At 37.7% G+C, this 57,671-nt stretch carries 41 protein-coding genes and 1 pseudogene (1 of these 42 running past the window's edge); 3 read left to right on the forward strand and 39 right to left on the reverse strand.

The annotated features are described in order from the left end of the window. On the reverse strand, positions 1-607 hold a 607-nt coding region (locus APF76_02470), incomplete at its 3' end, for a TetR family transcriptional regulator (GenBank protein ID KUO52066.1). 311 nt (positions 608-918) lie between these two features. Here APF76_02470 and APF76_02475 point away from each other — a divergent pair. After that, complete coding sequence (locus APF76_02475; GenBank protein ID KUO52025.1) at positions 919-1,653, forward strand: prevent-host-death protein; 735 nt, start codon at positions 919-921, stop codon at positions 1,651-1,653. A 55-nt stretch (positions 1,654-1,708) separates the two neighbouring features. On the opposite strand, the gene APF76_02480 is transcribed toward APF76_02475, so the two are convergent. Continuing rightward, on the reverse strand, positions 1,709-2,641 hold the full coding sequence (locus APF76_02480) for a MarR family transcriptional regulator (protein ID KUO52026.1): 933 nt from the start codon (positions 2,639-2,641) through the stop codon (positions 1,709-1,711). A gap of 165 nt (positions 2,642-2,806) precedes the next feature. Between APF76_02480 and APF76_02485 the strand changes: the two genes are divergently transcribed. Further along, positions 2,807-3,745 carry a hypothetical protein gene (locus APF76_02485; GenBank protein KUO52027.1) on the forward strand — a complete coding sequence of 313 codons (939 nt, stop codon included), beginning with the start codon at positions 2,807-2,809 and terminating at the stop codon, positions 3,743-3,745. A gap of 229 nt (positions 3,746-3,974) precedes the next feature. Here the strand turns inward: APF76_02485 and APF76_02490 are convergent, their stop codons facing one another. From APF76_02490 to APF76_02560, 15 genes are all read right to left on the reverse strand, one after another. Next, positions 3,975-5,129, reverse strand: coding sequence for a hypothetical protein (locus APF76_02490; GenBank protein ID KUO52028.1), 1,155 nt, complete (start codon positions 5,127-5,129; stop codon positions 3,975-3,977). Between the two features lie 58 nt (positions 5,130-5,187). After that, positions 5,188-5,862, reverse strand: a complete 675-nt coding sequence (locus tag APF76_02495; GenBank protein KUO52029.1) for an ABC transporter — start codon at positions 5,860-5,862, stop codon at positions 5,188-5,190. Positions 5,863-5,869: 7 nt separating this feature from the next. Beyond that, the gene (locus APF76_02500) at positions 5,870-7,090 is read right to left on the reverse strand and encodes a hypothetical protein (GenBank protein ID KUO52030.1); all 1,221 of its coding nucleotides are present in this window, start codon (positions 7,088-7,090) and stop codon (positions 5,870-5,872) included. Between the two features lie 166 nt (positions 7,091-7,256). Then, complete coding sequence (locus APF76_02505; protein KUO52031.1) at positions 7,257-8,177, reverse strand: hypothetical protein; 921 nt, start codon at positions 8,175-8,177, stop codon at positions 7,257-7,259. Positions 8,178-8,340: 163 nt separating this feature from the next. Further along, positions 8,341-9,018, reverse strand: coding sequence for a hypothetical protein (locus APF76_02510; protein ID KUO52032.1), 678 nt, complete (start codon positions 9,016-9,018; stop codon positions 8,341-8,343). Beyond that, positions 9,008-9,358 (reverse strand): transcriptional regulator, encoded by a 351-nt coding sequence (locus APF76_02515; GenBank protein KUO52033.1) that lies wholly within the window; start codon positions 9,356-9,358, stop codon positions 9,008-9,010. Before APF76_02515 ends, APF76_02510 begins: the two co-directional genes overlap by 11 nt. A 558-nt stretch (positions 9,359-9,916) precedes the next feature. After that, entirely contained in the window at positions 9,917-11,605 is a 1,689-nt protein-coding gene (locus APF76_02520; GenBank protein ID KUO52034.1) for a hypothetical protein, read from the reverse strand. A 25-nt stretch (positions 11,606-11,630) separates the two neighbouring features. Then, on the reverse strand, positions 11,631-12,329 hold the full coding sequence (locus tag APF76_02525) for a hypothetical protein (protein KUO52035.1): 699 nt from the start codon (positions 12,327-12,329) through the stop codon (positions 11,631-11,633). A 61-nt stretch (positions 12,330-12,390) separates the two neighbouring features. Continuing rightward, a complete protein-coding gene (locus APF76_02530; GenBank protein ID KUO52036.1) occupies positions 12,391-13,335 on the reverse strand; it encodes a peptide chain release factor 2 in 945 nt (314 codons plus the stop codon). 392 nt (positions 13,336-13,727) lie between these two features. Then, positions 13,728-16,214 (reverse strand): preprotein translocase subunit SecA, encoded by a 2,487-nt coding sequence (secA, locus tag APF76_02535; protein ID KUO52067.1) that lies wholly within the window; start codon positions 16,212-16,214, stop codon positions 13,728-13,730. A 352-nt stretch (positions 16,215-16,566) separates the two neighbouring features. Then, positions 16,567-17,091 carry a hypothetical protein gene (locus APF76_02540; protein KUO52037.1) on the reverse strand — a complete coding sequence of 175 codons (525 nt, stop codon included), beginning with the start codon at positions 17,089-17,091 and terminating at the stop codon, positions 16,567-16,569. A 366-nt stretch (positions 17,092-17,457) separates the two neighbouring features. After that, positions 17,458-18,180 (reverse strand): hypothetical protein, encoded by a 723-nt coding sequence (locus tag APF76_02545; protein KUO52038.1) that lies wholly within the window; start codon positions 18,178-18,180, stop codon positions 17,458-17,460. Continuing rightward, positions 18,170-20,077 (reverse strand): hypothetical protein, encoded by a 1,908-nt coding sequence (locus APF76_02550; protein KUO52039.1) that lies wholly within the window; start codon positions 20,075-20,077, stop codon positions 18,170-18,172. The genes APF76_02545 and APF76_02550 overlap by 11 nt, the downstream gene beginning before the upstream one ends. Before the next feature lie 189 nt (positions 20,078-20,266). Further along, the gene (locus tag APF76_02555; protein ID KUO52040.1) at positions 20,267-20,707 is read right to left on the reverse strand and encodes a hypothetical protein; all 441 of its coding nucleotides are present in this window, start codon (positions 20,705-20,707) and stop codon (positions 20,267-20,269) included. A gap of 622 nt (positions 20,708-21,329) precedes the next feature. Then, positions 21,330-22,745 carry a phosphoglucomutase gene (locus APF76_02560; GenBank protein KUO52041.1) on the reverse strand — a complete coding sequence of 472 codons (1,416 nt, stop codon included), beginning with the start codon at positions 22,743-22,745 and terminating at the stop codon, positions 21,330-21,332. A gap of 532 nt (positions 22,746-23,277) precedes the next feature. Here APF76_02560 and APF76_02565 point away from each other — a divergent pair. Continuing rightward, complete coding sequence (locus tag APF76_02565) at positions 23,278-23,796, forward strand: hypothetical protein (protein ID KUO52042.1); 519 nt, start codon at positions 23,278-23,280, stop codon at positions 23,794-23,796. A gap of 75 nt (positions 23,797-23,871) precedes the next feature. Here the strand turns inward: APF76_02565 and APF76_02570 are convergent, their stop codons facing one another. The 22 genes and pseudogenes from APF76_02570 to APF76_02675 form a co-directional block, all read right to left on the reverse strand. Further along, complete coding sequence (locus APF76_02570; GenBank protein KUO52043.1) at positions 23,872-24,483, reverse strand: hypothetical protein; 612 nt, start codon at positions 24,481-24,483, stop codon at positions 23,872-23,874. A 115-nt stretch (positions 24,484-24,598) separates the two neighbouring features. After that, a pseudogene (locus APF76_02575) lies at positions 24,599-25,582 on the reverse strand. Positions 25,583-25,662: 80 nt separating this feature from the next. After that, complete coding sequence (locus APF76_02580) at positions 25,663-26,085, reverse strand: beta-hydroxyacyl-ACP dehydratase (protein KUO52044.1); 423 nt, start codon at positions 26,083-26,085, stop codon at positions 25,663-25,665. Positions 26,086-26,185: 100 nt separating this feature from the next. Then, on the reverse strand, positions 26,186-27,748 hold the full coding sequence (locus APF76_02585; GenBank protein KUO52045.1) for a hypothetical protein: 1,563 nt from the start codon (positions 27,746-27,748) through the stop codon (positions 26,186-26,188). A gap of 299 nt (positions 27,749-28,047) precedes the next feature. After that, positions 28,048-29,142 (reverse strand): hypothetical protein, encoded by a 1,095-nt coding sequence (locus tag APF76_02590; protein ID KUO52046.1) that lies wholly within the window; start codon positions 29,140-29,142, stop codon positions 28,048-28,050. Beyond that, positions 29,135-31,114 carry a hypothetical protein gene (locus tag APF76_02595; protein ID KUO52047.1) on the reverse strand — a complete coding sequence of 660 codons (1,980 nt, stop codon included), beginning with the start codon at positions 31,112-31,114 and terminating at the stop codon, positions 29,135-29,137. Before APF76_02595 ends, APF76_02590 begins: the two co-directional genes overlap by 8 nt. A 231-nt stretch (positions 31,115-31,345) precedes the next feature. Further along, the gene (locus APF76_02600) at positions 31,346-32,674 is read right to left on the reverse strand and encodes a Na+-dependent transporter (protein KUO52068.1); all 1,329 of its coding nucleotides are present in this window, start codon (positions 32,672-32,674) and stop codon (positions 31,346-31,348) included. Between the two features lie 253 nt (positions 32,675-32,927). Further along, positions 32,928-36,134, reverse strand: a complete 3,207-nt coding sequence (locus APF76_02605; GenBank protein ID KUO52048.1) for a hypothetical protein — start codon at positions 36,132-36,134, stop codon at positions 32,928-32,930. A gap of 31 nt (positions 36,135-36,165) precedes the next feature. After that, positions 36,166-36,807: a hypothetical protein gene (locus APF76_02610; GenBank protein ID KUO52049.1), complete on the reverse strand. Its 642-nt coding sequence runs from the start codon at positions 36,805-36,807 to the stop codon at positions 36,166-36,168. Then, a complete protein-coding gene (locus APF76_02615; GenBank protein KUO52050.1) occupies positions 36,807-38,030 on the reverse strand; it encodes a hypothetical protein in 1,224 nt (407 codons plus the stop codon). Before APF76_02615 ends, APF76_02610 begins: the two co-directional genes overlap by 1 nt. 82 nt (positions 38,031-38,112) lie before the next feature. Continuing rightward, positions 38,113-41,283 carry a multidrug ABC transporter gene (locus tag APF76_02620; GenBank protein KUO52051.1) on the reverse strand — a complete coding sequence of 1,057 codons (3,171 nt, stop codon included), beginning with the start codon at positions 41,281-41,283 and terminating at the stop codon, positions 38,113-38,115. Further along, positions 41,283-42,422: a hypothetical protein gene (locus APF76_02625; GenBank protein KUO52052.1), complete on the reverse strand. Its 1,140-nt coding sequence runs from the start codon at positions 42,420-42,422 to the stop codon at positions 41,283-41,285. Before APF76_02625 ends, APF76_02620 begins: the two co-directional genes overlap by 1 nt. A gap of 278 nt (positions 42,423-42,700) precedes the next feature. Beyond that, positions 42,701-43,360, reverse strand: a complete 660-nt coding sequence (locus tag APF76_02630; protein KUO52053.1) for a TetR family transcriptional regulator — start codon at positions 43,358-43,360, stop codon at positions 42,701-42,703. Positions 43,361-43,391: 31 nt separating this feature from the next. Beyond that, positions 43,392-44,501 (reverse strand): transporter, encoded by a 1,110-nt coding sequence (locus APF76_02635; protein ID KUO52054.1) that lies wholly within the window; start codon positions 44,499-44,501, stop codon positions 43,392-43,394. Further along, on the reverse strand, positions 44,494-45,417 hold the full coding sequence (locus APF76_02640) for an ABC transporter (protein ID KUO52055.1): 924 nt from the start codon (positions 45,415-45,417) through the stop codon (positions 44,494-44,496). Before APF76_02640 ends, APF76_02635 begins: the two co-directional genes overlap by 8 nt. Next, positions 45,417-46,319 (reverse strand): multidrug ABC transporter ATP-binding protein, encoded by a 903-nt coding sequence (locus tag APF76_02645; protein KUO52056.1) that lies wholly within the window; start codon positions 46,317-46,319, stop codon positions 45,417-45,419. The genes APF76_02640 and APF76_02645 overlap by 1 nt, the downstream gene beginning before the upstream one ends. Beyond that, a complete protein-coding gene (locus tag APF76_02650) occupies positions 46,312-47,355 on the reverse strand; it encodes a secretion protein HlyD (protein KUO52057.1) in 1,044 nt (347 codons plus the stop codon). The genes APF76_02645 and APF76_02650 overlap by 8 nt, the downstream gene beginning before the upstream one ends. A 270-nt stretch (positions 47,356-47,625) precedes the next feature. Next, positions 47,626-51,918 carry a 2-hydroxyglutaryl-CoA dehydratase gene (locus APF76_02655; protein ID KUO52058.1) on the reverse strand — a complete coding sequence of 1,431 codons (4,293 nt, stop codon included), beginning with the start codon at positions 51,916-51,918 and terminating at the stop codon, positions 47,626-47,628. Between the two features lie 28 nt (positions 51,919-51,946). Further along, positions 51,947-52,420, reverse strand: a complete 474-nt coding sequence (locus tag APF76_02660; GenBank protein KUO52059.1) for a hypothetical protein — start codon at positions 52,418-52,420, stop codon at positions 51,947-51,949. A gap of 293 nt (positions 52,421-52,713) precedes the next feature. Continuing rightward, positions 52,714-54,717, reverse strand: coding sequence for a hypothetical protein (locus tag APF76_02665; protein KUO52060.1), 2,004 nt, complete (start codon positions 54,715-54,717; stop codon positions 52,714-52,716). A 119-nt stretch (positions 54,718-54,836) separates the two neighbouring features. Continuing rightward, positions 54,837-56,330 (reverse strand): hypothetical protein, encoded by a 1,494-nt coding sequence (locus APF76_02670; GenBank protein ID KUO52061.1) that lies wholly within the window; start codon positions 56,328-56,330, stop codon positions 54,837-54,839. A gap of 33 nt (positions 56,331-56,363) precedes the next feature. Then, positions 56,364-57,671, reverse strand: the 3' portion of a protein-coding gene (locus APF76_02675) for a hypothetical protein (protein ID KUO52062.1). It continues 81 nt past the right edge of the window; 1,308 of the gene's 1,389 nt are visible here — the last part of the coding sequence; its start codon lies off the right edge, out of view — the gene reads right to left on this strand; it ends in the stop codon at positions 56,364-56,366.

The raw sequence follows: 57,671 nt of genomic DNA on the forward strand, positions 1-57,671 counted from the left end.
CCATATTGATCTCTTCAAAGGAATTTACTTTATCCCTCTGCTGCTCTGCAAAACTTAGTATGGTCCAACTAATAATATTCATTGTTTTTTCAATATCAATATCATCACGAAATTTTGTCAGATCTATATTTTTATAACCCATTTCAGAACCGCTTTTAATGAGATGCTTACCCATTTTATCGATTTCAGATTTAACCTCTACAGCATCCTCATGGGAAGTAGTTTTAAGAAAATCAAATGCTTGTGGAAACTTTTTCATGATTTTAAACTTAACTAATCCTATTTTTTCCATTCTTTTAAAAATATCTGTTTCATTCCAATCCACCTCATCGTAGATTTTATCAATAACCTCAACCACATAATCAAGCAAGAATAAATACAATTGCTTTTTACTATTAAAATAGTTAAATAGCGATCCTTTCGATATATTCGCTTCTCTTATAATCTCGTTTGTAGAAGCCTTTTCATAACCATTTCCTGAAAACTCTTTAAGAGCTGCATTAATAATACGTTCTCGCTTCTCAAGTTCTAAACTGTAAAATTTCGAATAAATGATAGCCACCTCATTTCTTTGTTTAGTATGACGATAGATGACCGTGATGGTCATTTATTATTATATAGCAAATGACCAATCTGGTCAAGATACCACCAGAAACCTACCCCTTCATATTTGCATCTACAACAGCTATTAAAATGAATTTAAACTACATGAGTAAAATTAAAACAATAGCCATGAATAATCCGGCTATAGCTATTCTAGTACTGTATTGATTTTTAGGTTGCAAAAAAATGGCATGTAGTTAAAACATGCACAAAATTGCTGGTTTGTTTATATTAGGTAGTATAAATTGACATATTAGCTAATATTTATTATAATAATAGCTAATATAAATGGTAAGTAGAGGTGATATATATATAATGCGTATTAATACTACTGATTTACAGAATGCTTTTGGGAAATATCTTTCCTTGGTAGAGAAGGAAGATATTATTATTACGAAAAACGGAAAGAGCGTCGCCAAACTCATCCACTATAACGAGCCTGATTATTTTCTTGTTCATGAAGAAACATTAAAATACAAATCGACCAGAAGAATTAGCTATGAAGAATATATGGCTCTGGTTGAATCCTCTGATCAAAGATACGAACTCATTGATGGTGAGATTTATCTATTGGCTTCACCAAGGTTTGATCATCAGGTTGTGGTCAATGAAATTGCATGGCACTTCAACAACTATTTTAAGGGAAAGCCTTGTCGATCCTTAACAGCACCGTTGGATATAAGGCTGTTCGGTTTTGCAACTAAATTCGAGGAAGACCCCAATGTTGTCCAGCCGGATGTGATTGTGATCTGTGATGAAGATAAGGTCAATGAAGATAACAAGTATGAGGGCATACCAGCACTACTTGTCGAAGTCTTGTCTCCCTCAACCAAAGGCAAGGATATGATTACAAAATTAAATCTTTACATGAAAAGCGGTGTTTCAGAATACTGGATTTTAAATCTGGACAGCAAAAGCATTACTCAATACACCTTTTCTCGTGAAAGAGAACTTGAAAGTGTAAAAGACTTTCGAGAAGGAGATACCATACAATCAACAAATTTTAATGGCCTGGATCTCCATTTAAGAGATATTTTTTCTGAAATCTAGTCAATCAACAGTTCACAGTTGAAACTGGGGTTTCTTAACCAAGTCTTTATATAATTTACATATCCAACTCATAGCTTTGTTCAACTAATTCCTTACCCCACAGCTTATTTTCTTGCTCTGCTACTTTCTTAAAACCCCTTTTTATATACATTCCTATTGCCGTTGTTTGGTCTTCTGTGGTCTCTAGAAATATTTGTTGATAGCCTTTCTCTTTACAGTATCCCATGGCTTCACTTAGAAGTATTCTTCCAAGACCAATCCCCCTGAATGCAGGATGCAGGATGAACCATCTCAACTGAGCTCGTGTGAGTGAATGGCCAACAATTGCAATGGCACCAATCATTTTTCCATTCACTTCTGCAAACCATAATCTATCCTTTTCAGGATTATATTTCTCAAAAAAATCATAAAAGGTCTTACAGACATAGCCCTCAAACATATGATTATATCCGCATTCCTCTGCATAAATCCAACCATGCAGGTGAATTAAATAACCCACATCTCCCGGTCTCAGATCACAACGGATTTTAACACTTTCTCCTGTAAGCACAGATTTCTCTGAGAGAGCATTTTCGATAGTTTTCATGCTCTCTACAACGCTTATTTGATCTTGTTCTGGTAAGGAGCTGATCATTTGATAGATTTGATTATCGGACAGGTCTTCCAGTTTCGATAGGGTATCTTTTCCTTTATCCGTCAGGTAAAGGTAATAAAACCTTCCATCCTCCATGGATTGTGCCCTATATGTAAGGCTATTTTTTTCAAAGCGTTTTATAATCCTGCTTAAATAGCCTGGGTCAATCCTTAGTTCTTCGACTAACCTCTTGGAAGTACAATTCTTCGTATGTCCTATGTCGTATAATATACGAGTTTCCGCGAGTGAAAATTCACTATCCAGCAGATGTTGATCCAGCAATCCTAGAATATTTGTATAGAACCGATTAAATCTACGAACGATATGTATCAAAGGCATATATGCTAAATTCACAATGATACCTCCCTATAATTTGTCATTGCATGACCATTGTAATAAAATTACTTGACAAAGTCAAGTATATTTGTTGTTTCAAATCCCTTCCACCGCAGAAACAAAGAGAAGTTTTTTTGCGTCTATTAATAATGAAAAAGCATACTAACACTAGGAGGTAGCATCTTGAAAAAAATACTTTTAGTAGTACTTATTCTTTTATTAAATGTTTCATTGTTTGGCTGTATGACAACCTCACTTGGGGAAAACGAAGCCCAACCTGAAAAACAACAACAGACTGATGAGATCAATGAAGAGACCGTTGGAATTCTAGTAGAGGAGTTCGGCAGGAAGCTTCAAACAGTTTCGCTTCTAAGTCCAGAGGATATACTGGAAGAGAGTATGCAGAAGAACTATGGTGATTATGTATCCCAAGAGCTTTTGGACAAATGGTTAAGCGATCCTCAAAATGCTCCTGGGAGACTAACTTCAAGTCCATGGCCAGAACGTATAGAAATTCTATCCATAGAAAAAATATTGGAACATATTTATGAAGTAAATGGAGAAATAATAGAAATAACGAGCGTGGAAAAGGAAAGCGATGGGATTGCTGCAAGGAAGTCAATTACCCTTGTGGTAGAGAAAATCGGGGATCGTTGGCTTATAGCCAGCGCTAACCTTGATGATTATGAGGATAGAGACCAAATAGTGTATAGTAATAGCCAATATGGTTTTAATTTCTCTTTACCCAAGAGTTGGAAAGACTATTCCATTGTAACTGACAAATGGGAAGGCTTGGCACTCGGAGGTTCACAAGATAATGAAATTATTGAAACTGGTCCCACGATTTCCATCAGACACCCACAATGGGCTTCGGAAAATCAGCGACAAGATATTCCCATCATGGTCTTTACACTTACCCAATGGGATGCTCTACAGCAGGAGGAATTCCATATTGGTGCAGCACCTATCGGACCAAAAGAACTTGACCGTAACACTAGATTTGTTTTTGCCCTTCCTGCGCGTTACAACTATTCATTTCCAACAGGATATGAAGAAGTAGAAGATATTCTTAATGACAATCCTCTTCAGCCAATTGAGGAGAACCATTTTAATAATCAATAAAAAGCGTGAGGGAGGCAAAGGACTATCCCTTCGCTTCCCTCTATACTATAGATAGTAATACTACCCATTTACTTCCTTAGGATTATCAAGGTTCAATAAGTATAACTACTCTACCTTTTTATATCACTCGGTCTCCGTCCTTTAAGTCTAACGGCGGATTCTTAATATACCTTTCGCCCGTCTTCAGACCTTCTATTATCTGAATGTCAAAATTTGTTTTAATTCCTGTCTAAACGTATTTCTTAACTGCCTTTTCATTTTCTATTACATACACAAATTCTTTTCCATCATTTTCTTTTTGTAATGCTTTGAGGTTCACAGCCAATATATTGGGGATTTCTATAACTGTTATGTTGATATCAGCTTCATATCCTGCTTTAATCTTATCATCATGGTTGTTAATGGTGATTTCGATTTTTACCTTTACTCTCTCATTGGTCAAATCCATCTTAGCTGCATCATCTATTTTCGATACAGTTCCCGCGTATTCTCCATCCAGCCCCTTAACTTTAATGCTGGCCTTCTGTCCTTGGCTAATCTTCACAGCATCATATTGCCTCGCTTCTATTACAATCTTGTACTCTGAAAGGTCATAAATGATAATGCTGCTGTTCTTCGATGTGGGATACTGGTTTTCTTTTATGTCTAGGCGGACGATTGTACCATCGATATTAGCTTTTATCTCACTCATACTGATCTTATCTTGAACATTCGCAATATCGGCTTTTACCACTTCTACCTGATTCCTCTGGTCTGCAATTTCATATTTAAGGTTGGTATCAAAATCAGCCAACGAATTTTTTGCATTGATCAGTTGAATCTCTGAAAGCTCCACCTGACTCTGCAGATCATTCATGTGTTTCTCAATACTGTTAAATTCCTCATTTGAAATAGCACCATTTTCAAATAAAATTTCGCTTTTCTCAAATTTTCCTTTTTCATCCATATAGCTGGCTATGGCATTTTCAAGTTTGATCGCTGTCTGCTTAATTTCATTCTCAAATGTTTTCTTATCATTCAATGCAACTTTATTTTGAAGCTTTTCCAAATTCCTGCTAAGCAGTTCAAAATTAAGCCTATGCTTACTAAGTTGGTACTCAAGGTCTGTCGTATCAACTGTAACGATAGGATCATTTTTCTTTATTTCTTGGCCTTCGACGGCATGAATTACTTTTACCTTCTGCTGCGTAGAGAGTATTATCTCCTCCAAATTCTTTGCTTCTACGTTGCCGGTAACAGAGATGCCCTGAGATAAACTTCGAGTTTGTAGAATTTCTGCTTCTACCTCTTTAACGGTGTTTTTGTTGGGAGTAAAATTCCAAACCATGACAATTGCTAAGACTAACACAACTGCCAGGATAATTCTCTTTTTTTTATTCTTCATTTTCTAATCCTCCCCACTATTCAGCTTTACGTTTTGACATACTTAAATTCGGGTTAATTTAATTAAGTTCTATTTTTTCTATCAGACCATCCTTCAACCATATGACTCTATGCACATAATTTTTATCCTCTGGCTCATGAGTAATCAGAACAATCGTTTGACGTAGTTCTTTATTCAACTTCTTGAAGAGTTCCAATACCATATTAGCTGAAACACTATCAAGGTTTGCAGTTGGCTCGTCTGCAAAGACTATTTTAGGCTTATTAATCAACGCTCTGGCAATAGCGAGACGTTGTTGTTCCCCTCCGGACAATTCATTTGGATAATGGTGTATACGATGCTTCAAGCCAACAATTTCAAGGAGCTCTGAGGCACGTTTCTTATATTGCTCAGAATTATTTCCAGAAGCCATGGACGGTAGACACACATTTTCCAGGGCGTTTAATTCATAAACTAGTGCATACTCTTGAAAAACGTATCCCAGGTTTCGAAGCCGAAATTCTGTTTTCTTAGCATCGGATAAGCCTAGTACATCTGTTCCGTCAATAAGAATTCTACCTTCACTTGGTGTATCAATAAGTCCCATTTGATTTAGCATTGTTGATTTACCCGAGCCACTCCGTCCCATAATTGCTACAAACTCTCCCTCGGTTATTTCAAATGAAACACCTTTCAGTGCCTGGATAGGAACTTTACCAGGGTAAGTCTTCTTAAGATTCTCTACTATAATCACTGTAAATTTAACCTCCCCGAATTGATTGAAGAATATCTTGTCTTGCAACTCTGGATGAAGGGACAGCCCCTGCTAAAATTGATGCCAGAAATATACTTGCAATGCTCAAGATAATTCTCAATACACTTAATGATATACCAACATTTCCCATGGGTAATTCGACTGGGTACGCCTTAAGAAGTGGAACCAGCAGCAAAAACACCAATACAGTTCCTATGATTGATCCACAAATAGCGTAGAAGAGTGATTGGAAAACATAGGATTGAACGATAATTCGATGTTTTATGCCAATAGCTTTAAGTACTCCTATCTGTCGGCGTTTGTTAAGGGCATTTACATATATGAGGACGAAAATAGTGATTGCTGCTACAATAACGCTGACAAAACTTATAACTAATGAAATCCCGTTAAACACAGCGATAATTGCCGCACTAGCACCTAGAAGTTCGGTATATTTCCTTACTTTCAGGTTGGGATTAATATTTTTAACTTGAGTAAGGTAATTATCTATAGTATCCTGCTTAAGGTCTACCTTAACCAATATATCTGATGCTTCATTATCCAGGTAAAGTACAGATTCCATTTCCTTAGAGGAAACAAACCCTATGCCGGAGAAAAATCCAACCTGATAAATACCTTTTACAATGTAGGTTCGTTTAACTCCGTTATAATAGCTTATCTTTACTTCATCACCTACTTTAACCCCACCTAAATCATTACCCGTTGGCTCACCAAAACCACCTGCTACATCTGCACCCAGAACAATTTCATTCTCCTGAAGCACATCGGGGTATTCTCCCGCAACCAAATGGTCGGCAATAGTGAGTACTTTTTTATCTTCTTGAGGATCAATCCCAAACATTCTTACCGAGACACTTTTAGAGTTTCCACTTTTATTTTTGTCATAGGAAATGGAACCACCGGAGATATAGCGACTAGATGTAGCTAAAACTCCAGGAATTCTCTCGATTTCTGAACGCAGTTCATCTTGGTTGTCGATGAATTCTTTCTGTATAGGCTCCTCTTGAGGTGTTATAACGATATGGGATGTCTCTGTATCAACCACCAGCTGCTCTGTTGTTTCAGCTAAGCCTCCTAATAATCCTGATATAAACATCAAGTTTAAGAAACTTATGGATAAAATAAAAATTAAAAGGGCTGATGTTAATTTGCTGCCTCTTGTAATGGATTTATAAGCAATAAATACTGCTGTCTTTAGATCATTCATTTCACTTTGCCTCCGTTCCCATTCCTATACTTCACATTGAGGTTAACTGCAGCAACTCAATTGGATTTTTAATCCTCTGGATGTCATTAATATCATTAATTTTGAGTTGCTGCAATGAAATTTTTTACATATAAGGTCAATACATTTTCTATTTTAAACTTTATGTCTATCGGCCTTTTCTAACAGAAATACTACCAGAAGATGTCCTCAAGTCTATTAATTCTGTTGGATTTTTGCCTACAGTTCCCGCTATTTCCTTATTGTTGCGGCTACTGTGCGTAATTCGTACAGGAAACTCATTGCTATATTGGCCCGATGATACCCTGCTATGGATTTTAAACTCACTATCCTCAGGTAAAAACACATTAATATTTCCTGAGCTAGCTCGGGCATGAAAGTTGCCAATCATATCAAATTCTATTTGGGAACTGCCAGATGACGAGTGGAGATTTTGATTGCCCACAAATTCCTTAATTATGATTTTTCCCGAAGAACTACGGACGGTAGTTTCGTCGCTGGTTAGTCTGCTCACAGTAATTGCCCCAGATGAACTAGAAATTGCGCTCAAACTTGCCCCTGTCTGGTCAACATTAATATTTCCGGAACTACTGCTTAGAGTTATTCTATTGAGTTCCAGATCTCTAACAATTATTGAGCCTGATGAACTATTGACTGACAAAGCATGATAATAGTCTTCAGGAACATAAATGGTTAAGTGTGATTCAGAACGTCCTGTGAAATTGGACCAACGCTGTATGAAATTGAACAATGAGTTGATAATATTACCTTCAAGACTGATCAATAAAGTATTGCTCTTTTCCTTTATAGTAAGTTTTCTAGCTTTTTGGTTTGTTTTGCCTGGATTTTCATAATAAACTGCTTCCAGATAATCGCTGTTTGTGGGAATAATCTCAACTTCAGTTAAAGATGTTTTTATGCTAATATTTTCAATATCCGATAACCAGTGTTTCTCTTTTTGATTCAAATCATCTTGAGAGTCTGCCAAAATAATTAAGGTAATTGAAAATGTTATTAACATCAATACAGTAATCAAGCCTATTCCATACTTAATGTTTTTCGTGTACATACAAATTTGCCTCCTGAAGAGTTTTTTCACTTTTTCCTGTTTTAATATTTCTTTCTAAGCACAGCCTACACATTTGTGATTATTCTATTTGCTAGCAGGAAAGAAATTGCTAAATGATTTAATCCGAATATTTCTCCATCTCCATCAAACTTATTCAGGGTTATTATGTTTTTCGGCGATCAGTTTCCGTAAGGATTAGAAATAAGAATAACCCAATCCCTCCTAAAGAAAACACCATTAATGATGCTATTGCTTTATACATTTCATCAGTAGAAAAATGTGTAACAAAAGCTGTAAACAGTCCAAATAGCAACAGTCCTATTGATAATCCATAGAGTGCGGCTCTAATCTTGTTCATTGAATATTTTCTCTGAGTTTCTCTTGTCAATATGCTGTAAGTGATTAAAGCACCACCGGCAACGATGAATATTCCGGGACCAGCTACACCTTCTCCGGATAAAGCAGCTTCTCCTGATGAGTTCATGAAAAACAGCATAATCACAGTAAACATTCCAAATAATGATAGCAACGCTCCGGCAATGATTCCGGCCGTTGAAATCCGAGATGTCATTGTAGAGTAAATCGCTTGCCTCGCTTTATCCTGTCCCAGCTTTCGCATATCATCAACCAATCCGCTTAAATCACCCATTGATATTACTGCCTCTTTAAATGCCTGTTCACCTTCCATGCCTCTTGATTTATAATCTCCAATTTTTTCTTTCATGTTAGTCGTAAGCTCTTCCTTTAGATCAAATAATTGTTGACTTGCACCAACTTCAAAGAATAAGTTATCAATATATTTTTTCACTTTATTATCTATAGGATTTTTTTTATTTGTCATCATTAAGACCTCCTTTGATCAATTTATCTAGAATATCCTTTGCAAAGCTCCAATCTTTTTTGTTTTGTTCATAATGTTCTTTTCCCTCTTCAGTAATGCGATAATACTTGCGTCTACCTCCCTGGGTTTCATCACCCCAATAGGAAAGAATATAACCGTCATGCTGTAATCGACGAAAAGCTGTGTACAAGGTGGCTTCCTTTAATTCATACTGGTTGCCACTCAACTCAATAATTTTTTTGTATATATCATATCCATAGCTATCACCTTGGCGAAGTATATTTAAGATGATAGTGTCAGTATTTCCACGGATAAGATCAGTTGAAATTGTGCTACTCACAATTACTCACCTCCTCAAATACATTCTACGCCACATTACTGTGTCTGTCAATGTACTTTGTCAAAAAAATACCCTCCTCCAAATAATTATTAGAAGAGGGTATTTCAATTTCTTTAACAGAATTTTTACCAGCACCCTGGTAATGTAAAATAAAAAGTTGTACCTAAATCTAGCTCGCTTCGAACCCATATCTTTCCTCCATGATCTTCAATAATCTGTTTACAGATTGCAAGCCCAAGTCCGGTACCTCCAAATTGTCTTGACCGAGATTTCTCTCTATATATCTTTTTGCATTGCTTATAATATTTTCAACCACTTCTGAAATACGGTTACTATCAGCTTTAATCGGTAAAGACGGAAATGGTCTATCTACTGATAATGTTATTGTATTATCCTAAATTCCATTTCAAGAGGATTTACGATTTTCTCTAGCATTTCCCTCTAAAGGCCGCTGGAAAGTTAAAGTCGGTTCTGGATCTTATTTTGACCCAGAACCGACTATTTCTATTTACACACTATGTTAGAATTGTTGTTGTCATATTGCTCCTAGTAAAGTCTTCAAAACCGTCCTGATCTAATAATTGAATAAATCAACCAAAAGAACAATATAAAGGAAGAAATAAAGGCAATTTCTAAAACCGGTATTTGCCAGAAAAATTCACTACCTCCCCTGCCAATAGCAGAAGCAATAATTAATCCTGCCATTACCAAGCTGAAGGATAATAACACTATACTAAAAGACAATTTATTGGCAATCCTGTCTATATATGCAAATATTCTACCCAGATTTTGGAGTTCGAACTTTATAGTAATGTCATCGTCTATTGCTTTATCCAGTATACGATCTGCTTTTTGGGGAATCTTGGACACAATGTCAAAATAATCTTGAAAATTTTCAGCCCAGTCCTTAGCTAGGTTTTTTGGATTATACTGGTGGGCGATTAGTTTAGCAGCAAAAGGCTCCGCTATTTCAACTACACTAATGCTAGGATCAAGTTCCTTAAGGACTCCTTCTAATATAATAAATGTTTTTGCCATTAATGTCAGTTCAGAAGGTATCTGTACCTTGTGTGTGAATGCAAGCTCTAAAACTTCTGTAATTACTTCTCCTATATTTATCTTGCTAAGTGGTACGCTATAATATAAGCTGATAAGCATATCCATATCTTTTTTCAACTTATCAATATCAGTACCTTTACTTAAAGAACCCATTTCTAAAATAGACTTTACAATTTTAATACTGTCTTTTCGTACTAGCGCTAGAACAAGTTTGATTACCTGTTTTTTTCTCTCGTCAGAAAGGTACCCCATTAACCCAAAATCCATAAAACAAATTTTGTTATCCTTTTGAACAAAAAGGTTCCCTGGATGGGGATCTGCGTGGAAAAAACCATCGAGCAGAATCTGTTTTAGAATTGCCTTTGAAAGGTTTTCAGCTATAGTTCTTTTATTATAACCCAACTCATCAAGGAGCTTAAAATTGCTGAGTTTGATGCCTTCAACATACTCCATTGTTAATATCTTACTACTACTATAATCCCAATAAACTTTAGGTACTTTGATATCTTCTTCTTGCAAAAAGTTTTTATCTAACCGTTCCGCATTACGACCTTCAACTGAATAGTCTAATTCCCGCTTCAGTCCCCAAGTAAACTCCTCAACAATTTCAACAAGATGATAATGTCTGCTTAGAGCAGAACGGCTTTCAGCAAGCCTTGCCAGGTCAAATAAGATCTCTAGATCAACTTCAACAACTGACTCTATGCCTGGCCTTCTAACTTTTACTACACATTCCTTCCCATTTTTTAAACAAGCTCTATGAACTTGTCCAATTGATGCAGCTGCCAGGGATTCCTGGTGAAAACACTCAAAGATTTCTTCGATAGGTGCCCCAAACTCTTCCTCAATATGTTCTTTAACCTCTTCATATGGAAAAGGTGGAATCCTGTCTTGCAACTTCTCAAGTTCCACAATTATGTCTTTAGGGAGCAGGTCAGGCCTGGTACTTAGTATTTGCCCCAATTTAATGAAGGTTGTTCCTAATTCAGTAAGGGCAAGCCTCAATCTTTCCCCTCTGGTTTTCTCAGAATGCTGCTCTTCCTCAGAGGTTTGTTTTATTCGCTGATGGTATGGCAAAATATCTGTTAGGTTAAGTTTATCTAACAGATATCCAAAGCCATGTCTTGCTAAAATATTTGCCACCTGTCTATATCTTTTAAAATGTTTATATCTTCTCTTTATTAACATTTTTAGAACTAATTCCTTCCTCTTACTATATCTTAAGAAAACCTATGGTTCCGTAGAAGGTTATGGTTTTTTCTCCTGTTTCCAAGCGGTTTAATCTTGTGTCATATGGTAAAGTGCCAAGTTTAAACTCTAGGTTAGTTCCAGCTTCAAACTTATCCTTAAATAAGTCCCCTAAGGAGTGCTCATCCACCTTAAAATCCTCCGGTATAAAAAGAAGATTATCATCCTTCAAAGTAAACCTTCCCAATAATGTAAAATCTACCTGGGTACCTAGTATTGTTATCTGGCTTTTAACCCTAGAGATATCTTCCGATAATTCTACTGCTATATTGCTTAATCCATCTATAGGATTAGCTTGAAGGTACTCATTGAGGCGCTTCTCTGTTATTTTGAATTCAACAGTACCAGTTCGGTGCATCTTATAATTAAGGTCATTTTGAAGAACGCCTATTACCCCAACTTTTATTTCGTGTAACTCTATATAGATATCGTTTACAGGTACCATTCCAAAAACAGTTGATGGAGCAAAAATTTCTGCTCTATCAACCTTACCTGTAAGTATTTTTACTGCAGGAAAAGCATATATATTCACTTGAACTTCCTGTAATTTCCACTGTTCTTGAAGTGCATTTTCCATAGCAGTAGCTACAGTACCAGGCAAGAAAAACTGGGCAATTATGATAAGCAAAAGAAGAACAAAAGTTACGCGGAGTATCCATTTCACTTAAACTCCCCCATTTTTCAAAGAAACTAACTATAGGAATTCCCAACACCTACTAAAAATGTCAATTTGTCAAGCCTGACCCCTTGTGGAGATAGGCGGATATAAAAATATCCAAATCTCCATTCATAACTTTTTCCACATTACCAACCTCTACATCTGTTCTGTGGTCTTTTATAAGACTGTAAGGATGAAAAACATATGACCTTATTTGGCTACCCCATCCTATCTCTTGCTGATCTCCCCTTATTTTCAGCATTTCTTCTTCATTTTGCCTCTGCTTTAATTCAAATAATTTCGCTGTTAATATCTTCATAGACGCCATCTTATTTGAATGTTGTGATCTTTCATTCTGACACTGCACCACAATTCCAGTAGGAAGATGTGTTATCCTAACTGCTGAATCAGTTTTATTAACATGCTGCCCACCTGCTCCACCTGCTCGATAGGTATCAATTTTTAATTCAGTAGGATCTATCTCAATTGCCTCTTGATCTGATACTTCAGGAATAACATCTACTGATGCAAAGGAAGTATGTCTTCTTCCAGAAGTATCAAAGGGAGAGATGCGTACTAAACGATGAACTCCCTTTTCTGATTTCATATAACCATAAGCATTTTCACCTGTCACGCCAAATGTAACACTCTTAATTCCAGCTTCGTCACCTGGGAGAAAGTCTAGTATCTCTACACTAAATCCAGTCTTTTCCGCCCAACGCGTATACATCCTGTAGAGCATTTCAGCCCAATCTTGGGATTCAGTACCACCAGCCCCTGGATGAAGAGAAACAATGGCATTGTTCCTATCGAAAGGTTCATTTAATAAAACCTCTATCTGAAGACTTTCAATTTTATCTTCAACATAGGTAAGTTTACTTTCAATTTCTTTTAATAGTGATGTGTCATCCTCTTCTTCGCAAAGCTGACACATTACTTCTATTTCTTCTAGAACTGTGTCCATCTCCTGAATTTGCTGGATTCTTTCCTTAAGCCCATTAAGCTGCTTCATAATTTCTTGAGCTTTTTGCTGATCATCCCAAAAGTCCTGCTGATTAATTTGTTTTTCTAGTTTTTGGACAGATTCCTTTTTGCTACCCAGGTCAAAGAGACACCCTCAATTCCTCAAACTCTTTTACAATCTTACTTAGTCTTGCCCGTAATTCCGTAAACATAGTTTAACCCCCAGTTACATTTTAACTTCTAGATAACACTCATAAGAAAATGGTATAATGAAGCGAACCATTAATTGAGTTTGTGCAATTGTTGGTTTATGGCGGTAAAAAAGGCGTTTATGCTTTGCTTGTCTGAGCGAAGCGAGTTTGCAAAGCATAGGCTTTTTTGCCAGAATAAACCTTAGAGTTGCTAGAACTCAATTCCGGGTGAGCGAAATTATATCATTTTCTAATTCCCGCAGCACTTCTTATGCTTTTTACCACTACCACAAGGACATGGATCATTTCTACCAACTCTTTTTTCAACTTTAACAGGCTTTTTCTCAGCTTGTTCTTCAGTATATTTATTCTCTGATACTTGCCGTGGTTGTTCAGATTTTTTGACAACATTTATTCTATAAATATAACGTACTACGTCATCTTCAATACTGTCAACCATTGCAGTAAACATAAAGTGTCCTTCTTTGGTGTATGCAACCAGCGGATTCTGCTGCCCATATGCCCTTAATCCTATACCCTGTCTTAATTGGTCCATGGATTCTAAGTGATCCATCCATTTCTGATCAACTACTTTTAAGAGTACATACTTTTCTATGTCTTTAAATAGTTCTTCACCAACTTCTTGCTGTCTTTTGGTGAAATTCTCTAAAGCTAATTCATGAAACATTTCCCTTAGTTCATCACTTTCCAGCCTAGCAAGATCTTCCGTTGTTAATTTATTGTTCATAAGGAATTGCTGTCCTGAATAGTCAAGTAAACTCTTTAAATCCCACTCCTCTGGATAGGGACTTCCCCCAGCATACATATCAATTGTTTTATCCACGACACTTTCAATCATGCCCAGAATAGTCTCATGAACATTTTCTCCATTTAAAGCCTTTAACCTTTCAGAGTAAATAACCTCTCTTTGATGGTTTAGCACATCATCATATTCTAAAACATGTTTACGAATATCAAAGTTTCTGCCTTCTACTCTTTTCTGTGCATTTTCTATGGATTTTGTTATTAAAGGATGATCTATTGGAGTAGTATCATCCATTCCTAGCTTATCCATAATTCCACTCAAACTATCAGAACCAAAGAGTCTCATAAGATCATCTTCCATGGAAGCATAGAACCTACTTGAGCCAGGGTCCCCTTGACGTCCAGCTCTACCTCTTAACTGGTTATCTATCCTACGACTCTCATGTCTTTCAGTACCTATAATATGGAGACCTCCAACACTTTGTATACCTTCACCCAATACAATATCTGTACCTCTACCAGCCATATTGGTAGCTATTGTCACAGCATTTCTCTGTCCAGCTTTCGCAATGATTTCAGCTTCCCTTTCATGGTGCTTAGCATTTAACACTTCATGGGAAATTCCCTTTTGAGAAAGCAGCTTTGATACCAATTCTGATTTTTCAATGGAAATAGTTCCAACCAGTACAGGCTGCCCTTTTTTATTTCTTTCTGCTATTTCTTCCGCAACCGCCTCATACTTCCCCATTTCAGTCCTATAGATTTTATCAGATTTATCCTCTCGAATCATGGGCTTATTAGTTGGAATTTCAATCACATTTAAGCTGTATATTTTAACAAATTCAGGTTCTTCAGTTAGGGCTGTACCTGTCATGCCTGCAAGCTTGTTATACATCCTGAAATAGTTCTGGAAGGTGATAGAAGCTAGGGTCTGGGATTCGTTTTCTATTTTAACACCTTCCTTTGCCTCAATGGCCTGATGCAAACCTTCGCTGTAACGTCTACCAAACATTAATCGACCAGTAAACTCATCTACAATCACCACTTGACCTTCTTTAACCACATAGTCTCTATCTCTTTTCATAAGACCATGGGCTCTTAAACCTTGGTTTACATGATGACTTACTTCCATATTATCAGCAAGGTTTTCTATACCAAGCATCTTTTCTACTCGTTCTGTCCCCTCTTCAGTAAGGGTAACAACCCTTGCCTTTTCATCTACTATATAGTCTTCAGTTTTCTTTAAATTAGGAATAAGCTTTGCAATTGTATAATACAACTGCGTTGGCTTGTCTGTCTGGCCGGATATAATTAGAGGGGTCCTTGCCTCATCGATTAAAATACTATCAACCTCATCAACGATCGCATAATTAAGCTCCCTTTGAACTAGTTGATCAATGCTTATTGCCATATTATCTCTAAGATAATCAAAACCAAATTCATTATTAGTCCCATAGGTAATATCAGAACCATATGCTTCTCTTCTTTGTTCTGAATTTAAACCATGAACTATTAATCCTACATTCAGTCCTAGGAAGCTATATACTTCTCCCATCCATTCACTATCACGAGTAGCTAAATAATCATTAACTGTAACAATGTGGACGCCCTTTCCTGCTAAGGCATTAAGGTATGCCGGTAAGGTAGCTACTAATGTTTTACCTTCACCAGTTTTCATTTCTGAAATGTTACCCTGATGCAATACGATTCCACCCATTAACTGAACATCAAAATGTCTCATTTTTAGGACACGCCATGATGCTTCTCTAACAACAGCAAAAGCTTCTGGAAGAATGGCTTCCAAACTCTCTCCATTTTCTACTCTAGTTTTAAATTCAGGTGTCTTTCCTTGAAGTTCAGAATCACTAAGTTTTTTGATGTCTGCTTCAAAACCATTTATTAAATCCACAGTTTTTTGCATTTTTTTTATTTGTTTACTATTATCATCCATTAAATTCTTAAAGAATTTCAGCATAATATGCACTCCTCAAGGTTTACTATTCAATATTAATCATTCTAATATAGTTTATCACTGAGTTCCATTTATTTCAACTTATCTTATAAGGAATGCCTGGCAAGGATTGGTTTTTGTTGAAAGTAGGCATTAAATAGAAAGAGAGGGTTTAATTTCCCCTCTCTATGCTATAAATATGCTATCTAAATGGTTTACCTGCTTATATTTTACCAAACATATGTTCTTTTAGAAAGTGTTGCCTGTGTATTAGTGATAATTTTTTTTGGTTTATTCACTTTGTCCAGCGAATTGGCAATTCATCTCCACCTTACGTTTTACTTATAAGATGGAGACTTCTTGCCTAGGTCGGTTAAAATTCTGGCTCAATCAAACCATAATTTCCATCTTTTCTTTTGTAAACTACATTTACTTCTTCAGTATCAGCATTAGAAAAAACAAAAAAGCTATGTCCAATTAAATTCATCTGCATAATTGCCTCATCAGTTACCATTGGTTTGAACGCAAACTTTTTGGTTCTCACAAGTTTTGGTACTTCTTCTTCAGTTATTTCACTTAGTGGAGACATTTCCTTGATACTAGAATCTCTCATTTTCTTAGAAATTCGAGTTTTGTACTTTTCGATTTGCTTCTCAAGCTTGTCTAAAACCATATCGATTGATGCGTACATATCCCCAGTTTCTTCTTCACCTCTAAGAAGATATCCATTGAGCGGCATGGTAACCTCAATTCTATGTCGGTCTTTTTCAACTGTAAGTGTTACTTGGGCTTCTTGAGTAGTGTCAAAAAATTTCCCCAACTTACCAATACGTCTTTCAACATGATCCTTTAAAGCTGGAGTAACCTGAACGTTTTTGCCCCTAACATTAATATTCATAACACCCGCTCCTTTCTCTTTTTAATTATATTCAATTTTTAAACAAGATAATCCTCTTTTGAAAGTATTTTTCCATAGTTTCTTCAATAATATGCCTATTTATGGTAATAATTGTCGAGAAAAGTTTATATTTCTAAAAGGCTAAATGTATATTTATACAAATAAAGGTATGGATATGTTTCTACAAATTCTTTAGATACCTGCAATCATTAGCATCTTATGTCGAACTAACTTAGTAAATAGCGAATATGGATGATAGGCCTGTGGACAATGTGGATAAAGATGTTAATAACTTGTATTACAAAGGGTCTAGCTGGGGAAAACGATAAATGGCCATCTATATGCTCCAAAAAGTATGCATATTTATTACATAATGCCACAACCTGTTGCAAATGTTATCACATAAACCTTTTTTATTCCTGCTTTTTGTAATTCACGACAACATACTGATGCTGTGATTCCTGTAGTATAAACATCATCTACTAGAATTACACTTTCAAAATTTACCTTCTCTTTGTACTTAAAAACTCCTGTAAGGTTTTCAAGACGTTCCTCTCTAGTTAGCTTAGCCATGGGCTCAGTATTGATAACCTTGTCTAAAAGGCTATTAACAGAAATTTTTAAATAACTCCCAATTTCTCTTGCTAAAAGTTCAGCTTGGTTATAACCCCTTTCTTCTAAGCGTTGATTGCTTAGAGGTACGAATGTAATAAGACTACAATCCGTGAATTCTTTGGAAGTTAAAATCTCAAGGGCCATCATTCTTCCCATTGGTACTGCCAAACTTTGAAATCCTTGATATTTAAATTTGTGGAGTATTTCTTTTATTAAATCATCATATTGACCTACGGCTTTTGCACTAACAAAAGGAGGTCTTGTTTTTCTACAATCAGCACATATTAAATGACCCTTAATATACTTGCCACAAATTCTACAGGTATTATAATTAATATTCCTTGAGCTTATCCTATATAAGCATTTATTACAAAAAATATTTTCATAAAGTTTGAGGTGTTTATTACAAAAACAGCATTTATTTGCTTCAGGATACAAAACCTTTTTGAGACCTTGCATGGCTTCATGTAACATTTTTTATCCTAAACCTCCCAGTATCAGGCAATCTCTTTAAGTAACCCTTATCTGCTGCTTCCTTATTTATATTTTTTATCCAGGTTATTGCTTGTTTCATAAATGAAGTAGTATAAGCTCCAACAAACCATACCTTACTTTGGGGATTATTAGTCATGCGTCCTGCTCTGCCTGCCATCTGTACTAATGTAGCAGTATCAAAAATATATTGATTTTCTGCAAACAGCACCATGACATTTACCTTCGGCACGTTTATACCTCTCTCCATCAAGGTTGTAGTCACCAAGACGGGAAACTCTCCATTGAGAAAACTCTCCCTCTTTTTGTCCCTTTCAGGATCCTGCGAATGAGTATAATTTACCCAACTTCCACCAAAGTTGTTAAAGGGCGGAAGCTCTAAAGTCCTTTTAAGGATTGCCCCGACTCTTTCAGACAGAAAAATTGTAGGTACAAATATGAGTACCTGAGAAAACTCCCCCTCAACGCTTTGATGAAGAAATTCAATGGCCTTTTCCGGGATAACTAATTTATCATCCTTTACCTTTAATGACTTATCTATAACAAGCTCAGGTACAGGCAAAGGATACCCATGATGTCTTGCAGGAATTGTAACAATCTGAATATGATTTTTGTTCATTTTTAATAGATACTCTGGTGGTGTAGCAGTCATATATACTATTTTACCCTTTGGATGTAAGGCTCTATTTAGAGCATTGTACAACATAGCACTTCCATGGTATGGGAAAGCGTCTACTTCATCTAAAACTACAAGATGGAATGCCTCATAAAATCTTAAAACCTGGTGAGTTGTAGCCAGCACCAAATCAGCCTTTTTAAACCTTTCGCTACTTCCTCCATAAAGGGCCGCAATTTCTACTCCGCTAAAGCACTTTTTGACTCTCTTTTCAATATCAATTATCGTATCCTTTCTCGGTACCGCAAACAAAACTTTATAGCCCTTTGTTAACACATCGGCTATAGCAGGAAATGACACCTCAGTTTTTCCTGCACCACAAGCAGCCCAGACCAGGCACTTACGAAACTGGCTATTTTTAGTGAATTTCCATACACCTACTGCTGCATCCTTCTGAACAGCTGTAAGCTCAAAATCAAATCGTATGTCTACCTGTTTAGGATTTGATTTGCCTAAGTAAGGAAAACCATACAATGGTTTACATTCTCTGGATTCTCCCATGGAAATACAATTTTCACAATAGCAACATTCATTTGAACCGCAATCCAGGCAATACGATTGTTTAATATTTTCACTACTACCACATCTAAAGCATTGCATCTGCCCTTTTTTCCCATAACCAACTCCCGGAAAAACTTGTGCCTTACCCTGAAGATAAAGGAGCTGAAACAAGTCTTCTAATGGACTTTCTACATTAATTTGGCAGTAATTTAGAAAAGAATCAGCTTCATCAGATAAAAGGTACCTTCCTTCAACAGATGTCTGTATCTTATGTGCTTCTTTTCTTTTTTCTAATATTTTAATCCTTTTTATCTGACTATCTGAGCATGTTATTAACTGGGGCTCATCAAATTCCTCTAGGCCCAGCTTTTTAAGATTATTTTGAACTAATTCAAATTTTTCCCGTAGTTGGTTTCCATGGGAGGGTGTAAAGGGTATCTTGCCTGCAAAATATCTTGCAATACTCTTTAACGATGAATTGTTAGTCCGATTAAAAACCGTGCCTCTTATCTCTTCTTGAGTAGAAACTGAATTTAAAACTAGGCATGCTTGTCCAAGAAGTAACAACGGAGTTAATATCCATAATTGCTGACATTCCCAAGTATCCATATGGTAGTTTAAATCTAATACAGGGTCATGTGATACATTCATTAAGTATTTATCCTTATTCCATGCAATATATACCATATAACGCATTCCCATGGTTACCACCCCAGTACAAAAAAGATTTCAAAATATTAGATAGGACAAAGTTTAGGACATTCCTCGACCCTAAGAAATAAGATTTTGATTTTTGAAGGTGTTATTCTGACTTCTGAATTCCGACTTCTGACTTCTGAAATAGAGGTGTGTCCCCTTTCATTAATATTCTTGATTTGTTAAATCTTTCCTTCAATGAAAGCTAGTATTATATGTAGATGAATGTCGTATTCTCTTCATCTCTGTATTAGCCTTAAAATATGTTGTATCTTTAGTTAAGACTAGCAAATTATATTTTTTTGAAATATCAAGTTCTTGTAGGATTTCATTTTTATCAAACTGCTTTTGAGTTCTGCTTAACAATGGAAAGATATATTTCAATGACAACCTTTTAAGAATTTCATATGTCTGGTCCTGAGAGTGCATATCTACAACAACTATCTGATAATTCCCCATCTTTTTTACAAAGCAAAGGGCTTCCCTTAATACTCCTTCGCAAACATTTGCACAATTATCTGTTGTTATAAGAAGAATATATTCATAGTGCTCAAAGCCTATTTTATTAAAATACACTATTATTAGCAATAATGAAACTAACCAAATGGTTGAAATTACCAAAATATATACTTCCATTGTATCCCTCCTTTGGTGGTGTATCATACGCACCGGGATACCCAATGGTTACACTTGCCAAGCTTTCTAATTGAAGTAAGATCTTAATTCAGAGGGAGATTCTACTCCCGCTGAATTTGACGTAGTTCTTAGCTTAGTAAATTGTTTTTTATTTACTAAGGTTAGAAATGCAAATACAAAGTTAGAGCTACGAATGAATGGCTTAGTTGGCGTTGTACTCCCACTTGTAGAAGATGGGATACTCGGAGTGAAACTTGTCAACTTGTTGACTTAGTTAAACCTGTGCAGAGCTACGCCAAGTTAGTCAGTTAAAATTAGTGATATTTTTTGGCTTAATTCTTGTATATTTAATTTAAGATTATGGAATTATTGTTACTAAGATTGTAATTAAGATAAAGGTGGTGCTATTTTTTTATGTCAGCAGAAAACTGTATCCGCTGCGGAGCTTCCTTAACGCTACAAGATGAACTTGAACTGGCACCTGTATCAACACTAAATGGTGACGTATGTGCACGCTGTTATAGAGAAATGTCTGATGAGGAGGTAGAAATGTATATGAATTAACAATAAGAACCTTCTGGATTTAAATTAAAATTCAGAAGGCTCTTGATTTTATTAATTATTAAAAGTCTAGATCTGTTCTAACATACTCTTGAATTTTTCTTAGCTCATCCTTACTTTCTGCTTCTACATAAACTCTGAAAAGAGGCTCAGTACCTGATGCACGTATAAGTACCCAGGAGCCATTTGCCATCCTTATCTTAGTACCATCAACTGTTAATTTTTCAACAACTAACTGACCATTAATTTTGGCAGGTGAGTAATCCTTTACTGCAGCTAAGAAGCCTGGCATTTCTGCAGTAGGAACTCTAATATCTAAACGTTCACTTACGAGCTTGCCGTATTTTTGATACAGTTCTTCCATGAGTTCCCCAAGGTTTTTGCCAGATTGTGCTACCATCTCTATGATCAATAGACAAGCGAGAATTCCATCCTTCTCTGGTACATGCCCTTTAATACTCATACCTCCACTTTCTTCACCACCTAGGATGCAATCCTTTTCCAACAGCAGTTTCCCAATATATTTAAATCCTACTGGAGTCTCATAGATATGTTGCCCATGATACTCGCATATTCTATCTAATAAATGAGTAGTTGCTACTGTTCTTGCAACCGGACCTAACCAACCTCTGTTCTCAATTAAATGATTTAAGAGAAGTGATAAGATTTGGTTTGGACTAAAGTAGGTACCATCACTATCAACAGCTCCAAAACGGTCCGCATCTCCATCTAAAGCCAAACCAAGGGCTGCTCCTGTGTCTTTAACTTTCTCTACAAGTTCATTTAAACTTGAACCCATAGGCTCAGGCATACCTCCACCAAAGAGAACATCTCTACAACCATGAATAGGATTTACACTACAATGACTGTCACATAAAAAATGGTCTAAATAACCTGTTCCAGCCCCAAACATGGAATCAACAACAACCTTTACAGGTGTTTTGTTAATATACTCCCAGTTTATAAGACCATATAGATGCTTTAGGTAATCATCCAAAGGATCTATGTATTCTAAAAGACCCTCTTGTTCAGCTATTTCCTTAGGCTTTATCTTTACAAGTTCAAGGGCTAATACGTTTAGCTGTCTCTCTATTGCATCAGTAATCTCTGGTGTAGCCGGGCCAGCGTAATCAGGAATGAACTTAATACCATTGTATTCAGCAGGATTATGGCTTGCAGTAATCATTAACGCACCAATAGCTCCATATTCCTTTATTGCAAAAGCGGTAGTTGGGGTTGGTGCAGGTTTATTTATTAACATAACAGGTATGTTATTACCAGAAAGAACTTCTGCAGCTTCCATTGCAAACTTATCTGACAGAAACCTTTGATCATAACCAATAATCAATTTGCCTTGCTTTTCACTTTCATTTAAGTAATTTGCAACTGCTTGGACTACTAATCTGAGATTATCAAAGGTAAACTCCCGTGCCATAATGGCTCTCCAGCCATCTGTCCCAAATTTAATGCTATTCATATAAGATAAGACCTCCTTGTTTTCTTGCTTGTTACTACCCAGTAAAAGTTCTAACTTAATATTCCCTTATATATTAAAGTTTATGAGAATAAGGATGAATACATTATATATTTTTCTTCATTTAGCAAAAAATTCCTGCTAGGATAAAAGAAACGATAACCTTTTTAGAAATATTCAAAGAAAAAAGACTTGCAGTTAGAGCACCGCAGTCAAAATTCTAGGAGCTAAAATATTCTTCTCAAAGAATAATTTAGACTATTTCACTTTAATACTTTTTAGCTGATCTTTGCTTCTTGTAGTAGCTGCATACTCAAATATTCCATAATCATTATAATCCTGGAGGAAATCATTGTAAATCCCGGCTAATGCCCAAAAAAATAGGCTTGTTATAATTGGCACAAGCTAATGCGTTTCAATGCGCTTTAATGCGAAGGTATACACTTTATTTTACCATATTTTTTAGTGTATGATATATTAAAACTATAAAACACTAACTATACAACACGTTTATTATCAACACTAGGAGGAAAATATGAAAATTAAAGATAGGATTATACTCGGTGTAGTCTCTAGCTTGATAGCAGGTATTCCAATTAGGCTAATTAATGATTGGCAATACCATAAAGGTTTAACTGACGTTAAATATGGACAAATGGCAGCCAGTCTATTTTTGCCTAAAAACAAAGTAAATACACCAGAAGCAAAGTTTGTGGCGGCAGCTACTAACCATGTAAACACCGGCATTACAGGAATAATTATTACTTATGTATTGTCAGCTACGGGACGTGACAAGGCTATGCTCAAAGGTATGGGAGTCGCTTCTACAACATGGGTTATAGTTTATGGGCTAATTTCTAGACTTGCTATCCCTGTAAAAAGTAAAAAGCCCTTATCCCCTGTATTGAGTTTTATGGACCATGCCTTTTTCGGAACATTCTGCGGTCTACTGATTCCTGTATTTGGTCATAGCTCATTATTTCCAGATAGAAAAAATGTACAGAAAAAAGATAAACTTCCTTTAATATCCACTAATACTAACTGTGAAAAATAATATGGAAATGATATTGGCTAGTAATAAAAAAATAAGAAAGGCACCTTGTTGTTATCTATTAGGTACCTTTATGTCCTATTCTACAAAATCTCCATGAACCCATCCAGTTTGATTTCCTTCTACAATGATCTCATACCAGTCAGAGGATTGGGAAATTACATCTATTTTTGTTCCATCTGATAAGCTAGCTATAATACTAAAACTAATACCAGGGCCATTTCTAACATTCACTCCACTAGCAGCAGAAACTTCCATCTCCTTGGTAGTACTGGTATTACCGTCATTTTGTCCTGCACTAGAACTTTGCTCAGTACTGGAATTATCGTTAGTTGTTGTAGTTGGTGTGCTATTTGACTGACTGTTTTGGTTAGTTTGACTGCTCTGGCTTGTTTGAGTAGTTTGACTAGTTTGACTTGAAGATGAAGTTCTTGTGCTTCCTAATTGCGATTCTAAAGCTGCAACAGTATTAGTTAAGCTAGTAATCTGCTTTTCCATTTCAAAAATCTGATATTCTAAAGCTGAAGTTTTTTCTTCTACTGTTTGAGTAATGTAACTTTCACTCACAAGAGGGTCATCAGTAGAACCGGGAAGAAAGTTTCCTCCTGCCAAGACAAAATTTCCTAAAGTAATACCTAATACTAAAGCTGCGACCATAGCAAGTCCAACCCAAAGCTTAAAAAATCTCACAGATTTATCCTCCCTTAGATGGGAATTAAGGCAGACGAAGGCCCGTCTCTAATTACCCCCCAAAATGCTTTGCTTTCTCTCTTTTAGTAAATGCTGTAAAGCTCAGATGATTCATGCCTATCAGCATGATAGCTGTTAGCCCTATCAATATAATAACTGCTTGCGGCGGGGCCATTAATGACATAAGAACAGCACTACCTCCCAAGCAAATGTTAACACCATAAATCGTTAATACTGTTTGTCTATGTGTTAGACCCATGTTTAGTAGTTGATGATGAAGATGTTCTTTGTCAGCTTGAAAGATTGGCGTGCCGTTTAAAAACCTTCGTATAATGGCATACATAGTATCAAATATAGGAATACCCAAAATCACAATTGGTATAAATATGGAAATAACAGTTGCACTTTTCGTTAATCCCACTACAGCTAGTACCGAAAGGGTAAAACCTAAAAACATGGAGCCAGTATCACCCATAAATACTTTAGCTGGATGAAAGTTAAACGGCAAAAATCCAAGAACAGAAGCTGCAAGAATCATAGCTAAGGCAGCAACTGCCACATGACCTTCCCCAAAAGCAACCACAGCTATTGTAATTGCAGCGATACCAGAAGTACCTGCCGCTAATCCATCTAAACCATCAATTAAGTTGACAGCATTAGTAACACCAACAATCCAAAGTACAGTAAATGGAATTGCTAGTTTGAAGTTTTCTAGGAAAAGGACATCAGCAAAAGGATTAGTAAGAATATTAACCTTAACACCAAATAAAACAACTACTAAAGCTGCTAGGGTTTGAACGGCCAATTTAACCTTTGGTGAAACACCTTTTATATCATCCACTACCCCAAGTATGATAATTATTGTACAGCCTATTAGAATTCCAATAAGCTTTGCATCAACAGCTTGGGTCATTAGGACAGCAGCTACAAAACCTGCATAAATTGCTAGTCCTCCCATTCTTGGCATAGCACATGTGTGTACTTTCCTTTCACATGGCGCATCCATTGCACCCCACTTAATCGCTAATTTAATTACTAGTGGTGTAGAAAAATATGCCACCAACAAGGCTATTAGAACAGGCCAAAAAACCTGATACATCTGTAGTTCCTCCCCCAAATATTACTTTATGCAATAATCATAGTGTACTAAAAATTATTAACCTTTTCAATGCTTAATTACTAACCTATCATGAAAGTTAGTTCCCCTTCAGCAGCCACTTCTTCACCCACAAAGGCTTTTCCAACACCTTTACCTACGGGTCCCTTTATTTTCACCAGTTCGACCTCTAGTCTAAGTTGATCTCCTGGAACTACCTGCCTTCTAAACCTCACTTTATCTAATCCAGCAAAAAAAGCAATTTTGCCAGCATATTGAGGCATTTTTAAAACAACAACAGCTCCCACTTGTGCAAGGGCTTCTATTATTAAGACCCCTGGCATTACAGGATGGTTTGGAAAGTGCCCCTGAAAATGAGCTTCATTTATTGTGACATTTTTTATACCTACTGCTTTCTTGCCCTCCTCAAGCTCTATAATCTTATCCACAAGTAGAAATGGATAACGATGAGGAATTATCTCCTGTATCTCTTTAACATCTAGCATAGTATCACTTCCTTTGGTATTCGGATAAAAGCTTATAACACTATAAATTTCTACAAAGATTTAAACAATCCTTCTTAAAAATGTAAACTTCCCTTGATATCTATGTCCTTTTGAGCATTTTTTTAATCAAATCCAGCTCCTTGGTTTTGAAAACATAAAGCATAGCAGCATAGATTAAAGCACCCAGGGCAACCAAGACACACAGCTGAATTACTAATCCCAAAAAGTCAGTAATACCTATTAGTTCCTTAATATAAGGCATGCCCATTGTTAAGGTAATACCCATTATAATGGCTGCAGTAAGTGCTTTCATAAATGGAATAAATAATTGTACCATATCCAATTTGGGTAAATGTTTACGAAATACAACTAATAATAACATAATATTTATAATAGCGGATAATGAATTAGCTAATGCCAGTCCCCCATGTCCAAGGTATGGCATAAGGCCTATACTGAGTAATACGTTTAGAATTGCAGAAAATAGACCCAATACTAAAGGAATCTTTACCATATTCATAGCAAAATAGGCCCTTGTAACTACAGTATTAGCACCGATTGCCCAAAGTCCAATCGAAAAATACCACAATGCAAGAGCAGTTCTTTGGGTAGCATAAGCATCAAATGCTCCTCTTTCAAATACAATCTGAATTAACGGCTCTCTAATAACCATTAATCCGACTGCAGATGGAATTGCCACTAAGGAAACTAGTGCCATACCTGATACAAGTGAATTTGCCAGCCCTTCTTTATCATCATGAGCTGCATAGCGAGAGAATGCCGGAAATATAGCTGTTACAATTGCTGCAATAAATATTCCCAAAGGCAATACCATAAGTCTGTAGCCAAAGTCAAGGGCTGTAATACTTCCTGGTTCCAATCCAGAGGCAAATATTCTATTTACAGCCAAATAAATCTGATTAATAGCTATTGCTAGTGTTATAGGAACTATTGTAGCTCCTGCTTTTTTTACGGCAGGATGAGTTTTATCCCAATTCCACTCCCACTTATAACCCATTTTTTTTAAAGAAGGTAACTGTATTAATAAAAAACCTATAAAAGAAACAAGGGTTCCCGCTGCTAGTCCATGTATTCTATATTCTCCTGCAAAGATTAAAACAGACAGAATAACTATTATATTAGCAAATGCAGGAGCAAATGCTGGAATAGCAAATTTACTGCTAGCATTTAAAACTCCGGTTATGAGCATTCCGGCTCCCATGAAAATGATGGAAGGAAAAATAATCCTCGTCAGATTTACAGTTAACTCATAGGTTTCCCCAGCAAATCCAGGAGCTAATATTTTAATCAGCCAGGGAGCAAGTACCATCCCAAGTATTGTGATTACTATAAGTATTACAATCGTCCAGTTAAATAAGATACTAGTAGTTCTCCAGGCTTCTGATTTTTCTTCCTTTACAAGATATGCTGTTATTATTGGTACTATTACTGAAACAAAAGCCATACCCAGTACAGCTTGAAGAGCGTAAGGCAGGGTATAGGCAACTAGATAGGCATCAGTAGCCCCAGTAGCACCAAATTCCCTTGCAATGACTGCATCTCGGACAAAGCCAAGAACCCTGCTCAAAAGATTCATCAATAAAATTACTCCTGCAGCTTTAGCAATATTTGTGCCTAATGAAGCTTCTTTTTGTAAAGTCATAATTGCCCCTTCATCTAAACTTACTGAGTTACCTTGTAGAATAAAGTAGTCGGTATCCAGGAGCCAGAATAAAATCTAGTTCTTCTCCTGAATTCTGAATTCTGTATTCTGACTTCTAGGAAGTCTTCTTATCCCATATTATTATAGGCAAGTTAATGACTACAGGCAAGTTATATCTAACTTCAAGCAGTATCATGCGTATTAATGAGTTTCATATATATAGACGATGTATGACACCAAAAGTTTCAAATAGAACTCACAAAAAATAATTAGCCAGCAGAACCGTCCCCGTGGTTGGTTTACAATTCTAGGGCCCAGCGGGCGGTTTCAAGGGCTTGCTCTCTTTTTTCATCTATAATCTGTAAGTATTCTGGGAGACTAGCATCTCTCTTGTCTAAAGCTGTTCTCACAGTATCCCACAGTTCATCTTCTGTAATTGTTTCTGCCCTGCCTGCTAGTGGTTGATATGTCTGCTTCAAAAAGCTGTCAACCTTTGGATCATAAGAAATCCCCACAATGGGAACCCCCATTACTGCAGCCATAATTAAAGAATGTAGTCTCATTCCTACAATCATATGCAACTTACTAAGAATACCAAGCATTTCTTCAACGCTAGTCTGGTTTTTCACTAGGATAGCCTTATCTCCATGCTTCATAAATTTGATAGTATCTCTACCAGGGGTAATATCACTTGGAAAGTGAAAGGGTATAAACATGACCCTATATCCCATTTCAATTAAATTATCACATGTTTTAGCTACTGCCTTTTTATAGTTATCAGGATTTTGCCATTCACGCAAAGAAATCCCTATAATTGGCTCTCCATCCATGGTTATTCCCATTTCTTCTAATTTCTTTTCCCCAGCTTGTTTATTTACTTGCTTTCGATCTATACCAAGAACAGCATCCACAGTAACCCTTATTTCAGGTTTATTCACTCCAAGTTGCTCCAGAAGTTTTTTTGAAGCCTCATCCCGTACTGTGATTAGGTCCGCCTTGTTAGCCAACCATCCCATGAGTTTTTTGCCTAGGGAAGTGTTAATAGGCCCTATACCTTGAGCATAGAACATAACCTTTTTTCGTAACAATTTTGCAAGGAAAACAACTCCTAAATAATAGATCAGACTTTTAGGACCTGTCACATCCTGTAGTAAACTACCACCACCACTAACAAGCTGATCCGTCTTTCCCAATTCCTTAAAAAGCGTGACAAGCTTCCATCTATCTATTGCCGCAACTTGATACTGTTTCTGGGTATGTTCTGGACTATTAGAAAAAACGAGAGTTTTTATATCTCCAATTGTATCAAAGGCCTGTAGCATACTAAAAAGGATAGCTTCATCACCTATATTTTGAAAACCATAATAACCAGAAATAGCAATTCTTTTAGCCATTAAACAGCCTACTTTCAAAGTGCTTATATGTCTTCCATAATAGTATCAACACAATCCCCAGGATAATACCAAGCCCAAGTCCATTTACAGTCCTTAATAAGGAAACAACTAGCGGTGTATGGATATGAGCAAAAGTATTTACCATTGAGATTTGTCCTATAACGCCCAATAATAGTAATGGTAGATAGCGATGCTGGTATCCAAAATAAAATAGGAGTAGCATAATCGGATGGCCAATTAAAAATTCCTTGGTCCGAGGCCGAACAATTAATAAATCATCCAAAATAGTTCTCATTTGTAACTCAAGAGAGGACACAGCAACTGCCTCATTTCCAGTCCTTGTTAAATATATCAACCCTGCAACTGCGAAGAAACCTACTATTATTAGATATTTGTTTGTAACAACTGCATTTAGTAAAGCTTTAATTCTATGCTGTAAATATTCTCTATCCATCCAGAAGTAAAAAGCAAATGTTAGGATTAAAATTGGTAAAAGATGAGCAATCTTAACTCCTACAAATTGATCTAGCTTGAGCATAAAGTTCAAATGAGCAAATAGACCAACCATAATCAAGGCACCCGTTAAGCTGATTAATGACGCCTTAACAAGTTTAAAGACAGCTTTTACAATGGAATCAGCGGCCTCTCCATTTAAAACCGTAATCACAGCAAGAGTAGGGAAAACTACTACTGAAGCAAGGGCCATTGCCTTGATTGCCATATCTAGCAAAGGCTCCACTACAAAGGATCCAGACCAGACTAGAAGCCCAACTCCCCCCAGTATATATCCTAAGAGGTTCAAATCCAGCTTCCTCATTAAGATAATTCCTGCACTTATTACACCTAAGCCCGTAAGAAAGGTTAAAAGACTTCTGCCTTCCTCTGAAGTAACGTGTAGCGGAAATGATGACTGGGCCTGTCCAATGCTAAAACCCTCTTTTTCTAATGTGGGAATTAAGCCAGAAAAACTATTTGCTCCGCCAAGAAAATTAATATTTGTTTGCAGCCAATCGGATGTATCCAATGGGAAAAATAGTCTCACTAGGAGTACCCTTACATTCCTATCAGTTACTGATAGGGTAAGCCTATCTAGAGCTCTTTGAGGTGACATATTAACCATTTCATTCGCCCCTATTGAATGCAGCCTTACAACGTTGGTGGGTTCAGCAAGTCCAATTTGCCTTGCACCTAGCTGATTAAAAACAAAGGTTTCAATAAAAGCAAAATTTGCATCAAGACTCTCTATTCCTTCATTAATAATATGCAGATAATCAGGAAAGCCTGGAACAAAAAAGTCGTTAAATAAAACTGTGGTTATATTACCTTTAAAGGGTAGAAGAGCTTCAAACACGCCTCTTACAGCTTCAGGTGAACTTTGAGGCCAATTACGAATTTGCACTAGCAAATTATATCCTTCAGAGACTGCCATCTCCATAAATCTCTGGTCAAAGCCTATGCCTATTGTACTAAGCTCTGCTCTGGTAATCGGAACTCCTACAAAGTAAATACTACCATCAGCTTTAGGAATGTGCACACCATGAACCTTAAGAGATAGGTTTTCTTTTATCTGATAATGAACCATTGGATCATTTGTAATAATATAGTTATATCCGTTGTATATACTATCAAGATTATCTCCCAACGCATCTATATACATTTCATTTAATAAAATCTGGCTCCCTGACAGAACCCAGGCACTATGAGGTTCAAGATCACTTATTATCTGTTCTTTTAAGAGTATTCCAGAAACCCCTGTTTGCTTAAGCTTATTTAAGATCTCTTGTTCTGTATCAGGACTATATCTAGCAAGCCTTTCAACTTCTTGGCTCTCTATGCTGACCTCTACATTTTTATTAGCTGCTTCCAAACTCATTCTTTGCACTGCAAGATAACCAGCAGTCAACAAAGATATGATTAGTATGAAAGTTAAAAAATAGTTTATATAATTAGCTGGTTTATTCTTTAAATTCACTATTACTGCCTCCCCTTCAACTAAGTTATGCCCAACTATTGAGGAAATTAAATTTGGGGGACATTCCTCAGAAGTGTGAAGTGTGATATTAGATGCTCTAACCTCTGACTTCCCACCTCCATAATAGCAGGTGTGTCCCGTCATTATTATATATTATATTATACCTTTATAAAAGAAAAAAGGTCGAGACCTAAGTCTCAACCTTTTTAGCCAAATAATATTAATAATATGTTATACTGCTGTTCCAATTAGACCAAAGCCATATAGTAAAACTATAGCGATAACGATTGGAGCTACAATGCCTGCTAAAATTTTAAATGCTGGCAACCAAGCAAAGCTGAATTTACCCTCATTTGTAATTTCTTTAAAGGCATTTTCTGGTTTCCAAACCCATACTGTGAACAAGCAAATCAACATCCCACCAAGTGGTAATAATATCTTGGCTGAGAAGTTATCATAAAAGTCAAATAGGTTTATGCCCTCTGTTCCTGGCCATGGAATTAAAATATGACTCCATGAACTCATTGAAAGAGAGGCTGTCACACCAACTAAAAATATTATGAAACCTACTGTTACTGCCGACACAGGACGAGGAACATTAAACTCGTCTTTTACATAGGCAACAACACATTCTAAAATAGAGATAGCTGACGTCAAAGCCGCGATTGCTAATAATAAGAAGAACATTGCCCCAAAGAAAGCTCCAAATGGAAGAGTGTCAAAAACTGCAGGTAACACCATGAACACAAGTCCAGGCCCTTGTGTTGGCTCGAAACCAACCGCAAATAGTGCAGGGAAGATTGCAAATCCAGCTAAGACAGCAACACCAGTATCAAGACCAATGATAGTCGCTGCTGATGAAGGCATATTTTCTTTTTTATTCAAGTAACTACCATAAGTAATCATAGTTCCCATACCTAAGCTTAACGAGAAGAAGGCTTGTCCCAAAGCTGCCAACACAACTGATCCAGTAACCTGTGAAAAGTCTGGCTTCAATAAGAAGCTTACTCCTGCCATGCTACCTTCTAAGGTCATTCCACGGATAATTAAGAGTACTAAAATTCCAAAGATAGCTGGCATCAAAATAACACTCCATTTTTCGATACCGCCTTTAATACCTGCGACAACAATCCCCACGGTTAAGATCATAAAGAAAGCCTGCCAAATAATTGGTTGAACTGGGTTAGTTATAAAACCAACAAAGATATCTGGCAATTGATCAGCTGGAATACCTGACAATGCCCCTGATATTGTCTTCCAGACATAGGCCATTGTCCAACCAGCAACAACCCCATAGAATGATAAAATCATAAATGCAGCTAATACACCAAAGGCACCAGTAATCCACCAAGGTGTACCAGCAGCTAGAGCCTTAAATGAGCCGATAGCATTTTTCTGTCCCGCTCTACCAATGGCAAATTCACAAAGCATAACGGCGAAGCCTATCAAAAATGCTGCAAGAAGATAAATTACAATAAATGCTCCTCCACCGTTTTCCCCAGCTAAATAGGGGAATCTCCAAATGTTACCAAGACCAATTGCGGAACCAGCAGCTGCCATAACAAAACCAAAGTTAGATCCCCACTGTTCCCTTTCAACTCCAATACTTTTGTTCTCCACTTTTCTACCTCCTATTACAATATTTTAGCATAAGTGCTTCCTTATATTATAATGAAGAGGTTGTCTATTTAGCAAGGGTTAATTTTTGTGCAATATATTAAAATTTCATTATTAGCATGGCGTATCTCTCATAATGTCAAGCAGGTCAGGCATTGGCAAGTTTTAAACCTGTTGAATAATCTGAAAAATTGTATTAATTATTTTCTAAATATAACTTACCATTTCGTACTTCATAAGCTTTTCCGTCCAACTCAATAATACCATTGACTGGTTTTTTTGTTCTTTTATCAATTATCTGATACGTTCTGGCTTGATACCCACCAAAGTCCTTGGTAAGTGTAACCCCACCTACTATCCAAGAAGATGTCTGTCTGGAATCATTATTTTCACCTACTCCTGTAAGGTTAACATCTAGGTTAAATACACTCTTTTTGATATCATAATCACTTAAAGCTGGGGAGCTATAAACAACAACCTCCCAAATACCAGCCTCCGGTGACAATATTCCAGCCGAAGTATTATCCTTCATTACAGATCCCGATGGGCCCAAACCCACATATTCGGTCATATAGTACTCATTTCCATTTGGATCAATTATATGAGCCCTTGCTCTTCCTGCTGCTTGTCCTCCAGTCTTACCCACCCTTAGGCTAAGAGAAAAATTTTCAGAGTTTGGGGGTACCTGGAAAAAGTATCGAGAATACTGGGCCGCAGGTAATTCACCGGATAAGGTTACTTTATACTGATTGTTTTTATCTAAAATATATGGTCTTACTACTGTAACTAGTGCTGTTAAATCATATCCATAGGTACTGGAAATGTCACCACGTAGGAAACCGGAATACAGACCAGGTTCCTCAGGCATATTATATTTTATAGGAATTAACCTTCTTCCCCCAGCTGCAATACGTGTTGTATCTAACTGAGGCACCAACCAGTCTACTGTAGAGTCCCAGTTAACCGCTACTGCATCATCAGCTATATTCTTTATCCTGAAGTTGATTTCACCTGGAATAAAGTCTCTAGCATACAATCCCTCACCAAAAGCTAATCTTTTATTGTATGTTTGGGGTATAAGCGGCTTAACCTTATCTACAAGAAACAGTTTCCTCCATGCTTCTACAACATCTATAACTCCAGCACCGACCTCAGCCGGCCCAAAATCTTCCAATGTTCTAGCGCCTAGGGATATAGCTCTCCTAATATCCTCAGAATTCGGGGATCTTCCTAGCTTATTCAGGGAATCCCTCAATAAGGCTACAGCACCCGCTACATGAGGAGCTGCCATGCTTGTTCCCTCAGCTAGTGAGTACTTATTAGTTGACCACATTGGAGCAGTTGAAACAGCACTACCTGGCGCAACAACATCTGGAATCATAAGGCCATCTTTTCTGGGTCCAATAGAACTAAAGTACCATAGGCTATCATCTTCCACTTCAAAGCCGTAATCCTGCTTCCACATGGAAGGAGAAATAAAAGCTCCAACTGATATTGCCTCTTTTGCATTGCCTGGTGTTGCTAACGAGGCCAAACCTGGCCCCCTATTTCCTGTCGCTACTGTAAAAACTATATTCTGTTCTCTGCTTATTTTAGAAATAAGTTCCGTTAAAGAATTATTTCCTGCAGTCTCATCAAGATAGTAACCAAGACTAAGATTGATTATATGGGCACCATTTTCTGCTGCATAGTTTATGGCTTCTTTAAGTAAATCCCAATTTGTTTCACCCATTGTGTCTAATGCTTTAAGTACCATAATCTGACTTCCAGGCGCTACACCTTTAATATCTCCATTAGCCGCAGCAATACCCGCTACATTGGTCCCATGTCCATTAAAATCAATACCAAATCTGATCCAATCAGCATTACCGGAAATACCGCCTATCACAGCATTAAATTGCCTCTCTTTATCATCTGTTGCAAAGGAAAAATATTGCCCATGTTCTTTAAAAATCTCATAACCTGATTGACCATCTATTTGGCCATTTCCTTCTAGATCTATATATACAGTATCATAGTTTCCTGCGACTTCTGGATCAGAAAGAACTACAAAAAAACTATCATCAGAGCTACCGTTAAAATTTAAATCTCTCAGTACGCTTTTCTCTTGAATAAACCCATATCTGTACACTCCACTTTTTGAAGGTATATTTCTAATAGAGTAACTACCTCCTTCAATGGAATAGCTTTTATCTCCCGCTGCAGTTATTTTACCAGTTGTATCTACCTTCATTTCGTCAGTAAGATCTACCCAGTCAATTATCTTGGAACTTCCTCTTGTGGTTTCGTAGAGGTCAGGATGCCCTGGATCGACTCCAGTATCTATTATCGCAATAACTTGTCCCTGCCCCTGAGCCTCTGTTGCTGCTACTAAATCTCTTAGTTGCATCTCATTCTTTGTAATTTCCAAACTTTTTCCCGGATTTGCACCTGTAAAATCAACACTTGAAAAGTTTAGACTCTTCTGAGGTGGCATCTTTTGTACAGCCTGATTATTATCTAAGATATAAGACAGTGAGTCTAATGACAAAGCCTCCAGATCTTCAACCTGTTCAAGATATCCTATTACACCATTAGGATCTATCGCAAAATGAACCTTCATTTGCATTGTGCTAGCTAGGTCTGATAGATTTACTAAGCTATCATTGTTGTAAAACCTAAGGCGTGAGCTATAATCAAAAAGGTGATCCTCTCCAGAAACTTCTATTCTCATTTTTTTGCCAACAATATCTATTCCTTTAAGTATTCCTGCAAACTCAAGGGCATCACCCCTAGCTTCAAGCATTCTCACAATAAAGGTAGTAGCTTGCCCCCTGGTTGTCAGCTCTGAAGGTCTAAATGTGCCATCAGGATAACCACTTGTAAGGTTTAGTGATAAAGCTTTGGCCACAGGCTCTTGCGCCCATAAGGGTATGTAATTTTTATCGGTAAATCCAAGTTCTGAAGTAGTCTCTAGAGAATTGGAAGCCTTTAAAGCTCTCACAAGTATTGCTGTTAATTCATCTCTTCTAATTGGTCTCTCAGGCCTAAAGGTACCATCTTCATAACCATTAATGATTCCAAGTTCATAGGCAAGCTCAATGTACCCTTTAGCCCAATGGGAATCTTCAATATCCTCAAAGGCAGAAGGTACTGCATACAAATTGTAGGCCTCTTCATCTAAATTGAGACTGCTAATTATTATTTTGCTGAATTCAGCTCTGGTAACACTACGATTTGGTCTAAAACTGCCATCGTTATAGCCACCAATAATTCTCTTGGCAGATAAAAGATCAATCTCTTTAACAGCCCAGTGATTACCAGTATCAGAATATGCAAGTACATTACTAGGAAGAGCTAACATAACTACTGCTACAATCAGAGTAATATATACTTTTTTTACAGTAAGAGAGACGTTATGCATATAAACACCCATTCATATAGAATATCTAAAATTATTTTGAAATTCCGGAAAACAACAGGTTAATTGTGTCGGCAGACAGCTTTGAGATATCACTATCTGCCATTTCAGTTTCATTCATCATCATGTTTTTACCAAAAAACGTTATTACAGCTGCTATAATTTTTGCAAGTAGGCATGGGTCCATCTCTTTAATCTCATCTTTGCTTATTGCTTCAGTTATATATTTTTGCAAGAAAAGCAGATAGTCATCGTGCATATCTAGAACCCACTTTTTAAATTTTTCATCCAGGGGAGGATGCTCAGACAAGAATATTCGTGACATCTCCCGGTGTTCATTAGTAAATTTTATGTTTGCCTCTAACATGTATTTGATCTTTTCTTTAAAAGAAGTTTTATTTGCGGCGTCAACTACAAATTCATGAAAATAAAGGGAATGAATATACTTAAACATCTCCTGGAATAAATCCTGTTTACTTTTGAAATATTCATAAACAGTACCTTTTCCAACTTGTGCTTCATTTGCTATTTCCTCTACCTTAGCATTAGAGAAACCCTTGTAAGCAAAAACCTTAATAGCTGCCTCCAAAATCTGCTCTCTTTTGCCCATGCTTTCAATTTCAGGGACATTCATCATCGCTTTATCAGAGGTGTGTCCCCTCTCCATAGCTACCATTACTGCATACCATCAAGATCAAATATTCCATGCTGTAGCATTGTAGCAGCTAGATTATAGTCATACACAGCAGCTACTAACTCAGTTTTTGCCTTATCAAGTTCACCACTTGCTTTTTCTAAATCAAGGAGAGTCGCCATACCCACATCATGCCTTAACTTAGTTAGACGATAATTCTCACTAGCTTGTTCCACCGATTTTTCCATTAATGCATATCCTTCTTTAGCTGTTTCAGTATTTAAATAGGCTTTTCTTATTTTTAAATCTAAATTCTGATCTGCATTTTGAAGTTTTAATTTAGCTATTTCGTAATCTCGTTCTGCCGCTTGATAGGTAAGAACATTGGGTGTATAGTATCCCTTTGCCATATCAAATGCTGCTTCTTGAACTTTTACACTCTCATTTAATTGAACATATGTTAAATCTTTTTCACGAGCCATTTCTCCTATTTCTTCGAGGTTAAACTCTATCGGTGAAAAGCTAAACACACTTGTAAGCTTAACTTCATCATCAAGAGCTAGACCCATTAAATTATTAAAATCCATTTCAGCTTGTTTTAAAGAGTTTTTTGCAAAGGACACAGTAAGTTCTTGAGACGCCACTAGTACTTCTGCCCCTAAAACATCAGCCTGGGCATTGACCCCCACATCAAGACCAACCTGAGCAAGCCTCAGCTGTTCCTTAGCCCTAACTAGAGAATCCGTTGCATTTTCTAGTTCACTTTCTGCTTTTAATACATCATAATATGCATTTTCTGCCTGAAACTTAAGGAGGCTTTTCTTGAAATCCAGACCTTTATCGGCAAGAATTTCTAGCATCTCCATTGTCTTTGGCAAAACTCTCTCTGCTAGATAAGTATCATAGGTATATAAACCAGGTAGTCCTTGCTCCTTTAAATCCTTAATACTTTTAGCATCTCTCTTTGCCTTCCTTAAATCTGCCTTTGCCTGTTCATGTTCAATTATTGCCACAGCAATATCAGGATGATTTTCTACAGCCATTTCAATGCTCTCTTCTAATGATAAAGAAATAATCTTTGCCTCTTCCTCTACCGCTTCCCCTGTAGACTCCGTATTTTCTACATTTTCGACATTTTCTACTACTTCTTCCTCTACTTCCGTTCCGTTGTCCACGTCACCATTCGCTGCTCCTACTGGCAGTAGGAACAATGCAAAAATAATTGCCAGAACCATACTTTTTAAAAATGAGCTTTTTAAATTCATTCTCCGTACCTCCCTTTTAATGTATTAATGTACGGGGACACATCCCACTTCACATCTGAGGAGTGTCCCCAATTTGCTTCCTCTATTGATTTAGTTTTACGTCTACCTCTACGTCTGCGTCAAATTGATTGTCTTGCCAACCTATTTTTCTTCTTGCCCAGTTTCCAAGGTCATCTAACAATGTATACATGACAGGTATCAGAACCAATGTAAAGATTGAAGATACCGACAAGCCTGTCACAACAGCAATTGCCATAGGTGCCATAGCTTCTGCACCTTCACCAATACCTAAAGCAGATGGCAGTAATGCCAATACAGTAGTTAAGCTAGTCATAAGAATTGGCCTTAAGCGTATAGGTCCAGCTGATAAAATAGCCTCATTTCTTTCTATACCTCTTCTTCTAAGAACATTTATATAGTCAACAAGAACTATTGCATTGTTTACCACGATACCGGCCAGCATTATTAAACCTATAAAAGTCGGAACACTAAACTCTTTTCCTGTAATAGCCAAGCCAAGGATAACTCCAATAAGAGTAGTTGGCATTGTAAACATAATTACAAATGGATACATTAAAGACTCAAACTGTGAAGCCATTACCATATACACCAATACTATGGCAAGTGCCAAAGCAAGCAGCAGACTGCTAAATGCATTAATCATCTCTTCCATTTCTCCACCATAGTGCACAGTATATCCCCTCGGAAGCTGGATTTCTGCAGCTACCTTTTGCTCAATATCTGTCATTACACTTCCTAAATCTCTTCCTAAAATTTGGGAGTTTACTGTAAATGTCCTGACTTGATCCTCTCTAGTAATTGATGCTGGACCCCTGTCTGCTTTGATTTCAGCTATCATACTTAAAGGAACCTTCATTCCTGTAGGAGATGTAATATATGAATCCTTAAGGTTTTTTAGACCTTCCCTATAGCTTTCAGGATACATTACCTTCACATCAATTTCTGAATCTCCTGTCCTATAACGAGTTGCTACCTGACCCTCAAGTACTGCCCTTGCAGTACTAGCTACCTGAGCAACATTTAATCCGTATTGAGAAGCCTTTGCCCTATCAACATAGATTCTATACTCAGGATCACCCTCAATTGATGGAGTTTCTACTTCTCTAGTACCTGGAACACTTTCTATTACACTTTTAATCTGTTCAGAGAGTTCTTGTAAAACAGCCAGGTCACTTCCCTTAATCTTAACTGCAATAGGAGACATTGTTCCTCCGCCGCCACCCTGGGAAGAATCTATTGCCGCCACACTAATTTCCGCTCCTGGTATTGTAGCAAGATAACTGCGAATCTCATCAGCAATTATTAGTGAATCCTTTTCTCTGCTGCCCGTTCCAACAAGCATAGCACGAATACTAATACGTTCTGTAGCAGGCGACCCTGTCCCTGTCATGCCATCTCTAGGCGGTGCAACCGAGACAAAAATTGTTTTAACCTCCTGGATAGTTTCAAGGTATTCCTCCACCTCAGTAGCTATCGCATTAGTTTCTTCAAGAACTGTGCCTCTTTCCAGGTTAATACTAATTGATATTTCACCGCTATCCATAGTTGGCATAAAGGACATCCCCACCATGGGTACCATTGCGAAAGAACCAACCAGTGCTACTATCACAACAGCAATTACTGTTTTTCTATGTCCGAGTGCCCAATCAAGAACAGCTCTGTATTTATCACCTAGCAAATCCAAAAATCTTCCCATACCGTTGGCAGCCCACTTAATGGGAGTACTTTTTGTAGGTACAGCCTTGGCACCCCCATTTCCATTAGTTACTAGCAATTTTGATGCTAGCATGGGAATGAGTGTCAAAGATACCAGTAAAGCCATTGCTAGAGCAAAGGATACAGTTAAAGCAAGATCCCCAAACAATTCTGCTGCAATGCCTTCAACAAAAACAATTGGTAAGAATACTGCTAATGTTGTAAACGTTGCCGCAACTACCGCACTTGATACTTCAGCGGCACCCTGCTTAGCAGCTTCAATTTTTGAATACCCCTGCTGCCCATAACGATAAATGTTTTCAAGAATAACTATCGAACTATCTACCATCATCCCAATCCCAAGGGTAATACCACCAAGGGACATCATGTTTAACGTCAAATCATTAAAGTAAATAAGTGTAAAGGTAGATATTATGGATATAGGAATTGCAGTAGCTATGACAAGGGTACTCCTTACATTTCTAAGGAACAATAGGAGAACAACTATTGCCAAAAATCCACCAATTATCGCATTTCTTACAACTCCGTCAATTGCTTGATTGATAAACTCGGACTGGTCAAAGCTTATATTAATTTTAACATCTACAGGTAATTCTTTTTCCATCATTGCAATTTCTGCTTTTACTTTGTTGGCTACCTGTACTGTATTTGTTTTACTCTGCTTTACAATGTGAACTCCAATACTGGATTCCCCATTGACCCTAGTTATCTGACTGACTTCATTATGGGTATCTTTAATCTCGCCCAGATCTTTTAAATAAATATGTCCTCCACTAGGAAGTGAAAGAACCACATTTCCAATATCTTCAATATTCTCATATTGACCCATTGTTCTCACGAAAAATTCCTTGTTACCATCGGTTACCTGCCCAGATGAGAAGTTCACGTTTTCAGAACGTAGAGCTCCCATAACCTGATCCATGGAAAGACCATATGCATTAAGTCTAGCCGGATCAATCAGTACATGTATCTCTCTGGTTAACCCTCCTGTTGTATAAATTGAAGCAACCCCGTCAATTCTCAACAGTCGATCTTTCATTTCATTTTCTACTAAGTCTTTTAGCTGAGCTAGATCATCACCACCAGTAACGCCCAGTTCAAGAATTGGCATCATGGATGGATCCATTTGCAGTACCATTGGTTTACTAATATCACTTGGCATAAAGGTAGTTACAAAGTCAATCTGCTCCCTCATTTCTAGGGTAGCTAAATCCATATCCGTTCCCCAGTTCATGGCTATGAATATCATAGATGTCCCGGGTATTGATTCAGACATTATTTCATCAACACCACTTAATGTAGCCATTGTTTCCTCTAGAGGTCTAGTGACCAGATTTTCAATCTCCTCAGGAGCTGCCCCTTCATAATTAGTCATGACTAACGCATATGGAAGACTAAAATCTGGATATAAATCTACAGAAAGGTTTGTAAAGGAAACAAAACCTAAAATAATTACTATACAAACGGCCATTATGATAGTTACAGGGCGTTTAACACTAAAATTAGAAAGCCACATTACTTCTCACCACCCTGAACCACTACTGGATCACCATGGATTACAATATTCTGACCCTTTACAATTATCTTATCCCCTTCTTCTATTCCACTTAAAACCTCTACATATTCACCATCATTTAATCCTAATTCAATTTTTTGGGAGGTAGCCATTTCATTTTTTACCACAAATATAGCCTGCCTGCTTCCCTGATCAACTACTGAAACCATTGGTACTTTAATAACATCATTCCGGGTTCTTGTTGCAAAACCAACCTCTGCAAACATACCAGACTTTATCTCATGATTCTTGTTCTCTACGGAAATTGTTACGGGAAATGTTCTTGTAGTTTGATCAGCTGCGGGTGCAATAGTTTTAATAATACCTGTGAAAGGTTCATTATTTATGGCTGCTAACTTCACATTTACCTCTTGCCCAACCTCTACATTGTTAATATACTGCTCAACAACACCTACTGAAATTTCTACTTCATCTAAATTCATTACTACAGCTATAGGCATAGAAGGACCTGCCATTTCCCCTGATGACACATTGACTGAAGTAACTATTCCAGAAATAGGCGCTGTAATAACTGTATTTTGTAATTGAGTTTTTATCATATCTACTCCTGCTTGTGCCTGATTTATTTGGGCATTAACAGTTTCTGGATCAGAAAGCTGATATTGCAGCCTTGCTTGTTCCAACTGCTGCATTGAAATAGCTCCCTCTTCATAAAGCATTTCCATCCGATCCAAAGTAGTTTTAGCATCTTCAAGACGAGCCATAGCAGAGCTTTTCCCTGCCTCGGCAAGCGCTAGGCCAGCTTCTGCTTGCTTCAACTGAGCAAGGATTTCTGTTTTTTCAAGCTGAACCAGTACTTGACCCTTTGATACTCTGTCACCTACAGTTACAGCTACACTTTCAACTTTTCCCCCTGCCTTTGGAACGATAGATACACTTTCTTTCGCTTCCACGACAGCTGTCATTTTTGTAATCTCAGTAATCTCACCCCTTGAAGCTTCTAAAATTTCCACAGGGATTGGATTAACTGCATCTGCTTCAGTAACTTCAGCAGACTGTTTTAGTTTTCCTAGACCAATTACTACTCCAACTATTACTATAATGATGACTAAAGCTATTACTATCTTTTTCCCCCACATATGTATTACTCCTTTCAAATTTTAAATACCTTAGTTCCTTTTATGTGTTTCAAAATAATTTTAATATCAATACTTTCAGAAAAAGGCGTATACTGACCGACTGGACGGTCAGTATACACATTTCATTCTAATTACCTATACGTATAAAGTCAATAAAAAGTTTCACTCAAGGGTGCTATATTTTCAAAACCCAATTTTCAAATTAACCTAATACCATATTATTCTTAAAATATTAAAACATCCTTAACAAAATATTAAAACATTATTAATTTATCTGTTTATGGCCTTAGTCCCTTCAAGAGAAATTCTATCATCATTTCAATCTCTTCCTCATCATTCCAATCATTATCGGGCAGCATAATAAGCCTTGCGGCAGCATATCCCACGGTAGTACTGATTATCAACCTGATAATGGTTGAATCAGGTAGCTTTGCCAATTCCCCTTTTTCCTGAAAATGCTTAATAGCCTTTTGAAGTCGTGGCAAAACCCGTTCATTAAAAACTTCCTTTAACATTTCTCGTAGTTCTGGATGAAAGGATACCTCATTAACAAGAATTTTTACCGCAGCAGTATTTTTCGTTGCATATTCAAGTCTGTCTTCAATTAAAGCACGTAAAAAATCCCCAAAGTGCTGGTATTCTGCCTCCAAGACCTTCTCAAAATCCCTGATCAATATAGGTGCCCCAAGCTTTAAAATGGTTGGAGAAAGGATACTAAACAGCAAGCCTTTTTTAGTTTTATAATGCTTAAAAACTGTCCCCTCAGCAACACCAGCTTTTTGTGCAATTTCACTTGTAGATGCGGCTGCAAAACCCTTTTCAGAAAAAACTTCAACTGCAGCCTCCAAAACACGTCTTTGTTTATCAGTAACATCTTTTTCAGTCTCTAGATACTGTTGTAAAAGAACACCTAAAGCATCATCTTTTTTTTCATTCATTTATATTTCAACCTTTCATATTTTATCACTGCTAGGCAATTTTTTTCTTAAATTTCAGGGTACTCACAGTTAATAAGACCACAGTAAAGACCACCAAGGATGTAACCTGCCCCACGAGATAAGGAAAGCCAATACCCTTTAATACTATCCCCCTGATAATGTCCAGATAATACGTTAGGGGAATAAAGTTCCCGATGTAATAAATCAGACGGGGCATGGCCTCCCGTGGAAACATGAAACCCGACAGCAAGATGCTGGGCAGCAGAACGAAGAAGCCCATCTGCATGGCTTGCATCTGAGTCTTGGCCACATTGGAAATCAGAATACCCAACCCTAGTGAGGCGGTGATGAAAAAGAGGGTTAACAAATAAAGCTCTAATAGGCTACCCCTTATGGGAACACCAAAAACAGTAACACCAATAATCAGAGCCACTGTAATTTGTAAGTACCCCAGGACAATATATGGTACTATTTTACCAACCATTAACTCCAAGGGTTTAATAGGTGTTACCATCAATTGCTCCAAAGTCCCTCGTTCTCTTTCCCGCACAATCCCCATGGAAGTGACAAGAACCATGGTCATCGTCACCACAATACCCAAAATAGCTGGTACCATGTAATAAGCCGTTATTCCGTCAGGATTATACCAAGGGCGTACCCTTATATCATAAGGCGGACCTTCCATATTAATCTTTGCAGAGAGCATCTCCTGGGATTTAATCAAACCAATAGAATTTGCTATAGCAATAGCCTGGTTTGCAACCATATTATCACTTGCATCCACCAGTACCTGCACCTGTGCTGGAACACCCCTATTTATACTTGCGGCAAAGTCAGGAGGAAAAACGATCCCTACCTTTGCCTTACCGCTGTCTATCATTTTGTTCACATCATCATAGTTATGCGCTACATACGTAATATCAAAATAGCCCGAAGCACTAAAAGAATCCAATAACTCCCGGCTTTCACTAGTTAAACTCTGGTCAAATACTACTGTAGAAATATGTTTTACTTCTGTCTGAATGGCAAACCCAAACACTAAAAGCTGGACCAATGGAAGCATAAATATCATGCCTAGTGTCATCCTGTCCCGACGCATTTGTAAAAATTCCTTCTTTAACACAGCAATTATTCTATGCACTACATTCACTCTCCCTTTGACGTTTGGCCAGAGCCATGAATACGTCCTCTAAAGATGGAACTATAGGTCTAGGTTCTACCCCTGTTAAGTTGCGCAAATCTTCCATATGCTTTTGATTATTTAACAAGACATGGAGTAACGGACCGTGAATGGTACAGTCTTTAACATAAGCTAAACTTTCAAGTTCACTAATTTTCTCCATGGCCTGGGGTATGGCTAATTCTACAAGAAAACCCTCTAGTGTATTCCTTTTTAAATAGTCAGGAGTATCTATGGCCATCAGCTTTCCAGACGAAATAAAAGCAATCTTATGGCAGCGCTCCGCTTCATCCATAAAATGGGTAGTAACCATGATGGTCGTACCCTGATCAGCTAATTCCTGAATGATATTAAAAAACATCCTTCGGCTAGTGGGACTCACACCACTTGTAGGTTCATCCAAAAACACAATAGATGGACGGGCAATAATAGCACAACCTAAGGCTAATCGCTGCTTCCAGCCCCCACTAAGATTAGCCACCAGTTCCTTCTCGCGGCCTATTAAACCTGCCATAGCTATCATTTCTTGAATACGCTGCTGACGGACTTCCTTGGGAATACTATAAATGCCAGCATAAAAATTCAAGTTTTCCAAAACGGTAAGATCATTATATAGACTAAACTTTTGAGACATATATCCGATATGACTCTTTATTTTTTCAGTTTCCTGCAGGAGATCATACCCCAGAATAGTGCCTGATCCAGCACTAGGTTCCAGAATACCGCACAGCATTCTGATAGCTGTTGATTTTCCTGCTCCATTTGGCCCCAGAAAACCATATATTTCACCAGGCTTAATTTGGATGTTAAGTTTATCAACAGCTGTAAAATTACCAAAAACTCTAGTCAAATCACGAGTTTCTACAACGTATTCCATTAGACCACCTCTTTCTCAGCTAGTGAAACAAAGACATCGTCCATGGAAGGCCTAATTATCTGAATGGACCTGACAATAACCCCCTGCTGCTCAAGGGAACGCCGAATATCCTCCACCGTGGCTGTCTCCTGTAGCACGAGGTGATAACGGTCTCCAAAAAAGTAGAAATCCTGTACTCCAGTCAAATTTTGGAGGACTGCTTTTTGTTTTAAATTGGCCAGCAGTTCTACAACAGTAAATGGAAATTTTTCTTTAAGTCCCTGGGGTGAATCAACTTTAACTATCCTACCCCTGTCTATAAAGGCCACCTTAGTACAAAGTTCAGCTTCATCCATATAAGGTGTAGAAATTAAGATGGTCATGCCCTCTTTATTAAGCTGATATACAATTCTCCAGAATTCTTTGCGTGATTCAGGGTCAACGCCATAAGTAGGCTCATCCAAGATTAGAATTTTCGGGCGGGTCACTAAGGAACAGGTGAGGGCAAGCTTTTGTTTCATTCCTCCCGAAAGATTATCGGCAAAGCGGTCCTTAAAATCGATGAGATTATTAATCTCCAATATTTCATCAGCCCGCTGATTTATAGTTTTCTTGTCCAGTTTATACATTGCACCAAAAAAATTAATATTCTCCATCACAGTCAGATCTCCATAAAGACTGAAACGCTGGGGCATATAGCCAAGCTGATCTCTTTCAACAAGGCGTTCAGGTGCTGTGCCCAAAATGCAGACTTGGCCTGCATCAGGTGTAATAAGCCCACAAATCATCCGGATCAAGGTGGTCTTGCCGGCCCCATCCGGACCAACCAAGCCGCAAATCTCCTGTTCTTTTACCTGGAGGTCTACTGTGCTGATAGCTTTAATAGTGCCAAAGGACTTACTCACTCCTGCGGCTTTAATCATCTTGATTACCCCCGGCGAAAACCACATCAGCAGGCATGCCAGGCTTAAGAATACCACCCTCGCTATTAATCCCGATTTTTACCGCAAAGACCACATTTGTACGTTCCTTTTTGGTCTGAATAGTCTTGGGTGTAAATTCGCCTTTGGTAGCTATCTCCTCAACAATACCTTCAAAGTTTTTGGACAATCCGCTTACTGTCAAAAATACCTTTTGTCCCAAAAATACTTTGGGAAGGTCATCGGTAGGTATATAGACTTTAACCCAAAGATCATCCATATTACCAATTGTAGCTATAGAAGCCCCCGGTGTAACATACTCCCCTAATTCATAATTTTTTGATAAAACAATGCCATCAATGGGTGCGTAGATTTTTAGATCCTCAAGCATGGCATCAGTAGTTTTAAGGATGGCTTTGTTGCGGTCTATTTCGACTTGGGCGGCATTAATCAATTCCTGGCGACTGCCCGCTTGCAAAAGATTAAAACGAGCCTCAGCAGCCAGAACTTGATTTTTGCTAATTTCAAGAGCTGTCTGAGCTTTCTCATACTCTATCTGGGATATGGCTCCTGCTTCAAATAAGGTTTGTAGTCTTTCTACATCGTCAGCTCTACTGCTCAAGTTATCTAGAGCAATATTGACGTTAGCCTCAGCTTCTTTTATTTCCTGATTCCTAGCTCCTGACTTTAAGTCAGCCAGGGCCGCTTCTGCCTTTACTACACTTAATTGGTCTCTCTCCCGCTGGGTTACTAATTCATTGCGGCTTAATTCAGCTACTAACTGATCTTTTTGCACCTTATCTCCTGACTTTATATCTAAGACTTTGATTGATCCAGCCAGCGTAGCATTGAGGTGTATAGTAGTTGCTTCAATGGTGCCCGTTGCCTCTATTTCTTGCTTGTCACCTTTAAAAAATGTCTTCCAAACAGCCTGAATATCTTGCTGTTCACCCCTAAAATATGCCTGCCAGACCCAGAATGAGCCTGTTATAATTCCCAGCACTACAATAAGCAATATAATCTTCTTTCTCTTCTCCATTGCCTCTCCCCCTTTAATGTACGCGAACACACTTCTATTTAGTATTCTAGTTTTATCGATAATATTCCATATGGGTTAACACACCCACTTTTATAAGTGGCTCTAAATCAGGTGGAGTAGAGTCTCCATCTGATTCCTCAATGTTCAGCTTTGGCTGAACGACTTCACTGCTAAGGAATGCCCTTATTAATTAAATAATACCATAGTGAGTAATCACTCACTATGGTATTATAGTAACATCGTCCAGTCAGAAAAGCAATCTTAATTTCTTTACTTTGCTTTAATCTCATCGAAAAAACTAATCTCTTCAAGTGGGTGCATTGTTCTCAAACTCTCCTCTGGAACTTCCATATTCTTGAAGGCAACAGATAACATAAGCTTTATTCTATTCACCTGATTGACCTGGCTGGATCCAGGATCGTAATCTACCGGCACAATATTAGCTTGAGGATACCGCCTTTTGAGTTCTCTTACCATACCCTTCCCTGTAATATGGTTGGGTAAACAGGCAAAAGGTTGTAGACAAGCAATATTACTTGCACCACTTTCAATCAGCTCCAGCATCTCTGCCGTCAGGAACCAGCCTTCCCCAGATTGATGTCCCAGATGCATAATCTCTTGAGTCATATCGGCGAGTTCAAAAATACTTTTGGGGGGATGGAAACGCTTACTTCTTTTCAATTCTCTTTTCATCACCCTGCGATACTTTTCCAGCGTCCAAATTAAATATCGCGAAATAAGCTCTGTTTTGAAAGTTCCTGAAAGTTTTTTACGACTGTAAATGCCCTGATATGCAGAGTACAGGAAAAAATCCAGCAAGTCAGGTACGACCGCCTCAGCACCCTCTTTTTCCAGGATATCCACGATATAATTATTGGCAAAAGGGTGAAACTTGACGAGGATTTCCCCAACAACTCCTACTTTAGGCTTCTGAATATCAAGAATTTCCATGGTTTCAAACTCTCTCACGATGCTGCAAATATTCTGATGATACTCCTTCATACTCATCCTGGTTAAACTCGATTTCAATTCCTTAAGCCATTTTTCTAACAATTTATTTGTTGCTCCAATGTTTTTTTCGTAAGGTCTCACAGCATTCGTCAACCGCATAAGCAGATCCCCATAAACCATAGCCATAATGCACCTTTTGACCATTCTTTTAGTTATTTTGAATCCAGGGTTCTTTTCCAAACCACCGGTATTCAAAGATACAACTGGGATATATTCCATTCCCGCCTCCTGCAGCGCCTTGCGAATGAAACCGATATAGTTGCTAGCCCGGCATCCTCCTCCGGTTTGAGACATTATAACAGCCGTCCGGCTAAGATCATACCGTCCTGATTTAAGAGCCGCCATAATCTGACCCACAACAATAATCGAAGGATAGCAAGCATCATTATGGACATGCCGCAGCCCTTCTTCCACAACTCCCATTTCTACATCCGGCAAAATCTCGAGCTGATAGCCTTCCATCCGTATGGCTTCCTTTATTAATTCGAAGTGAATAGGAGCCATCTGAGGGGCAAGGATAGTATATTCTTGCCGCATTTTTTCCGTGAACACAACCCGTTGAGGAATATCGTAAAGTTTTTGAGGCTGAATGTTCTTCTTTTCCCTTTCCTTCATTGCTGCCAGAAGTGAACGAATACGAATTCTTACTGCCCCTAAATTATTAATCTCATCTATTTTAATCAAAGTATACGTTTTTCTATATTGTTGCAGGATTTCCTGAACTTGATCTGTAGTAACAGCATCTAGACCACAGCCAAAAGAGTTAAGCTGTACCAGTTCCAAATCACTCCTTGTGGCTACAAAACTGGCAGCAGCATAGAGTCTAGAATGATAGACCCATTGGTCCAATACCCTTAAAGGTCTTTCTACTTTTCCCAGATGATCTATGGAATCCTCGGTAAGAACAGCCAATCCCAGACCAGTAATCATCTCCGAAATTCCATGGTTAATCTCTGGATCAAGATGATATGGACGACCTGCTAGAACAATCCCTTTCCTTTGATTTTTCTGCAAATAGTTTAGGATTTCTTCCCCTTCATCCTTAATATCCTTCTGAAAAGCCTTTCTTTCGAGATATGCCTTATCTACTGCTTTATCAACTTCTTGTTTGGATACCCCAAACCTGCTGAATTCTTCGTATATCCTGACCTTCATTCTTACCATATTATCTATAGGAAGAAAAGGATAAAGAAAAGTTACATCTTCTCTTTTCAACTCGTCAATATTGGCATTAATAGCTTCGGGATAGGAGGTTACGATAGGGCAATTATAATTATTATTGACTCCCTCCATCCCTTTTTCATCCTTGGGAAGACAAGGATAAAATATCACTTTCACTCCCCGATTAAGAAGTTCTTTGATATGACCATTGGCCAGTTTAGCAGGATAGCACAAGGATTCCGACGATACAGTCTCCATACCCAATTCAAATACCTTTTTAGAAGATCGGGCAGATAATATCACCCTAAAGCCCAGTTCTGTAAATAAGGTAAACCAGAAAGGATAATGCTCATACATATTCAGTATCCGAGGTATCCCAATCTCCCCGCGTCTAGCTTCTTCCTTACTTAAAGGCTGATAGTTAAAAACTCTTTTATATTTGTACTCAAAAAGGTTGGGAAGCTTACTGGTAGTACTTTCAAGACCGGCTCCTCGTTCACAACGGTTTCCAGAGAAAAATTCCCGCCCATCTGAAAATCTGTTTACTGTCAGGAGACAATTATTGCCGCATAATCCGCAATACCTCGTACTGGTCCTTGTATTGAAATCTTCCAGTTCATCGATTGTGAGTAACCCAGTTTTTGTGTCTATCTGGTATCTCTCCCTAGCGATGAGAGCTGCCCCAAAAGCACCCATAACTCCTGCAATGTCCGGACGAATCATATTTCTTCCGGTTACAATCTCAAAGCTTCTTAAAACAGCTTCGTTATTAAATGTACCTCCCTGAACAACGACTTTTTCACCTACCTCCTCAGAACTACGTAAACGGACAACCTTGTAAAGAGCGTTTTTTACCACCGAATAAGCTATTCCTGCGGCTATACTGCCAATATCCGCGCCTTCCTTCTGGACCTGCTTAATCTTGGAATTCATAAATACTGTACAGCGGGTTCCTAAGTCGACTGGTGTGTTAGAAAACATACCCCTCTGTACAAATTCATTGAGGGGGATTCCAATGGATTCCGCCAGCGTTTCAATGAAAGAACCGCAGCCTGAGGAACAGGCTTCATTCAGCATGATGTTATGAATCACTCCGTCTTTAATTTGCATGCATTTCATATCCTGTCCCCCGATGTCCAGGATAAAATCCACTCCCGGGAGAAAATACTCTGCACCCTTATGATGAGCTATCGTCTCAATTTCCCCATGATCAATTTGTAGGGCAGCCTTAAGCAAAGCTTCACCATACCCTGTGACTACTGACGAACCGATAAAAGCTTTGGAAGGCAATTTTTTATATAAATCCTTCAGAGCTGTAATGGTTGAATTTAATGGACTTCCTTCGTTACTCCCATAGTAGGAATAAACTAGATATCCATTCCTATCAATAAGGGCGAGTTTGGTAGTCGTCGAGCCAGCATCAATCCCCAGGAAACAAGGACCGGTCACTTCCTTTAATGGCCGCTTCTTGACAGAACTCTCACTGTGTCTGAAGTGAAAATCCTCATATTCTTCTTGGGAGGTAAATAGCGGCTGAAGAAGCTTCGTCGACGACCCCAAACTATGCAAGCTCGGAATTTTTTCGTAGATAGCTTTGAATGTACAGGCCTCTCCTTTTTTGGAAGCTAGGGCCGCTCCAATAGCTACAAAATACTGGGCATCTTCCGGAGCAATGATGTTTTCGGGTCTTAGATGTAAGGTTTCGATGAAACGCTGACGCAATTCTGACAAGAAGCTTAGCGGTCCCCCGAGGAAGGCTACATTTCCTTTAATAGGCTTTCCACAGGCTAAACCTGCAATAGTCTGATTCACCACTGCTTGAAAGATAGACGCTGCAATATCTTCTTTAGCTGCACCTTCGTTCAGTAAAGGCTGAATATCTGTTTTCGCAAAAACCCCACAACGGGAAGCAATGGGATATATTACTGTATGTTTTTTTGCTAATTCGTTTAATCCGGAAGCATCCGTCTTCAGCAGAATAGACATTTGATCTATAAAAGAACCGGTTCCGCCAGCGCAAGTCCCATTCATTCTGAGCTCAGGAGAGTCTCCGAAGTAAGTAATCTTTGCATCTTCCCCGCCCAGTTCAATAGCGACATCTGTGGTAGGAATAAACCGTTCCACCGCCTGACTGCAAGCAATAACTTCCTGGATAAAAGGTACTCCCAACTGTTCTGAAGCAGAAATTCCTCCGGAGCCAGTCACATTCATGGTTACCTCCCTGGTCCGTAACTGAGTATACAATTTTTGCAAAAGATTGCTAACCGTATGCTGGACATCAGAAAAATGCCTCTGGTAATGAGTAAAAACAAGGTTATCCCTTTCATCAATAATTGCTATCTTTACTGTTGTGGAACCAACATCCAAGCCGATATGCAGGATTTTTCTCATTTCTTTTTCTCCTTTAATCCGCAGAAAATTACTCAACATCATCGTTATCTAAATTTTTAACTATCATTCTTAGTGTTCTTAAGGTTGTCATTAAATCCTGTTGATTGATATCCTTACAAGCTGTTTCTGTGAGGCTAATGACAATGGGTATCATCTTCAACATTAAGATTTTACCTTTTTTTGTAAGGTATATTCGAAAGTTTCTTCGATCTGTTTCATCAACCTTTTTTTTAATTAAGGATTTTTTGATTAATCTTTCCAATAAACGGGTAACCGTTGTTTTATCCTTTAGTGTTTTATCAGTTAAAACTGTTTGGAGAAGTCCGTCTTCCTCCCATAGTCTACCTAGTATGGCAAACTCTTCAGGTGTTATATCAACACCTTCCTTATTAGAAATATGATTCAATCTTTTTCTCATTATAATTGCGGCACGATTAATTACAAAACCAAGTGCATCGTCTACTGAAAAACTCTGGATGGTATTTTCAATCTCCTTGTCCATATCTTATTAACCCTCTTCTTTTTTGTCCTACTCTTATTATAAAACATTAGTTGCAATGTACAACTAATGTTTTTATTCATAGTTGTTATTAACAAACTAATTTCAGCTATCTAAGTAGTGTTTCTCTTGAAATATCTTAGTATTGCTTGAAATTGCATGTCCCTTTCAGACTAGTTTTCTGATAGCACACAAACAAGGGTGACACAGGAAACGTCCCCGCGTCACCCTTGTTGGGTGCACATTGATTGCACAAGCAAAAGGTGACGCAGGGAAACCTGGTCACCTTTTTGGTGTTAATTGCTTACGATTACGATGGTTCTTGCCCAGAAAAGGCCACCCTCATAAATGCCAGTAATTATTACTTCATCTTTTGCTGAAAGATAGCTGACACTTCTAGTACGGTCATTTCTGATAACCGTAGTGTCTGAATCCCAGAAAACCTGTCTGTTCTCTCTTGTTTCAGTTTCATAAATAACTATAACCTGAGCTGCCTCGTGGATATTTTCAACTGTACCTATTAGATAACGATTACTATACTTTGCTTCAATATCAACCCTTGTGGCCTGGGTTCCTTCAATTTCCAGCTCTGCCCAATCACCAAATTCTATCTCCCTTAAGTTGATTGTAGCGCCATCCTTACGTATCCTAGCATCAGATGCAACTGGAACAGTTTTTTCTTCCCCGTCATCTGTTACTATTACAATAGCCGGTGTTGCACCCAACCTAATCTCTTTAACGGTTCCCTCTGCATCATCTTCTACACTAGTAGCATAAATGCTTGTCACGTTTCTATTTATTAGGTCTATATCAATTTCGTCACCAGCATATATCTGTCTTAAAGTAAGATCCCTGTTACGATCTCTTCTGATACTAACATCTGCATCAATATAATATGTTTCTTCTTTGTCAGTGTCCTCATTTAGAATTGTCAAAGTTACATCTGGTGAATAGGAAATTTCTACTAGAATTCCTGTAATTGTTTTTTCTAAATCATTCACATCTATCCTAGTAGCTTTTGTTCCACTTGCAATCACCATTACTTCTTGTTCTTCAATTAAGTCTTCCAAGTCTATTTCTTTTTTTGATAAGATAATCTCTGTGCTATTATCAATGTTTAAGACAATTTCCCCAAGATCACTAGTGCGTTCAAGTGTAATGGTTTTATCATCTAAATCTATTTCAGTAATCGTTCCATTTATAACCCGCTGAGCATTCGACACATGGATGGATGTAATGCTTTGGTCTGAAATTACTGCTGTTACAGCCTGTCCCTTGGCCAACTGAGAGGCCACACCATTTTGATCATCAATTCTGATGATAGCACTAGAGCTAAGGGTATATGTATCAGATGTGTTATTATTTGATTTAATAGTTAATACTTTAATAGTCTGACCCACTATGTCAGTAATTTCACCTTCGAGTGTGATTTTATCAAATTGGTATTGGCCCTGATCTATATAAAGCACCTTGCCACCAGAATCCTTAATAATTTCAACCATCTCACCAGAATTTAGAGATGTTAATTCACTTATTCCTCCAGCTCTAAATACTAGAACATTTGAAGCTAAGTTAATGGGTTCGATTACACCAGAAGCATTCTCAATTGTCAGTACTGATGAGGAAATTCCAAATACTTTTCCTTTGACAGTAGTAGATGTTAACTTTTGTAAATGATTATCAACTCTATTAAGGACAGAAGCTATTTGTGCCCTTGTTAATGGGTCATTGGGATTAAAGTTACCATCAGAACTTCCAGCCATGATTTCCTTATCCTTCATAACAGCTACATAACCGCGAGAAGATAACGGGATAGATGATGCATCAAAATAATCAAGTATAACATTTTGTTTACTATTTGCTTCAGTTGTTAATCCCATTGCTTTAACAACTATTTCTGCAACTTCATGGCGGCTTACAGCTCCTTTTGGATCACTATGGAGTAGGCTACCGCTAATAATTCCTTCTCTAACAGCATAGCTCATCGATCCTGTCGCCCAGCTACTAACGTTGTCTCTTTGCACAAAACTTGCAGGTATAGTGCCTGATGCCTCACCCTGTTCACCAAGGACCCTAGCCAGCATTACTACCAGCATTTCTCGTGTAACAGGGTCATTAGGAGCATAGCGTGTTTCAGAAACCCCTCCCAAAACACCCTTTGCCTTCATTCTTGCAATATCCTTTGCTGCCCAATGGTTACCAGGAACATCACTAAATACCTGACTAGCTGCAACTGCAACTCCAGTACTTAATAAGAACACCAATAAAATCAGAACAGTCAACATTTTTCTTTTAAACATTTGTGCCACCACTCTCCTAAATTCTCCATTAATTCCTAAAAAACTACTTCAACAAGTTCTTATGAAAACCCTTTTGAAAAAACTTTATTTTCGACATTTATCAAAGATATTTTTATTTATTATCTTATTCTAAAAGTTATTTCCCCATCAATCCAACTCACTTGAGTACCAAGAAACTCAGCCAGCAATCTAATTGGAACAAGTGTAGTTCCATTTTTTATTACTGGATTTGATTGAAGAGTGGTAGCTTGTCCATTAATAAGGGCCTCTTTTTTACCTAGCCACATTTCCATTACACTTTCTTGTTTAGTAAGTGTAATCTTCTGCTCTTGAAGATTAAAATCAACCCTAAAGTCTAATTGTTCAGCAATTTGTTTAAGGGGTATCATAGTTACGGAACTTTTTGCTAAATAAGGTGCTTCACTTAATGACACAGTTTTACCATCAAACCACATTTTCTTTTCTCCAATTTTAAAGGTTATAGCCTGGGAGCTAGATGGAAGGACTGCGTTTCCTTTAAGTATCTCAATTGCCCTTTTCATTTGTTCTTCTGGATCCTCAACTATGACATCTGGTTCGATTCCCACTCCATTTATAGCCCGTTTATTCGGAGTAAGATATTTAGCGGTTGTCATTTTTAGTGCACCACCACTTGATATCTCATGCAGATGCTGTACTGTTGCCTTCCCAAAGGTTGTAGTGCCAACTAAAGTGCCTACTCCATGGTCCTGGACGGCACCTGCAACAATTTCACTAGCACTAGCACTACCCTTGTTCACCAAGACAACAAGGGGCAATTCAATGGATTCTGATGTAGAATAATATGTATTATCTCCATCTACCCTGCTTTCAATATGAAGTATATCTAGCCCGTCTTCTAAAAATGGATTTGCCACAGAAATAGCAGCACCCAATAAGCCACCAGGATTGTTTCGTAAATCAAGTATTATACTTGTAGCACCCTGAGAACGTAGATTATTCAAGGCATGAGAATAGAGCACAGGACTAGAGCTGGTAAAGCTGCTCAGTTTAATATATCCAATCTGCCCCTCAAGCATCTCACTTTCGACAACCTTGATCTCTATAATGTCTCTGGTTATATTAAATACCAAGGGCTCCGTGGTCCCTTCCCTTATTACAGTAAGTCTCACTTGCGTACCAGATTCACCTCTTATTAAATCTACTGCTCTTTGGAGTGTCATGCCTGTCAAATCTGTATCATCAACCTTGGAAATAATATCTCCAGCAATAATACCTGCTGCTTCTCCAGGTGTTCCTGATAAAGGAGCAACAACTGTTATGTAATCTTCAATTTGTTCAATTTGTAGTCCTACCCCTCCAAAGTACCCATCCATCTCCGTTTGAAAATCATTGTAGTCTTCTTCATCAAAGTACTGGGAATATGGATCAAGCTGTTGCATCATACCCTTTATTGCCATTTCTTCTAGCGTTTTCTCATCTAATTCGTCAACATACTGGTCCAATGTATATTGGAAAACCTCCTTGAAAAGATCAAGGGAATGGTCATTTTCTGCAGCTTGTAGAGGACCAGAAAAAAGAAATACTGCAATCAAAACTAAAACTATTAAAAAACTCCGTTTTCTCCTAAACATTAGCTCATCTCCTTTAGTGAAAGAGACTTCCTTTTACAAGGAAATCTCCACCAATTGTTGATTACCATCCCAATTAACCGCAGCACCAAAAGCCTGACTAACAAACCTTAAAGGCACAAGGGTACGTCCCTGGGTTAACATAGCGGGAACATCAAGATCCTGTGATGTTCCATTAATAGTTGCAAGTTTACTTCCAATCGTTAGTTCTACATTCTTGCCTCTTCCACTTAGAATTATCTTTTGCGAATCACTTTTCCAGTCAACGTTGACCCCTAATGCTTCGCTTACAGCCCTAACTGGAATTAATACTCTTCCGTTTTCCATTATTGGGGAAACATCTGCAGCAAGCAAACGACCATTAACTATTATCTTAATTCCAGAAATACTATCTAAATCAGTAGGAACCACAAGTTCACTAGTCAAATTGACAGTAGATATGTCTTCTCTTGATTTACTATTATCCATAAACACAAGTCTGTTACCATCTATTGATGGATAGGTTTGATGATACTGCTTATTACTAAAGACCATTTCTTTTCCTGAATTTAAATCGTATCCGTAGATATCCCATCTTTGGCTACGAAAATCCTGCCAAGCAATTACATTTCCAGATATCGTGGGATACTCCTGGTCCTTAGCCGCACCACAGATCAAAGTGCTTTTTTCAGTCTTAAAATCATACAGGTAAATATTACTTTGGAATTCTCTATTATCCTGATAAACTAGACGCTCTCCTTCTAAAAATGGACTATACTGATCTCTTTGCCCAACTATAACTGAAAACTCTACACCTGTATTTAAATCAGCGCCATATAAATCCCATTTTTGGTTACGAAAATCAGTCCAGACAATCTTATCACCAGAAATTGTTACTCCAACTTGCCCATCATAGTGAGCTCTTCTGTTGCCATCACTATCCAATTCTTTTCTCAAATAATTATAATTATGCTTAGCGACTTTTTTTGTTGCTTTTGTTGAAATATTATAAGCATAGATATCCCAGCTATTATCCTTGTATTCAGACCAGACTACCCATGGATAATCAACCTTTGGACTCCTTTTTTCAGAACCAACACTCGTAAGTTTAGTAGTTTCCTCAGTAGCTATGCTGTATAAATTGATGGACTGAACATCAAAGGAATTATCAATCCAAACTACATAGTCACCATCAGTATGGGGTGCAGACTGGCTGCTACTTGTGCTGCCTATTCTCTTTGTCTTCTCAGTTGAAAAATCATACATAAAGATACCTGGTTTACCATCAGCATGGTCCTCATAAACTACAATATCTCCCGAAACAACAGGATGCTCTTGATCTCCCTGCTTATCAACTAAATATGT

This window comes from Desulfitibacter sp. BRH_c19, assembly GCA_001515945.1.
Classification (GTDB): domain Bacteria; phylum Bacillota; class DSM-16504; order Desulfitibacterales; family Desulfitibacteraceae; genus Desulfitibacter.

Excerpts from the sequence above, each read along its gene's own strand:
- APF76_02475 (KUO52025.1), top strand. The coding sequence starts at position 919 with ATGCGTATTAATACTACTGATTTACAGAATGCTTTTGGGAAATATCTT.
- APF76_02490 (KUO52028.1), bottom strand. The coding sequence starts at position 5,129 with ATGAAGAATAAAAAAAAGAGAATTATCCTGGCAGTTGTGTTAGTCTTA.
- APF76_02500 (KUO52030.1), bottom strand. The coding sequence starts at position 7,090 with ATGAATGATCTAAAGACAGCAGTATTTATTGCTTATAAATCCATTACA.
- APF76_02505 (KUO52031.1), bottom strand. The coding sequence starts at position 8,177 with ATGTACACGAAAAACATTAAGTATGGAATAGGCTTGATTACTGTATTG.
- APF76_02510 (KUO52032.1), bottom strand. The coding sequence starts at position 9,018 with ATGACAAATAAAAAAAATCCTATAGATAATAAAGTGAAAAAATATATT.
- APF76_02520 (KUO52034.1), bottom strand. The coding sequence starts at position 11,605 with ATGTTAATAAAGAGAAGATATAAACATTTTAAAAGATATAGACAGGTG.
- APF76_02530 (KUO52036.1), bottom strand. The coding sequence starts at position 13,335 with ATGAAGCAGCTTAATGGGCTTAAGGAAAGAATCCAGCAAATTCAGGAG.
- APF76_02540 (KUO52037.1), bottom strand. The coding sequence starts at position 17,091 with ATGAATATTAATGTTAGGGGCAAAAACGTTCAGGTTACTCCAGCTTTA.
- APF76_02545 (KUO52038.1), bottom strand. The coding sequence starts at position 18,180 with ATGTTACATGAAGCCATGCAAGGTCTCAAAAAGGTTTTGTATCCTGAA.
- APF76_02550 (KUO52039.1), bottom strand. The coding sequence starts at position 20,077 with ATGGGAATGCGTTATATGGTATATATTGCATGGAATAAGGATAAATAC.
- APF76_02555 (KUO52040.1), bottom strand. The coding sequence starts at position 20,707 with ATGGAAGTATATATTTTGGTAATTTCAACCATTTGGTTAGTTTCATTA.
- APF76_02560 (KUO52041.1), bottom strand. The coding sequence starts at position 22,745 with ATGAATAGCATTAAATTTGGGACAGATGGCTGGAGAGCCATTATGGCA.
- APF76_02565 (KUO52042.1), top strand. The coding sequence starts at position 23,278 with ATGAAAATTAAAGATAGGATTATACTCGGTGTAGTCTCTAGCTTGATA.
- APF76_02580 (KUO52044.1), bottom strand. The coding sequence starts at position 26,085 with ATGCTAGATGTTAAAGAGATACAGGAGATAATTCCTCATCGTTATCCA.
- APF76_02585 (KUO52045.1), bottom strand. The coding sequence starts at position 27,748 with ATGACTTTACAAAAAGAAGCTTCATTAGGCACAAATATTGCTAAAGCT.
- APF76_02590 (KUO52046.1), bottom strand. The coding sequence starts at position 29,142 with ATGGCTAAAAGAATTGCTATTTCTGGTTATTATGGTTTTCAAAATATA.
- APF76_02600 (KUO52068.1), bottom strand. The coding sequence starts at position 32,674 with ATGGCAGCTGCTGGTTCCGCAATTGGTCTTGGTAACATTTGGAGATTC.
- APF76_02605 (KUO52048.1), bottom strand. The coding sequence starts at position 36,134 with ATGCATAACGTCTCTCTTACTGTAAAAAAAGTATATATTACTCTGATT.
- APF76_02610 (KUO52049.1), bottom strand. The coding sequence starts at position 36,807 with ATGGTAGCTATGGAGAGGGGACACACCTCTGATAAAGCGATGATGAAT.
- APF76_02615 (KUO52050.1), bottom strand. The coding sequence starts at position 38,030 with ATGAATTTAAAAAGCTCATTTTTAAAAAGTATGGTTCTGGCAATTATT.
- APF76_02620 (KUO52051.1), bottom strand. The coding sequence starts at position 41,283 with ATGTGGCTTTCTAATTTTAGTGTTAAACGCCCTGTAACTATCATAATG.
- APF76_02625 (KUO52052.1), bottom strand. The coding sequence starts at position 42,422 with ATGTGGGGGAAAAAGATAGTAATAGCTTTAGTCATCATTATAGTAATA.
- APF76_02630 (KUO52053.1), bottom strand. The coding sequence starts at position 43,360 with ATGAATGAAAAAAAAGATGATGCTTTAGGTGTTCTTTTACAACAGTAT.
- APF76_02640 (KUO52055.1), bottom strand. The coding sequence starts at position 45,417 with ATGGAATACGTTGTAGAAACTCGTGATTTGACTAGAGTTTTTGGTAAT.
- APF76_02645 (KUO52056.1), bottom strand. The coding sequence starts at position 46,319 with ATGATTAAAGCCGCAGGAGTGAGTAAGTCCTTTGGCACTATTAAAGCT.
- APF76_02650 (KUO52057.1), bottom strand. The coding sequence starts at position 47,355 with ATGGAGAAGAGAAAGAAGATTATATTGCTTATTGTAGTGCTGGGAATT.
- APF76_02655 (KUO52058.1), bottom strand. The coding sequence starts at position 51,918 with ATGAGAAAAATCCTGCATATCGGCTTGGATGTTGGTTCCACAACAGTA.
- APF76_02660 (KUO52059.1), bottom strand. The coding sequence starts at position 52,420 with ATGGACAAGGAGATTGAAAATACCATCCAGAGTTTTTCAGTAGACGAT.
- APF76_02665 (KUO52060.1), bottom strand. The coding sequence starts at position 54,717 with ATGTTTAAAAGAAAAATGTTGACTGTTCTGATTTTATTGGTGTTCTTA.
- APF76_02670 (KUO52061.1), bottom strand. The coding sequence starts at position 56,330 with ATGTTTAGGAGAAAACGGAGTTTTTTAATAGTTTTAGTTTTGATTGCA.